The sequence below is a fragment of the Uliginosibacterium sangjuense genome (genome assembly GCF_059132465.1).
This window is the reverse complement of sequence record NZ_CP101132.1, coordinates 450,690-508,360: the sequence shown is the minus strand read 5'-3', so window position 1 is coordinate 508,360 and position 57,671 is coordinate 450,690. Positions and strand designations below refer to the sequence as shown.

Below are 57,671 nucleotides of genomic sequence, written 5' to 3'. Positions count from 1 at the left end.
TGCCCGTCGTGCTGCTGGGCACCTTCGGCGTGCTGGCCGCCTTCGGCTACTCGATCAACACCCTGACCATGTTCGGCGTGGTGCTGGCCATCGGCCTGCTGGTGGACGATGCCATCGTGGTCGTGGAGAACGTCGAGCGGGTGATGACCGAGGAAGGTCTGTCGCCCAAGGAAGCCACGCGCAAGTCGATGGGGCAGATCACCGGCGCGCTGATCGGCATCGCCCTGGTGCTGTCGGCCGTGTTCGTGCCGATGGCCTTCTTCGGTGGCTCCACCGGCGTGATCTACCGCCAGTTCTCGATCACCATCGTGTCCTCGATGATCCTGTCGGTGGTCGTCGCGCTGGTGCTCACGCCGGCCTTGTGCGCGACCATGCTCAAGCCGGTTGCCAAGGGCCATCACCACAATGAGTCGCGCTTCTTCAACTGGTTCAACCGCATGTTCGAGCGCAACACCCAGCGCTACGAATCGGCGGTGGGCAAGATGCTGGGCCGCACGACGCGCTTCCTGATCGTCTACGTGCTGATGGTGGTGGGCCTGGGCTATCTGTTCCACAGAATGCCCACGTCATTCCTGCCGGAAGAGGACCAGGGCATCATGTTCACCCAGATCATGCTGCCGGCCGGTGCCACGCAAGAGCGCACGCTCAAGGTGCTGGAGCAGGTCGAGGACCATTTCCTGAACAAGGAGAAGGAGTCCGTCAGCTCGCTGTTCACGATCGCTGGCTTCAGCTTCGGCGGTTCCGGCCAGAACATGGGCCTGGGCTTCGTGCAGATGCGCGACTGGTCTGAACGCCAGCGTCCCGACCTGACGGTCAAGGCCACTGCGGGCCGCGCCATGGGGGCCTTCCAGCGCATCCGCGATGCGATGGTGTTCGCCTTCGTGCCGCCGGCGGTGATCGAGCTGGGCACCTCCAACGGTTTCGAGCTGCAGATCCAGGACCGCGGCGGCCTCGGCCACGAAGCCCTGGTGGCCGCGCGCAACCAGTTCCTGGGCATGGCGGCACAGGACAAGCGCCTGGTCGCCGTACGCCCCAACGGCCAGGACGACCAGCCCGAGTACAAGCTGGACATCGACCACGCACGTGCGGGCGCACTGGGCGTGACGGTGGCTGACATCAACAACACCTTGTCGATCGCCTGGGGCAGCCAGTACGTCAACGACTTCATCGACCGTGGCCGTATCAAGAAGGTGTATGTGCAGGCCGACGCGCCGGCGCGCATGCTGCCGGAAGACCTGAACAAGTGGTACGTGCGCAACAGCAGCGGCCAGATGGTGCCCTTCTCGGCCTTCTCCAGCGCGCGCTGGAGCTACGGCGCGCCGCGTCTGGAGCGCTTCAACGGCATGCCCTCGATCCAGTTGCTGGGTCAGGCCGCACCCGGCCTGTCCTCGGGCGATGCGATGGCGGCGGTCGAGGAGATCATGGCCAAGATGCCCCCCGGCATCGGCTACGAGTGGAGCGGCACCTCCTTCGAGGAACGTCGTTCCGGTGCGCAAGCGCCTGCGCTGTACGCGATCTCGATCCTGGTCGTGTTCCTGTGCCTGGCCGCGCTGTATGAAAGCTGGTCGGTGCCCTTCTCGGTGATCATGGTGGTGCCGCTGGGTGTGCTCGGCGCGCTGCTCGCCGCCACCGGGCGTGGCCTGTCGAACGACGTGTACTTCCAGGTCGGCTTGCTGACCACGGTGGGTCTGGCGTCGAAGAACGCGATCCTGATCGTGGAATTCGCCAAGGCGCAGATGGAGGAGTACGGCAAGGGCCTGGTCGAGGCCACGCTGGAGGCGGTACGCCTGCGCTTGCGCCCGATCCTGATGACCTCGCTGGCCTTCGGCCTCGGCGTGGTGCCGCTGGCCATCGCCACCGGCGCCGGCTCCGGCAGCCAGAACGCCATCGGCACCGGCGTGCTGGGCGGCATGATCACCAGCACGGTGCTGGGCATCTTCTTCGTGCCGGTGTTCTACGTCGTGATCCGCCGCATCTTTACGCGCAACACGCACTCCAGCCACGCTGCACACCCCAACGATCTGGGGGGACTCTGACATGAACAAGACCCTGCTTTCCCTGAGCCTCTCGCTGGCCCTGCTGTCCGGCTGCTCCACCCTGGCCCCCGACTACAGCCGCCCCAAGGCGGTGACCCCCGAGGCCTGGCCGCAAGGCCCGGCCTACAAGGCGGGCGCTGCCAGCGCCAAGCCGGCGGTCGAGATCGGCTGGCGCGAGTTCTTCGTCGATGAGCGCCTGCAGAAACTCATCGAGATGGCGCTGGCCAACAACCGCGATCTGCGCGTCGCCGCGCTGAACATTGAAAAGGCGCGCGCGCAGTACCAGATCCAGCGCAGCGAGCTGTTCCCCACCGTCAACGCCGCAGCCGGCGAGACGGCGCAACGCAGCTCGGGCGACATCAATGGCACCGGCGAGCCGCGCATCACGCGCCAGTACAGCGTGGGCCTGGGCTTCTCCAGCTACGAGCTGGACTTCTTCGGCCGCGTACGCAGCCTGCGTGACGCCGCGCTGCAGAACTTCCTCGCTACTGAGCAAGCAGCGCGCAGCACCCAGATCTCGCTGGTGGCCGAGGTGGCCAACGCCTACCTCACCCTGGCCGCCGACCGCGAACGCCTGCAACTGTCGGCCGACACCCTGGCCACACGCGAAGAGACGCTCAAGCTGACACAACGCAGCTTCGAGCTGGGCGCGGCCTCGGCACTGGCCGTTGCCCAGGCGCGCACGGTGGTCGAAGGCGCCCGCGTCGAAGTGGCGACCTACACCGCTCGCGTGGCGCAGGATCAGAACGCGCTGGCCGTGCTGGTCGGCACAACGGTCCCGGCCGACCTGCAACCCAGCAGCCTGCGCGGCGCGCTGACCGCGACCAGCGAGCTGCCCGCCGGCCTGCCCTCCGAACTGCTGCAACAGCGCCCCGACATCCTCGCCGCCGAGCGCAGCCTGCAGGCTGCCTACGCCAACATCGGCGCGGCCCGCGCGGCCTTCTTCCCCAGCATCACGCTGACCGCCAGTGGCGGCACCGCCAGCAACACGCTGGACGGCTTGTTCGGCAGCGGCACGGGCACCTGGAGCTTCATCCCGCAGATCAACCTGCCGATCTTCGATGCCGGGCGCCGCCAGGCCAATCTCGAAGTGGCCGAGGCTGACCGTGCGATCGCTCTGGCGCAGTACGACAAGGCGATCCAGACGGCCTTCCGCGAGGTGGCCGATGCACTGGCCGTGCGCGGCACGGTGGAGGAACAGCTCACCGCCCAGGCCGCCCAGGTGGAGGCCTACGCCGACAGCCTGCGCCTGTCGGAAGCCCGCTTCCGCGGCGGCGTGGACAACTACCTCGCGGTGCTCGACGCGCAGCGCGCGCTGTTCGCCACCCAGCTCTCGCTGATCAGCGTTCAACTGTCGCGCCAGAGCAATCTGGTCACCCTGTACAAGGTACTGGGCGGCGGGCTGGTCGAGCGCGGCGGCACTTGAAGTAGTATCCGCCTCCCATGAGCACGCCTCGCAAACACCACGACCCCGAGCGCGCCGAAGCGCGCCGCAGCCAGGTGCTGGAAGCCGCCACCGCGTGTTTCGCGCGCAGCGGCTTCCACGGCGCCAGCATGGCCGAGATCGCGCGCGAGGCCGGCATGAGCGCCGGCCACATCTACAACTACTTCGCGAGCAAGGAAGAGATCATCTTCGGCATCGTGGACCGCAACGTCGCACACAAGCTGGCCCTGATGCAGAGCATGGTCGAGAACCCTGAACAGGATGTGCTGGACGCCATGCTGGGCCGCATCGCCACCGGCATCTGCGACAACTCGGATTCCGAATACGCCGCGCTGATGATGGAGGTGGCGGCGGAGTCCTCACGCAACCCGGCGGTCGCCGCCAAGGTGCACGAAGCCGACCGCATCCTGTCCACGCGTCTGCATGAGCTGCTGCTGACCAGCACGCAGCTCGCCGCCTACCGTGCCGACCCCGCGCAAGCCGGGCGACTCAACATGGTGATCGTGCTGTTCGAAGGACTGCGCCTGCGCGCACTGAGCAATCCGCAACTCGACCGCATGCAGTTGGTGGAACCGATGCGTCGCGCGATCCGCGCGATCCTGGCGGGCTGAGTCCGCCAGCACAGGGCCCGGGGCACAAGCCCGGGCCCTGCGGCATGTCACAGGCGGGTCATGCGCACAGGCAGCCACTCAACTGGGAACGCAACTGCTCCGGCTCGCTGCGCGTGTAGTCCTTGTCCAGGCGGTCGCTGACCAGGGAGGCGGTGGGACCGTCCAGCTCGTTGTTGAGCATGCCCATGAAGCCCGGTGGCGCCACGATGATGGCGCGCGCGTAGTCGCCACGACTTCGCCCGTTGTGCAGGTCGCGCGCCAAGCGGTGCGCGAAACTCCTCTCCACATGTTTGGGTGGTTCGCCACGAGGCGAGGCCCGCCCCGACACCGGCATCCGCGTCGCCTCGGCAGCCAGATCGGCCTCGGCCTCGTGCACCAGTTCCAGACCCTTGTTGGGGCCGTGGTTGGCGAACAGGCGGGCGTGACGGGCGTTGGCGACGAGAATCCAGGTCGTAGACATGGGTGAGTCCTCCAGAAAACAGTCAGGGACAGGTCTCCCCCGCGCGCCGGAAGCGGCCGCGTAGCACGCTGCGAGGGGAAGGCCCGGGCCACCCGGAGGGGCGGCCTCCTTCAGCATAGGCAGCGCGCACAGGGCCGCGAAAGGAGAACTTCAGCCGCCAGGCGACGGGCCGTAACTTGCGGGATCCTGGCGGTAAAACCGCGCAAAAAGCGCGTAAAGCTCCGGATATTCGTCGACCATGAGCTGTGGTTCGACGAAAAAGACCTCGCTCATCACAGCGAAGAACTCGCCCGGGTGTTCGGCCGCATAGGGGTCGATCGCGGTGTCCTCACCTTCGTCCACGCGGGCGCAGAAATCCTCCCACGCGGCGTCCAGGGTACCGACCCAGGTCTCCTCGTCCAGGTCGCCGTGCAGCAAGGGCACGCCATCGGCCTCGCCGGTCAGCATGTCCAGCTTGTGGGCGAACTCGTGGATCACCACGTTGGCGCCGGCGTAGTCGGCCGGATCGTCGTACCACGACAGCACCACCGGGCCGCCGTCCCAGGCCTCGCCCAGCGCCTCTTCGTCGTACTCGTGCAGCACCCCATCGTCGTCCACGACGCGGCGCGGGATCACGAACTCACCCGGATAGACGATGATGCCGCGCCACCCGGCGTAGGCCGACAGGCCCAGGTGCAGTACCGGCAGGCAGGCCTGCAGCGCGATGCTCAGGCGCGCCAGATCGTCCGGTTCGTAGCCCTGGGCGCCCGCGAAGACCTTGTCGTCGAGGAAGCGCCGCACCACTTCGCGCAGCCGCAGCAACTCATCTTCGGGCAAGCGCGCAATGAAGGGCAGGCGAGCCAGAGCAGCCTGCCACAGCGCCTCGGGCACGTCGGATGCTTGGGGTTTGAGGGACTGCAGCAATCGCCTGAACATGGTTCCCGAGTGGGTAGCGGGGCCGCCGAAGGCCTGTGGGATAATTCGCCAATGGTATCCGTACAACATTCCGTTGCCAGCGCCGACGCCGAGAAGCCCGTCGCCGAGCTGCTGGCCGAAGGCCTGCCTGCCGACGCGCTGGCCCCCCTGGCTGAAGCGGCGCAATGGGCGCAGGTGTGCTACGGCACCCGCACGCTGGGCAGTGGCGAGCCGATCTGGCAGCACGCGCTGGGCATGGCGCTGATGGGCGTGCTGCTGCGCCTCGACCTGGAGGCGCGCCTGGCCGCCCTGCTGTTCGCCGTGTGCGACCACGAACCGGACGGCGCCGACAAGATCGAGGCGCGCTTCGGCCCCAATGTGGCGCGCCTGGTCGACGGCCTGCGCCGACTGAACCGCCTGCACCTGTCGCCCAGTGGCAAGGGCGGCGCGGCCGACCTGCACGCGCAGACCGAAGTGCTGCGCAAGATGGTGCTGGCGATGGCCGACGACCTGCGCGTGATCCTGCTGCGCCTGGCCTCGCGCGTGCAGACCCTGCGCTTCTTCACCGAGAACCGGGAGCGCGTGCGCCTGGACGTGGCGCGCGAGAGCATCGACCTGTACGCCCCGCTGGCCAACCGCCTGGGCGTGTGGCAGCTCAAGTGGGAGCTGGAAGACCTGTCGTTCCGCTTCATCGAGCCCGAGACCTACAAGCGCATCGCCAAGATGCTGGACGAACGCCGCGTCGAGCGTGAGGCCTTCATCCACGACGCCACCGAGCGCCTGCTGCGCGAGGTGTCGGCCCTGGGCATCACCGCCGAGGTGTATGGCCGGCCCAAGCACATCTACAGCATCTACAACAAGATGCGCGCCAAGCACCTGGACTTCGAGCAGGTCTACGACGTGCGTGCGCTGCGTGTGCTGGTGCCCGAGGTCAAGGACTGCTACGCCGTGCTGAGCCTGGTGCACGAGCTGTGGACGCCGATTCCCAACGAGTACGACGACTACATCCTGAAGCCGAAGGGCAACAACTACCAGTCGCTGCACACCGCCGTGCGCGCCGCCGACGGCCGCGCGCTGGAGGTGCAGATCCGCACCCACGACATGCACAAGCACGCCGAATTGGGCGTGGCGGCGCACTGGCGCTACAAGGAAGGCAGCCAGAGCGGCGGCGAGTACGACGAGAAGATCGCCCTGCTGCGCCAACTGCTGTCGTGGCGCGAAGAAGTCGCCGATGCCTCGGCATGGGAGGAGCACACGCGGCGCGCCGCGCTGGACGACACCATCTACGTGGTGACGCCGCAGGGCCGCGTGCTGGACATGGCGGCCGGAGCCACCCCGATCGACTTCGCCTACCGCCTGCACACCGAGCTGGGCCACCGCTGCCGTGGCGCCAAGGTCAACGGCGCGATGGTGCCGCTGGACACCCCGCTCACCAACGGCCAGGTGGTCGAGATCATCTCCGCCAAACAGGGCGGCCCCTCGCGCGACTGGCTGAATCCGCAGCTCAACTACCTCAACACCTCCAACGCGCGCGCCAAGGTGCGGCGCTGGTTCGTGCAGCAGGAAGAGGAAGAGACGGCGGCCCAGGGCCGTGCCATCGTCACCAAGGAGCTGCAGCGCTCCGGCCAGACCCAGGCCAATCTGGAAGAGCTGGCGGCGCGCGCCGGCTTCAAGGACTCCGCCGCCATGTTCCTGGCCGTGGGCCGTGGCGACGTCAGCAGCCGGCAGATCCACAACGCGCTGCAGGCCCCGACCGCCAAGCCGGAAAAGGCCGACCGCCCGGATGACGTGGTCATCGGCGAGCGGCACGCGGCCGAATCGTCCTCGGGCATCCTGGTGGTGGGCGTGGGCAAGCTGCTGACCCAGCTCGCGCGCTGCTGCAAACCGGTGCCACCGGATGCAATCTCGGGCTTCGTCACGCGCGGGCGCGGCGTGTCGATCCACCGCTGCGACTGCCGCAGCTACCAGAACATCGCGCAGCGCCACCCGGAGCGCATCGTGCCGGCCGAGTGGGGCGGCGACGTGCCGCAGGTGGGCACGACCCCGCCCAAGTCCGAGGTCTACCCGGTAGACATCGCGATCGAGGCGAGCGACCGCCAGGGCCTGCTGCGCGACATCTCCGACGTGTTCTCGCGCGAGCGCCTCAACGTGATCGGGGTGAACACCGTGTCACGCGGGGGGCGTGCCTACATGCGCTTCACCGTCGAAGTAAGCAGCGTGGCCTGGGTGCAGCGCGTGCTGCAGCAGATCGGCGAGGTGAAGGACGTGCTGTCGGCACAGCGCGCTTGAGCGCTACCCCTCAGCGCCCCGCCGCCAGCTTCTCCAGCAGCATGCCGGCGACATCCTGCAGGTCGGCCACCGCTGCCGCGCCGCCGTTCTGCACCGCCTCGCGCGGCATGCCATACACCACGCAGGTACGCTCCGACTGCGCCACCGTGAACACCCCGGCCTGGCGCAGCGCCAGCAGGCCAGCCGCGCCGTCCTTGCCCATGCCGGTCAGCACGGCGGCTGCCGCGTTGCGCCCGACGCTGGGCACGGCAGAGTGGAACAGCACGTCCACCGCCGGCTTGTGCAGATTGACCGGCGCTTCGTCGCTGATCTCGACGAGGTAATAGGCGCCACTGCGGCGCAGCTTCATGTGAAGGCCCCCGGGCGCGATGTAGGCATGGCCCGGCAGCACGCGCTCGCCGTCCTGCCCTTCCTTCACCGCGATGCGGCACAGGCCGTCCAGTCGCCGCGCGAAGGAGGCGGTGAAGCCCGGTGGCATATGTTGCACGATCAGGATGGGCGGGCAATCGGGCGGCATCTGCAGCAACACCTCCTTGAGCGCCTCGGTACCCCCGGTGGAAGCGCCGATCAGCAGCAGCTTCTCGCTCGCCCCGGGGATGCTGGCGGGCACCACGGTGGCCCGAGCCGGTGTGCTCTCGCGCCGCTGGATGCGGCTGCGCGCGGCGTTTCGCACCTTGGCGACAATCTCCTCGGCATAGGCCTCCAGGCCCGCGCCGACGCCCAGCGAGGGTTTGGGGATGTAGTCGACAGCACCCAGCTCCAGCGCGCGCAAGGTGGCGTCGGCCCCCTTCTCGGTCAGCGTCGACACCATCACCACCGGCATCGGCCGCAGGCGCATCAGACGCTCCAGGAAGTCCAGCCCGTCCATGCGCGGCATCTCGATGTCGAGCGTCAGCACATCCGGGTTGAGATCCTTGATCATCTGCCGCGCCACCAAGGGGTCGGGCGCGGCGCCAAGCACCCGGATGTCCGGCGCCTGGCTCAGGATATGAGTCAGGAGCTGCCGCACCAGGGCGGAGTCATCGACGATGAGCACCTTGATCATGCGCGTCCCTCAGAACAGATCAACCGACCCCTCAACCTTGACCTTCTCCAGCATGGCCTCGTAACGCAGCTCGCGCTGAATGATCGTGTCATTGTGCAGGGTGCGGATGCGCTTGACCAGGACGCGCCCCTCGGCCGGAAAGAAGTACACCTTGCGCGGGTACACATCGAGCAGGTCCTGCGCCCGCAAGGGGATGCGCTCCGCCGCAAGGTAGCGCAGCACGAACTCGGCGTTGCGCGCCCCGACGTCGGTATGGTTCATGCCGGACAACACCCGCCCCGCACCGAACACCTTGGCTTGCAGCCGCGTACGCACCGCGCCGGCCTTGAGCAGGTTGTTGATCAGCATCTCCATCGCATAGCTGCCATAGCGCGCGGAAGCGCTGGCCACACAGCCCTCGTCATGATGGTCGGGCAGCATGAAATGGTTCATGCCGCCGACGCCGGCCACCTCATCGTAGAGACAGGCAGAGACACAGGAGCCCAGCACGGTGACGATCAGTACGTCGCGCCCGGTGACGAAGTATTCGCCCGGCAGGATCTTCACCGCCTCCTTCTGGAAGTGGCGGTCGTAGTAGCGGTTGGGCGCCGACTCCAGCTCACTCATCTTGCTGCCCCATCCACCCGCCGGTAGGCGGTGCGCCCGAGGGACTCGAACAGTTCGCGCTCGGCGCTGAGGCTCTCCGAATGACCGATGAACAGCAGGCCGCCAGGGCGGATGAAGTCGGCCATGCGACGCAGCAGGCTGCGCTGGGTCTCCTTGTCGAAGTAGATCAGCACGTTGCGACAGAACACCACATCGAAGCGCTGACGCATCGGCCACGCCGGGTCCAGCAGGTTGAGGCGACGGAAGTGCACCATCGCACGCAGAGCCGGGCTGACCCGCACCCGCCCCTCGTTCGCCCCGCCGCCACGCAGGAAGAAGCGCTGCTTGAGCTGCGGTGACAAGGCATCCACCCGCTCCAGCGGGTAGATGCCGCGCGCGCCGGTCTGCAGTACCTGGGTGTCGATGTCGGTCGCCAGGATGCGCACGTCGTCAGAGGCGCGACGCATGGCTTGTGCCACCGTCATGGCGATGGAATAGGGCTCCTCGCCGGTGGAGGACGCCGCGCTCCAGATGCGCAGCGGGCCGTCGATGGCGTGACGGTGCAGATACTCGGTGAGCATCTCGAAGTGATGCGGCTCGCGGAAGAAGGAGGTGAGGTTGGTGGTCAGCGCGTTGGTGAAATATTCCCACTCGGCATCGCTCTCGTCCTCCAGCCGGGCCAGGTAGTCAGCAAAGGAAGCCAGGCGCAGGCTGCGCAGGCGCCGGGCAAGACGGCCGTAGACGAGTTCGCGCTTGCTGTCGCCGAGGGCGATGCCGGCGCGCTGGTAGATCAGGGCGCAGACGCGGCGGAAGTCGCTGTCGCCGAAGGCGAACTCGCGCTCATGGAAGGGCTCCTCGCGGCTGCTCATGGCCTGTGATCGCGGGCCGTGTCAGGGGCAGGCACGCCCCCTTCCACGGCCGTCGTCTCGTTCAGAACTCGCTCCAGTCCTCGTCATCCGCCGCCGCCACCGCTTTCGGCAAGGAGGCCGGCTTGGGCCGCGCTGCCAGACGTTCCTGCTTGCGCGGCGGGGGCAGCGCACGGCCGGCCGCCGCCGCAGGTGCCGCGGCTTCGCCCGCTTCGATGTCGTCGAGCTTGAAGCGGCGCACGATCTCCAGCAGCGTCGTGGCCTGGCCCGACAGCGCCTCGGCCGAGGCCGCCGCCTGTTCGACCAGGGCCGCGTTCTGCTGGGTGGTCTCATCCATCTGGTTGACCGCCTTGCTGACCTGCTCGATGCCGTTGCTCTGCTCCATGGAGGCGGCCGAAATCTCGTTCATGATGTCGGTCACGCGCTTGATGGAGGTGACGACCTCCTCCATGGTCTTGCCGGCCGTCTCGACGAGGCGGTTGCCGTCCTCGACCTTCTCCACCGAATTGTTGATGAGGGCCTTGATCTCCTTGGCCGCCGCCGCCGAGCGCTGTGCCAGACTGCGCACCTCGCCCGCCACCACGGCGAAGCCACGCCCTTGCTCACCGGCCCGCGCAGCCTCCACCGCCGCATTCAGCGCGAGGATGTTGGTCTGGAAGGCGATGCCGTCGATCACGCCGATGATGTCCACGATCTTGCGTGCGCTGTCGTTGATCGCGCCCATGGTGGTGACGACCTGACCAACCACATCGCCACCCTTGCTCGCCACCTCGGAGGCCCCATCGGCCAGTTGGTTGGCCTGGCGGGCGTTCTGCGCGTTCTGCTTCACGGTGGAGGTGAACTCCTCCATGCTGGAGGCAGTCTCTTCCAGCGAGGCCGCCTGCTCCTCGGTGCGCGAGGAGAGGTCGGCGTTGCCGCTGGCGATCTCGCCGGCGGCGGTGTGGATGGTCTCGGAGGCTTCGCGGATGCTGCGCAGCATGCTCTCCAGGCTGCGCACGGTCTCGTTGGTGTAACGCTTGAGATCGGCGAAGGTCCCCTGGTAGTCGGCGGTGATGCGCTCGGTGAGGTCGCCCTTGGCCAAGGCGGCAAGCACGCGCGCGATGTCGCGCAGACCCGCATCCGAGGTCTCCACGACCTTGTTGATGCCTTCGGCCAGCACCTTGAAGAAGCCTTCCTTGTTGCGCTCCTCGATGCGGCGCGAGAAGTCGCCCGCGGCGGCGGCGGCCACGATCTCCGACACCTCTTTCTCGACCGCCACCTCGTTGGTGCGGTCCAGCCACTCGATCACGCTGCCCAGGCGCTCGCCGCGCTCGTTGATCACCGGGTTGGCGGTCAGCGAGAAGGTGCGCCCGCCGATCACGGCCGAAGCCCGGTAGGTGCTGGTGAACGTGGCCAGCAGGCGGGCCTGGTGCTCCGGGTTCTTGTGGAACACGTCGATCTTGGCGCCCTGCAGCTTGTCCACGTCGAAATGCGGCAGGTCGCGCCGGATGTCGGTCTGCGCGGCACGCAACATGGCGACCACCGCCGGGTTCAGGTAAATGATGTTGCGCTCGTTGTCGGCGATCATCACGTTGGTGCTCACGCTGTCCAGGCCGATCTTCAGGCGCAAGGCCTCCTCGGCGCGCTCGCGCGCGTCGTTGACGTCGAAGCCCAGCTTGGTCTGCATCGATTTGAGGCCATCCATGAGCTGGCCGATCTCGTCCTGGGTATCACTGCGGACTTCACCACGGAAGTTGCCCGAAGAAACCTCGCGGAAGCGGGCGACGGCAAGCTGCAGGGCAGTGACCGTCTGGCGCACGAACAGCGCCGCTACCCCCACACCGAACGCAAAGAAGAGCAAGGCGCCACCGATGAGCAGGTAGGCGCGCCGCTCGGTGCGCGCAATGCGCTGGGCGATCAGCGTGTCGAGTGCCTGGGTGGCCTTGTCATAGAACGCGTAGGCTGCATCCACCGCCAGGGAGCCGGCCGCGAAGTAATCCGGCCCGCTAACCTCCGGTTTGGCCGGCTGCAGCACCCGGCGTTCAGTCAGTTGGATGAAGTTCTGCACGCTGGCACCAAAATCCTCGCCCACCTTGCCCAGCAGAGATTGCAGCGACGGGACCGCTTCGACCGCGTGGCGAAGCGCAGTGACAATGTCCTCGCGTTGCCGCTCAGCCGCCACCATGTGCTTGAGCATGGTCGTCCGGGTGTCGCCATCGAGTTGGCCGCGTGCGATCGCTCCGGCCCCCAGGCCACGCGTATAGGCCATGTGCTCGGCCAGGTCGACCGCGTGCATGACCGATGCCTGCATGATATGGAAGCTGGCCGCCTCGGAATCGAGCACCAGCCCCGAGTCGTTGGCAACACTGCCCATCAAGTTGGACAACGCGGCAATGACGGCTGAGTGGCGCGCAAAGGACTGCTCCGGCGACAGCCGTGAGGCTTCCGCCAGCACGGTGTCGATGTCGCGCCGCACGCGCTGCCATTCCTCGGACACCGGGAGCCCACTGACGCGGGCGCCTGCCTCATCGAGGCTGCGCAGACGGCTGGCCACCTCCTTGTCAATGTTGCTCAGTTGCCGCTGGGCGTCGGCATTGCCGGCCAGCGCCAGGCCATTGAGCCCGCGGTGCTTCTGTAGCTCGGGCACCAAGCCGCGCAGTTGCTGGTGATAGGCCAGGCCTTCGCGCTCCAGCTCCGCCACCCGGACCGCCTCCATCATGGTGGAGACCAACAAACCGAGGGCCAGCAGAAGAGGCAGCAACAGCATCAGCCCGATCAGCATGAACTTGCCGGACATGCCCATGCGTTCATGAACCGTCTTGATCACGTTCAAGCGCTGCAACCAGCCGGTCTTGACGACCCGCCCCGCACGCAAGGCAAGCCCCTTGGCACGCCCTTCGCGCATCTGGCGGTACAGCTCGGTGGCGGCCTCCACCTTGACCCGCGTGGGCTTCACCCGCACCGACAGGAACCCCACCATCTGCCCGCTCTCGTACTCCGGGGTGGCATTCGCCTCAACCCAGTAGTAGTCGCCATTCTTGCAGCGGTTCTTGACCATGCCGACCCAGGGCTTGCCGCTCTTGAGCGTACGGTACAGGTCCTCGAACGCGGCCGGCGGCATGTCGGGGTGGCGCACGATGTTGTGCGGCTTGCCGATCAGCTCGTCCTCGGTGAAGCCGGAGATGCGGATGAAGTCGCGGTTGACGAAGGTGATGTACCCCTTCAGGTCGGTGCGCGAGACGATCAGCGCGTCTTCCTCGAAATGCACTTCATGATCGGTTACCGGCAGATTCACTCTCATGGTCTTACCCCTGTCGTCTGGACGCGCGCGCCGCGCGGATTGAGTGATGTGTGGCGGCTGGCCCGCCGGCCTGGGTCAGGCGGCGACCGCCTCGACGAGTCCCATTTCTTCGCTGTTCATCAGGCGCTGGATATCGAGCAGGATGATCATGCGATCGTCCAGCGAGGCCAGGCCGGTCAGGTAGTCGGTGGAGACGGCGGCGCCCAGCTCGGGCACCGCGCGGATCTGTTCCGGTGCCAGCGACAGCACCTCGGACACGCCGTCGACGACGATGCCCACGATGCGCCCGGCCAGGCTCAGCACGATGACCACGGTGAACTGGTCGTAGGTGGGCTCGCCCAGGGCGAACTTGATGCGCATGTCGATGATCGGCACGATCACGCCGCGCAGGTTGATGACACCCTTGATGAAGGGCGGCGCATTGACGATGGTGGTCACGGCGTCGTAGCCGCGGATCTCCTGCACCTTGAGGATGTCGACCGCGTACTCCTCCGCCCCCAGCGAGAAGGTGAGGTACTCCGCTGCGGCATCAGTCGTCGGTCCGTCCGTCTCCAGTGTCATACCCCGTTCCCCCGTTTCAGGCCGCGCTGGCCATGGCGTGCTGACGCACGAGTTCCGTCACGTCGAGAATCAGCGCGACGCGCCCATCACCCATCACGGTCGCGCCAGACACACCGGCCACGCGGCGATAGTTCGCCTCCAGGCTCTTGATCACCACCTGGTGCTGGCCCAGCAGTTCGTCGACCTGCAGCGCAGCGCGGTCGTTGCCGGACTGCACCAGCAGCAGGATGCCCTCGGCCGCCGTACGCGTACTCGCCAGCCCCAGCAGTGATGACAGATGGATCAGTGGCAGGTAGTCGCCACGCACCTGGATCACTTCGCCCTTGCCGGTCACGCGCTTGAGATCCTCGGCGCGCGGCTGCAGCGACTCCAGGATGAAGGTGATGGGCACGATGAACACCTCGCGCCCCACCGCCACCGACATGCCGTCGAGGATCGCCAGCGTGAGCGGCAGGCGGATCGTGAAGGTCGCGCCGCGACCGGCCACCGAGCTGACCTCGACACGCCCACCCAGGTCGCTGATATTGCGCTTGACCACGTCCATGCCGACGCCGCGGCCGGACACGTCGGTCACTTCGGCCGCGGTGGAAAAACCTGGTGCGAAGACGAGCTGCCACACCTCCGCATCGCTCATCGCGTCACTGACCGGGAGGCCATTCTCACGAGCCTTGGCGAGGATGCGCTCGCGATTGAGGCCGGCGCCATCGTCCTGCACCTCGACCACGATGCTGCCCCCGGCCTGGTAGGCGCGCAGGGTGACCGTGCCCTTCTCCGGCTTGCCGGCCGCCACGCGCTGCTCGGGCGACTCGATGCCATGGTCGATGCTGTTGCGCACGAGGTGGGTGAGCGGGTCGACCAGTTTCTCGATCAGGCCCCGGTCCAGCTCGGTCCCCTCGCCCTCCAGCACCAGCTCCACCTGCTTGCCCAGCTTGTGCGACAGGTCGCGCACCACGCGCGGAAAACGGTTGAAGACGAAACTGATCTGCAGCATGCGGATCGACATGACGGCTTCCTGCAGATCGCGCGTATTGCGCTCCAGCAGGGCCATGGAGCGCTGCAGGCGCTCGAACTGCGCGCCCTCCAGTCCGCTGCCGGCCTCGGTCATCATCGCCTGGGTGATGACCAGCTCGCCCACCAGGTTGATCAACTGATCCACGCGCTCCACGCTGACGCGGATGGAGGCAGCATCGTTGGTCGATGGTGCGGCGCTCTTACGGCTGGAGGCACGTTCCGCCGTGGGCAGCGGCGTCACGCTGGCGCTGCGGGGCGTGGGCAGGGTCGTCACCTCGGCGGCCAGCGGCTCGGCCACCGCGCCAGACGCCACCACGTGCTCCAGGGGCTCAAAGAAGCCGAAGCCCTCGTCCTCCTCCACCGCGCCACGGTCTTCACTCACCGGCAGCGGCGCGAACAGGCCGAAGCCCTCATCCTCCTCCGCCACCAGCGGGGCAAGCTGCAACGCCACCCCCACACTCTCGCCGAGGCTGGCGAAGCGACCACAGGTGTCGCGAAAGACCGGCTCATCGACCGCCTCACCCTGGCGCTGGCAACGCAGCAGCTCGCGCAGGTAATCGGTGGCCTCCAGTAACTCGTCGGCGATGCTCTCGCTCATGCTGGCCTTGCCGGAGCGAAGCTTGTCGAGCAGCGATTCGAGGATGTGGGTCAGCTCGGCCAGGTGGGCGAAACCGAAGATGCCGGCACCGCCCTTGATGGAATGTGCCGCGCGGAAGATGCCATCCAGATCGTCCTTGGCCGGCGCGGCCAGGTCCAGCGCGAGCAGCAGCCGCTCCATGTCGGCCAGGTGGTCGGCCGCCTCATCGAAGAAGGTCTGGTGGAACTGTGTCAGGTCGATCGACATCGCCCGCTCCCTGTATCCCCTGCCTGTTCAGGGCAGGACCTTGGCCACGACCTGCAGCAGCTTCTGGGGGTCGAAGGGCTTGACCAGCCAGCCGGTGGCACCCGCCTCGCGCCCCTTGGCCTTCATCTCGTCGCTCGACTCGGTGGTCAGCATCAGGATCGGCGTCGCCTTGTAGCTGGGCAGGCCACGCAACGAGCGGATCATCGACAGGCCGTCCATCTGCGGCATGTTCTGGTCGGTGAAGATCAGGCTGTAGCTGCCGGTCTTGGCCTTGTCGAGTCCGGCCTTGCCGTCTACGGCCTCGTCGATCTCGTAGCCGGCGGTCTTGAGGGTGAAGGCGACCATCTGGCGGATGGAGGCCGAGTCATCGACGATCAGGATTCGCTTGCTCATCTGGGCACTCCCGCTAAGCTTTGAAAAACGCCTTCGTTGCAATGCAATATAGTCTGATTTACGGGCAGCGCCGTCCGGACTTTATGGCATGGGCATGACTCTCCGCCGGCGCGCTCAGAGCAGGTACTCCGCGCGCGCGCACCGCCCACCCTCCGCATAGTCGAGGCGTCGGCACAGGCCACGCACCACCAGGATGCCGCGGCCGCAGGGCTGGCACGCAGGCGGCACATCCGCCTGCGTGATACACGCGACACACACCTCGAAGCCGGGACCGGAATTCTCGACCTCCACGCCCAGCACGCCTCGCCCTTCCTCGCCCTCGCGATAGTCCAGGCGCAGACTCACGAAACCTTCGTGCAAGGCGGCCAGGCGTTGCTCGCGCATCACGTAATAGTCGGCAAAGCCGTCAGGCGAACGCTTGAGCATGGAGTCGAGACCCAGCACGCCATGTTCCAGGGCATTGCTGAACAGTTCGCTCAGCACGATGAAGAGCTGCTGGCGATGCCATAGCGGCACCCCCATCGACGCCAACTGGGTGATCGCCAGCGGCACCGGGTCGAGCTGGGCCAGGCGCTCGCCCTCCAGCCGCATCGACCACTGCCAGCGCCCCAGCGTAAGCGCCGCTGCCGCCTCGCCGGGGCAGCAGCGCTCGAACAGGGCCGATACGCAGGGCACCACCACCAGGCTGATGTCATCGTCCTGCGAGGCTGCGCCGATGTGCCTGCCCAGGCTGGCCGCCACCGACTCGAACACCTGCCCCGGCGGTGCACTCAGCACGGCCTGTTCCAGGCGCGCTTCGCCAAACTGCTCACCCTGCTCGTCGCGCGCCTCAGTGACGCCATCGCTGCACAGAACGATCTCGTCACCTTCAGCAATCGCGATCTGCTGCGGCGCGCAGCCCGGCAGGAAGACATCCAGTACGGCCAGCGGCGGATGCGCTGAGGGGATGCGATGGCGCAAGGCCCCGCTGCGCCCGTCACGCACCAGCAAGTCGGGCATGCCGCTGTTCCAGACGGTGGCGTGCGCGAGATCGGGCTCAAGGCGGATCGCCGCGCAGGCGACAAACATGCCGGTGGGCAGCAGGCTGCGCAGCTTGCGATTGATCTCAACGAGCATCTCGGGCATGCCGAAGCCTTTGCTGCACATGGCATGAAAGGTTTGCGACAGCGGCAGCGCGCCGATGGCGGCGGCCAGGCCGTGGCCGGTGAAGTCACCCAGCAACACGCACAGGCCACCGTCCGGCGCATGGGCACTGAGCATGATGTCGCCATTGAAGACGGTGGTGGACTTGATCAAGGTGCGCAGCACGCCACCGGCCACGTTGTCCGAGATCACCGCAGTGGCGAAGACCTGCTCGGCGATCTGCTGCTCGCGGTGCACCTGCTCGTGCAGTTGCATCAGCTCCTCGTGCTGGCGCGCGATGCGCTCGTAGAGGCCACGGGTTCGCTCGATGACCGCCAGCTTGGCGCACAACACGTCGCGCCGGCATGGTTTGGAGAGAAAGTCGTCACCCCCTGCCTCCACGTAGCGCAGGAGGGCTTCGCGTTCGTCGACGGAGCTGAGGAACACCAGGGGCACGTAGCGATCCCCCCCCAGCGCGCGGATCCGCCGCGACACCTCGTAGCCGTCGATGTCGGGCAGCAGCACGTCGAGGAAGACGAGCGCGGGTCGATGCTCGGCGAACAGCGCGACGCCAGTGAGGCCATCCTCGGCCGCGATCACCTCGTAACCCTCGTCGTGCAGCAGGCGGCACAAGATCGCGCGGCTGGTCGGTTCGTCCTCCACCACCAGGACGAGGCCCTTCGACTGCGGCGCGCGTGCGGCCATGCTCATGCCGTGATCTCGAACAATTTGTCGAAGCGCGCCACCTCGAGAATGCGGCGGATGGTCGGCGGCGCATGCTCGATCACCACCCGGCCATTGAGCGATTGTGCGTGTTCCCGCAACAACAGCAGCATGCCAAGCGCCGAACTGTCCATGTACGACGCCTGACCCAGGTCGACGCGGAACAGGTGGCCGGCCCCGGCCTGGTAGCGGTAGGTATCGCGGAACTCGCGATGGAGCGCGAAATCGAATTTCCCGCTCACCACCACATGGCTACACCCTTCGCCCACGGCCCGGCATTCGATCGGCATCTCGCGCTCCTCAGAACAATTCGACTTCACCCGCCCCCATGGAGGTCTGACGCACCGCGCTGTGATCGACCGCGGCGCCATGCTCGGCGCGGAAGGCGGCAATCGCCTGGCGCAGCGCGTCCACGCGCTGCGCTGGCGGCCCGTCGGCGGCGGATAGCTGGTGCAACTGCCCGCCCACGGCTTGCAACAGGGTGATGTGCTTGCGCGCCTGATCCAGCGCCTGGCGCACGATGTCCTCGAACTGCAGTGAGCGCACGGTATCGGCAATGACGCCACTCAGTTCGTCCGCAATGCCCGAGACCTCGGCGGCACGCGCGGCGAAGCTGCGGTTCACCTCCTCCGCATCCTCCAGCACCGTGGTCACGCGCAGCTTGGTGCTGAGGCAGTCGTTCATGTCGCGCGAGGCCATCTGCGACACCATGTCGCGCACCCGCTCGATGGCCTGCTGGGCGCCCTCCATGCGTTGGCGGATGCGTTCGTTGACCTGCTCCGAGGCCTGCGCCAGCTTGCGCACCTCGTCGGCCACCACGCCGAAGCCCTTGCCGGCTTCGCCCGCGCGCGCCGCCTCGATGCTTGCGTTGAGCGCCAGCAGGTTGGTCTTCTTGGTCAGGCCCTTGACCTCGTCGATGACGGCGAAGATTCCGCCGATCTGGTCCACCATGTCGTCGATGTAATGCACGGTGGACACGCTCTGCTGGCTACCACTGACCAGCAGCGAGATGAAGCTGTCGAGCAGCACGGTCACCTCCTCGGCGAAACCGCGCACGCTGGCATCCCCGCCAGCAGAGGCCTCCTCACTGCGCTGCAGGACTTCGTGGACAATCTCGTGCTGTCGCCCCGACAAGGCCGCCATGGCGTCCAGGCTGCGCATCAGCACCGCCACCGCCTCATGGATCAGGTCTTGCGCCCGCCGCACCTCGCCCTCGATGCTGCGCACCCCGCGCGCCACCGTGTCGTCCAACTCCTGCAGCAGCGCTGGCAACCCCTCCTCCGCGCTTGCGCCGGCCTCGCCCGGCTGGAGCTCCGCCTCGGCCACCGCGGGCTTGCCACCCGCGCCGCGCCACAACTGCCAGCCAAAACCCACCGCCAACAGACCGCAGGACAGCCACGCCCAGGCTGGCGCGCCCAGGAGCCCACCCGCCAGCAAGCCGCCCAGCGCGCCGCCAGCAAGCCCCGCATACATCGTTTCGCGCTGCAATCCGATGCTCATCCCGCGCCCTGTGTGTGGTTCGCCGCGTAAAGGCGCACAGGCGCCCCGGCAAAGGCGGATATCGGGCGCCGCCGAAGGGAACTTGATGGCCGCGTCAGCCACCTGCCCATATGGGCAAGGTCGTGCGTAGCAGGCAAACGGGAAACGAAGGGAGAGAACTGGAGGCGGGGCTGGTGCCGGCAGTCTGAATCGAACAGACGACCTACCGCTTACAAGGCGGTTGCTCTACCAACTGAGCTATGCCGGCACGCGAGGCGCGGATTATAGCCTTGGTTCGCGCGATTGCCGAGGCGAGGCCACGGACGGCATGGTATCGTCCGCGCCGGGAGGAGTGGATGAACGGCAATCACGAGCCAAAACCCTTGCGGGTCCTGCTGATCCAGGATGACTCGGATGACGCGGTAGCGGTCGAGGGCTACCTGCGGGTGGAAGGCTATGCGCCCTCCTGTCTGCGGGTGATGGACCCGGACGGGCTGCGTGCCGCGCTCGACGAGAGCTGGGACGTGGTGATCTCCGACTACCTCCTGCCCAGCTTCACCGCGCTGGGGGCGCTGGAAATCCTGCGCGAGAAGGGCAGCGACCTGCCCTTCATCGTGGTCACCGGGCTGGAGAACGAAGAGCTGGCGTGTCAGGTCATGCAGGCCGGCGCCCAGGACTACCTACCCAAGGATCGTCTGCCGCGCCTGACTGCGGTGATCGAACGCGAACGCGCCGAGGCGCGCCTGCGCCGCGAGCACCGCGCGGCCGTCCACGCCGTGACCGCCAGCGACGAACGCTTCCAGGCGCTCGCCGCCAACGTGCCCGGGGTGCTGTTCCAGATCCACGACTCGCCCGACGGCTACCTGCGCTTCACCTATGTCAGCGAAGCCAGCCAGATGTTGCTGGGGATGCCGGCCGAGGCGCTGTGCAACAAGCCCGACGCCCTGCTCGCGCTGATTGTCGAAGAAGACCGCCAGGACTTCCTCGCCGCCCTGTCGAATGCCGCCGAGCGCAGCATCACGCTGAACTGGGAAGGCCGCGTGCAACCCGCCGGCGCCGACATCAAGTGGATCAACCTGCGCGGTTCGCCGCGCCCCGACAGCCCGGACGGCCGCACCTGGGAAGGGGTGATGTGGAACATCACCCAGAGCAAGCTGGCCGAGGCCGAGCTGCGCGCTTCACGGGCCCAGTTGGCCGCCCTGTCCGACCACCTACAGCGGGCCAAGGAGGAGGAGCGGGAGCGCATCGCGCGCGACATCCACGACGTGCTGGGCGGCACCCTGGTCGGCATCAAGATCTCGGCCTCCCTGCTGGGCGCCAAGCTGGAGCACGACGCCCCCCTGCGCGAGCGGCTGCGCGGCATCGAAGCCATGCTGGACGACGCGATTGCCACCGCCGGGCGGGTAGCGCGCGAATTGCGCCCCGGCATCCTCAAGGAATTCGGCCTCGCTGCCGCTGTTGAGAGTTGTGCCGAGGATTTCCAGCACCGGACCGGCATTCCCTGCGAAGTGCTGTGTGCCGACCACGACATCGACGCCGAGGACAACACGGCCCTGGCCCTGTTCCGCACCTTCCAGGAGGCGCTGACCAACGTGACCAAGCACGCCCAGGCCGGAAAGGTGGAGGTGCGCTTGATGCAGGAAGGGGACGAGATCGTGCTGGAAGTCAGCGACGACGGGCGCGGCGTGGGCAGTGCGGATCTGGGCAAGCCCAAGTCCTTCGGCCTGCGCAGCATCCGCGAGCGCCTGCACGCACTGGGCGGCAGCATGCGCATCCAGCCACGCGTGCCGCGCGGCACCACGGTCGTCCTGCGCGCCCCCGTGGTATCGCCGCCACGTCGCGAGCCTGGGCAATGACAATGGCCCGTTCCCGGCTGGACAAGGCCCATGCCGATCGTTAGGTTTGATTCATGAGCGACAAGATTCGCGTACTCATCGCCGACGACCACGCCATCATCCGGCACGGTCTCAAGCAGATCCTCTCGGACACCGAGGACCTCGAAGTGGTCGCGGAAGCCGATGGCGGCGTGCGTGCACTGCAGATGCTGCGTGCCGGCCAGTACGACGTGGTGCTGATGGATGTGTCGATGCCCGACCGCAACGGCATCGACACGCTCAAGCTGGTCAAGAAGGAATTCCCCAAGCTGCCGGTGCTGATCCTCAGCATGCACCCGGAGGAGCAGTACGCCGTACGTGCATTGCGCGCCGGCGCGGCAGGCTACCTGTCCAAGCAGGGCGCGCCGGAACAACTGGTCACCGCGATCCGCCAGGTCGCCGCCGGCAAGAAATACGTCAGCGCGGCAGTGGCCGAGGAACTGGCCAATGCCATCGGCGAGGACTCCGAGCGCCCACCGCACGAGAAGCTGTCGGACCGCGAGTACCAGACCCTGTGCATGATCGCCTCCGGCAAGACCCTCACCCAGATCGCCGAGCAACTGAACCTGAGCGTCAAGACGGTCAGCGTCTATCGCGCCCGCCTGCTGGAGAAGATGAAGCTGCGCAACAACGCCGAGCTGACCCACTACGGGCTCAAGCACGGCCTGGTCGAATAGGCTTCCCCCCATGGCAGAACACGCCTCGCCTTCAGAAATCGCCCGCGAAGTGCTGCGCCGCCTGGTCGTTGCGCGCAAGCCGCCAACCCCGGAGAACTTCCGCGAGCTGTACAACCAGATCGCCGGCACGCCCGGTGAGGAATCTTTCCCCGAGCGCAGCTTCAAGATGATCGCAGCCGCGCTGCCGCGCGCGACCCCGGAACAGCTCAAGGCTGCGCGGCGCTTCGAGGCGGCCATCGCGGACCGCAACTGGCAGACCTTCAAGCAACACTTCACCGCCATTCTCAGCGAAGACGAAGGGGATACCGCGGCCTGGGGGCCGCTGCTGCGCGAGCTACTGAACCAGTGGACACGCCGTCAGGCCGGTCTGTCGGAAGGCGCCAAACAGGATGGTCTGAACCATGTACTGGAAGCCAACCAGAGCGACGCCGAACTCCTCCACACTCGCCTGCAGGCGCTGGTGCGCGGCTGGGCACAACTGCCGACCGCCCGCAGTCTGCCGATCGAAGCCGCAGAACCGCCCGCGGCCAGTGCCCCTGCAGCAGAAATCGCAACGACGGCCAGCACCACATCTGCCCCTAACAGCCAGATTCCCGACGCCTGGCGCGAACTGCTCGCCCAGGTGCTGGAGAACACCCTCGGTCTGCTACTGATCGACACGCCCGAGCTGGCCAAACAGGCCACCGACCTGGGGCGCATGCTGCGCGCAGGAGACCTCGGCGAGGCCAGCCAGTTCGAGCGCCAGCTCAAGGACTTCACCTACAAGCTGCAATGGGTGGCGCAGGACCAGAGCTACATCCGCCAGGCCCTGCTGAATCTGCTGCAACTGATCATCGAGAACATCTCGGAACTGGTCGTCGACGACAAATGGCTGGCCGGGCAGATGGCCCTGGTCATGGACCTGTTCGCGCGCCCGCTCGACAAGAGCACGCTGGAAGAGCTGTCGGAGCGCCTGCGCGACGTGATCTACAAGCAGGGCACGCTCAAGCGCAGCCTGACCGACGCGCAGGACCGCCTGCGCGACATGCTGGCGCACTTCGTCGAACGCCTCAGCGAATTCGCCGAATCGACCGGCAGCTACCACAGCCGCATGTCCGACTTCGCCACTCAGGTGTCGCAGGCCAACAGCCTGGACGAACTGACCGGCCTGATCGAAGAGGTCGTGAAGGAGTCGCGCGAGGTCGAGAACCGCGCGCGCCGTTCGCAGCAAGAGCTACTGAGCCTGCGGACCACGGTGGACCAGGCTTATCGCGAGATCGCCCGCCTCGAAGGCGAACTGGAGCAGGCCAGCACCATGGTGCGCCACGACCCGCTGACCGGCGCGCTCAACCGCAAGGGCCTGGACGAGATTCTGGAACGCGAGATCGCCCGCATGCAGCGGCGTCAATCGCGCCTGTGCCTGGCCTTGCTGGACGTGGACGACTTCAAGAAGCTCAACGACACCTACGGCCATGCCACCGGCGACGACGCACTGCGCCACATGGCCCAGGTCATCCGCGAGAACCTGCGCCCACAGGACTCTTGCGCCCGCTACGGCGGCGAAGAATTCCTGATCCTGCTGCCTGACACCGCGCAGGACGAGGCGATGGTCGCGCTGACCCGCTTGCAGCGCGAGCTGACCAAGCGTTTCTTCCTGCACGAAAACCAGAAGCTGCTGATCACCTTCAGCGCTGGCGTCACCGAACTGTCCATGGGCGAAGACCCCCAGTTCGCCATCGACCGCGCTGACAAAGCCATGTACAAGGCCAAGCGCGCCGGCAAGAACCGCGTCTTCGGCGAATAGCGATCCATTCGCCGTGAGTAGGGCGGAACTCCACAGGAGGTTCCGCCACACCGTCCTCACATGGCCTGATGCAGATTGCTGCCCTCAGGGCGGCCGGCGGAACCTCCTGCGGAGTTCCGCCCTACGATTCCCCGGATTGATGACAAAAAAAAGGGCAGGCTCGAAGGCCTGCCCTTTTTGCATGCTGCGATGCGGCTTACTTCAGCTTGCCCGCCCCCGCATTGGCCTTGACCGAGGCTTCGACGGCGGAAGCTGCCTGCAGCGTGTAGCTGTAGGGCGGCGTCCACACATTGCTGCCGGTCGGGGCCGTCATGCTGCACTGGCCGTCCCAGCTCGCCACCGTGCCGGCGGGGATGCCCAGCGTGGTATCGGCCTTGTCATAGCTGACGAACTGGTGGCCCGAGGAACGGAAGCCCAGGTAGTCCTTGCCCTTGATGACCTTGCCACAGGCCTCCGACAACTTCATGCCGGTGAAACCGTAGAAGTTGTTCTGGATGAGCTGGTTGGACTGGTAGCGCGCATCCGAACCGGCCTCGAACTTGAGGTCTTTGTTCGAGGTATTGGTGCTGCCGGTCACCAGATTATTGAAGATATGCACCTGGCCGAAGCGGTTCAGCGGCAGGCGGGTGCCGGCGTGATCCCACCAGTTGCCATGCAGGGTCACGTGCAGGCGGCCCGCATCGCTCCAAGCGCGACCGGAATCACCATTGCCGATCAGCGTGGTCTTGTGGTGCTTGGTGAAGTAGCTGTTGCTGATGGTCACGTAGTCGGAACCGCGCACCACGTCCAGCGCACCGTCATGGCGCGTGTCGGAGGCCAGCGAGTCCGGCGTGTCGCCATCCGAGATCGACACATGGTCGATCCAGACGTTCTGCGCGCGCGAGATGGTCACACCGTCTGCGTAAGCATTGGCCGAGTCTTCCGGATTCACGTCCCAGGGCGTGTCGATCTGCAGGTTGCGGATGATCACGTTCTTGGTCCAGGTCGGGTACTCGTCGCCATCCTTGCCGGCCGCTTCCCAGGCCTTGAAGTCGGCCTGCGAATCACCGCCTGCGGCCAGCGCCAGCTCGCCACCGATCAGCAGGGTGGTGCCGGTAATGCGCGCCGGGCGGCCTTGCGCATCGTTGATACCGACCAGCGTGGTGTTGGACGGAATCATGATGGAGCCGCCGTACTTCTGGTCGGAGTAGCTGGTGTATTCCTTGAACACCGTGTTGTTGCTGCTCCAGCGCAGGTCGATGTGGCCGACGACGCGAATGATCTTGGGATCGTTGCCCGCTTCGTTGATGGCCGCCACCAGTTGCTGGCCGTTGAACACGGTGTAGACGCGGTTGGCCGTGGCGGAGGAGCCGCCGGTGACGACCACCTTGCCCTTGCGCGAGTAGCTGTGCCAGCCGTTGGCCGGCGCCACTTCACGCTCAAAGCTCAGCTTGCCACCCGTGGGATCCACCGTCGCGAACTGCCAGGTCGGCAGGGCCGGCGCCGCCTTGTAGTTGCTCGGGCTGTGCAGGCCATCGACGGCCACCGGCGCGGAATAGTTGCGCACGCCGTACTGCGCGGTTTGCAGCGGCGTGCTGGCGCCGGTCAGGGTCTTGGCGTCGATGCCACCGCCACTGGAGCTGCTCGACGAGGAGCTGGACGAGGACGAGCTGCTGCTGGAGCTCGACGAGGACGAGCTGCTGGAACTGGACGAAGAGCTCGACGAAGACGAGCTCGATGAGGAGCTGCTGGAGCTGGAAGAACTGCTCGACGAGGAACTGGACGAGCTGCTGGAACTCGACGAGGAACTGCTGCTGGACGAGCTGGAAGAGCTGGACGAGGAGCTCTGCTGTGCGCCATAAGAGCACCAGGCCGAGCTGGTGTAGCTGTTGGCCGGGAAGGCCGAGCCGATGCACGCGAAGCTGCCGGTCTTGGTGGCGTACACAAAGGAGCCGGACTTGCCCAGGGCCACCGAACGCGTACCAGTCATGGCGCAGGTTGCGCCGGTGTTCTGCACGCACTTCGTGTAGCCCGACGGATAGTCGGCTGCGGCCTGCGCGCCCAGCGCCGCGAACGCCAGCAAGCCGCCGGCGATCAGTTTCAGCTTCATGGTGTCTCCTCGAACCCTGGTCGGGTTGCTTTGATTTTGAGTGGTCCGCGCGGTCCGCACCGTAGTCCGGACGTCGAACGAACGCTCGCATACTACCCGAGCAGAAAACGATAGAAGTGCGAAATTGTTGGCGAGAACACGCTGTAAACAAAACCCGGCCCATGCTTGCAAAGCCTTGCGCAGTGCAGCATTCCATCGCGTGAAAGGATGTCTGGCTCTATGCCCTTGGTGATAGTCCTGGCCCACAATGAAAAACCCCTTGTCGGCGGCGCCAGGCACCACCGACAAGGGGAAGCTTCACCCCCGCCCGCCGGGAGACGGAACAGGCGGGGTCAATCCCTTACATCAGGCCGCTCAGTTGCCCAGGTTCACCAGGCTCGGGCCCAGCAGGATCACATCGGACAGCTTCACCTTACAGTTCGCGGTATCCCACTCCACGCCCAGTGCCGAGGTGCTGCCCTGACCCTTCACCACGCCCTGGTAGACCTGGCAGACCTTGACCTTGGAGGTCGAGGTGTTGTCGATCACCAGATTGGTGATGGTCGCGGTATCGCCGAAGTTCTTGTTGATGCCGGCGATGGTGGGCACCGCGCGGGTGATCACGTTGTTGACCTTGAGCGTGCGCGGACCACCGTTGCCCGTGCAGTCGCCGCAGGAGCGGTAGAGCTTGCCGGCATCGGAGGCGTAGAAGTTGCTGATGCGCACTTCACCACGGCCATTGTGCTGGAAGGTCTTGTCCGAGCCCTTGTAGGCGCCGCCACAGTTCACCTCCATCACCGAACCCGCCGGGCCGAGGCCGGTGGCGGCGTCTTCACCGATGTCTTCCCACCACACGTTCTCCAGCTTGCAATTGCCCAGGCAATGGATGCCATCGGCAGCCAGCGTACCGATCACGACGTTGCGCACGATGCCACCGTCCTGCACGTCGATGACTGCCGGCTGACCTTCCGACTGGCTGCCACCCGACAGGTTGTAGCGCTTGTTGCCGCCGTCGAACACCGTGCCGGCCGGCACCACCAGGGTGGCGGAGAGCTGCACCGTTTCAGTCGGTGTGGGCATCTTGCAACCCGGGAAGTAGCCCTGGCCGCTGGTGTAGTTGCCCCAGGTCGTGCCGCCCGACGAGCTCGACGAAGAGCTGGACGAACTGCTGCTCGAGGAGGAACTGGAAGACGAGCTGCTCGAAGAAGAGCTCGACGATGAGCTGCTGGACGACGAGCTCGACGAGGACGAACTGCTGGACGAGGAGCTACCCGTGCCCGAGATCGGGATCGAACATTCGTTCACCCCACCCGCCACCTTGCTGCCGGCGCCGAAGGTCGCTTCGCTGCAGACGAAGCTGCCGCTCAGGGTCTTGTAGGTGAACTTGTCGGCGCGGCCGAAAGCCACGCTGGTGGCCGTACTGACCGAGCAGGTCTTGCCCTCGGAACAGATGGTCTTGTAGCCGGCGGGCCGGTTGGCCGCCTGGGCGCTGCCGACGAAGGCGGTTGCCAACGCCAGCGCCATGAGGTGCTTCAGTTTCATCGCTGTATCTCCAAAGTAAGTTCAAGACACCGCCTGCGTTTGTGCGGAGGGCGGCTCCCCGATGAAGGCGGCCGCCACACCTGGCAGCCGCCTGCATTCATGTCACTTCGCCGCCCCCGGACCGGTGTTGTGGTACTCGGCCAGATAGGGTTTGTCGGCCGTACCGTACTGCGCCGGGTTGCTGCTGCTCCAGTCGGCCCACGGCGGGTTCTTGATCTCGGCCGCGACGTAGGACTCGCGCACGATCACCTTGCCCAGCGAGGCACCGTTGCTGGACGACTCCGGCCACTGGCGCGCGAAGGACACGGTCGCCGCGCCCGGATCGACACCGAAGCTGCAGTTGGTGAACAGGAAGCCGTAGGGGTGCAGCGCATTGGTGCTGGGCGCCGCGATCGTGCTGCTGTTCTTGCGCACGCGGGTGAAGTAGATCGTGCTGTTGTCGAACACCGCAGTGCCACGCCCGAAGATGAAGTCGGTGTCACCTTCGATGTAGCTCTGCGCGAAGTAGCTGCGCGCCACCACATCGACTGCGGTCGTCTTCACGTACAGCGTGTCCTGGTTGCCCAGCATGCGCGTCTTGTAGAACAGCGCGCGATCGCCCACCACCATCAAGGCCACCGCCTGGCTCTCGCCATTGGCCTCGCTGTAGGTATTGTGGAAGGTCAGGTTGCTCGCCTCAAAGTTGTCGCCATTGACCACGAACAACGAGGAGCAAGTCGTGCCGATGCTGCCGCTCTTGCTGGCACATGCGTCATAGGTCGCCTTGATCGAGCTGGGTGTGCTGCTGTTGAACACCGCGCCGCCCGGATTGCCCAGTGCCGCGTACTGCGCGCCGGTCAGCTTGGCGGCCGTGGGCAGGGCAATCACCGTCTGTGCCGGGTCCGTGCCGCCGCCGTAGATCGTCAGCGTCGGGCCCTTGGGCACGATGACCAGTTCGTTGTATGTCCCCGGCATGACCTTGATGTACTGGCGGGTGGTCTTGCCATTGACGGTCGCGGCCGTCACCGCGGCCTGCACGGTGGTATGCGTGCCGCCGCTGGCGGCCACCACGAAGTCGGGGTTGGCCGGGTTCTGCACCACCGTCGCGCGCGGGTTCCAGTTGTCCGTGACCAGCGCGCCGATCGTGCCAGCGGCGGCCAGGAACTGGGGGACGTCATACTTTGCCGCTACCGTGTCCGAGAGCTGCGGGCGGGTCGCCGTGCTGGGCGGCCAGCCGCCACTGGAAGACGAGGAGCTGCTCGACGACGAGCTGGAGCTGCTGCTCGACGAGGAACTGCTCGACGAGCTGGAAGACGAACTGGAAGACGAGCTTGAAGAGGAAGAGCTCGATGAGGACGAAGAACTGCTCGAACTGGAAGAGGACGAGGACGAGCTGCTGGACGAGGAACTCGAACTGGATGAACTCGATCCACTGCCCGAAGGCACCGAGCACTCATTGACCCCGCCCGAAACCTTGCTGCCGGCCCCGAAGGTCGCCTCGCTGCAGACGAAGCTGCCGCTGAGGAGTTTGTAGGTGAACTTGTCTGCGCGGCCGAAGGCCACGTTGGTGGATACCGCCACCGAACAGGTCTTGTTCTCGCTGCAGATTGTTACGTATCCCGCCGGACGATTGGCCGCCTGGGCCCCTCCTGCAAGCGCCAGCATGGCCAGCGCCCCCATGGTGAAACGACGCATCTCAGTCTCCTGGTTATCGGTGGGCACAGCCCCGCAAGGGGTGCATACCCACTCTTTGGCACAACATGACCCGGGCACCGCGACCTGAGCGCGGTCACTCGGGGAGAGAAGAGATGATGCGTGTGGGCAGGTGACCGCCGACCGGGGCATCGGGCATATCCCGACGGGCGGCAACACCCATCAAGGCAGGCCAGGGCCAGACACGAGTAATCGCGACCGGGAACGACAGAACCGCCGCCCCTGCCCCGCCATGACGCGCGGGCACAGCCGGACGAACGGACGGCGCGAGCCTTCACCGTGCGCCACCGCAGCACTCTCTTGTTTTGTCGTTTTCGGCAAATTTATATTTTTAATCACTGACTTGCGATTTTGCCGCCTGTTCAGGCTAGCAGCGACGCGGCCACAGTCAACGATCATCCATTGCGCTGCGCAGCAGGCGCGCGCTGTCAGATAGGCGCCCCTCGGCGCTGGGCTTCGCCCTGGCGCAGATATGCTGGCGCAGCAATCGGGCTACCATGCCGCACCTCCCTTTCACGCGAGAGCCCACATGCGCACCGCCTTGCGACTGCTTGCCACCCCGCTGAGCGTCTTGCCCTGCCTATGGGCCGCCGCCGCCTTGTGGATAGATGGCCCGGCCTCGCGTCCGTTCGCGGCCAGCCTCGCGTTGGGCCTGCTGGTGCTGGTCGGTCTGCTGCTGTGGCGGGTACGCCCCTATCGGCGGGCCTGCCTGGCCTGCCTGGGTGTCTTCGTCATAGTGCTGGCGTGGTGGCTGAGCCTGGCGCCCAGCAACGCACGCGACTGGCTGCCCGACGTCGCCAGATTGCCGCGCGCCCATGTCGAAGGGGCACAGGTGACGCTGGATAACGTGCGCAACTTCCACTACCAGGGCAGCGACAGCCGTTTCGAGGAGCGTTGGGAGACGCGCCGCTACAACCTGGACCAACTCGTGGGTCTGGATATCTATCTGTCGGAATGGGGCGCGCCCGGTATCGCCCACACGATCATGGCCTGGCGCTTTGCCGATTCGCCGCCACTGGCGATCTCCATCGAGACGCGCAAGGAACGGGGCGAGGAGTACTCCGCGCTGAAAGGGTTCTTCCGCCAGTACGAGTTGTACTACGTGGTAGCCGACGAGCGCGACGTGATCGGAGTGCGCGCCCGTTACCGCGGCGAACGGACACGCCTGTTCACCCTGCGCGCCGATGCACGCAGCGCACGTCGCCTGCTCGAAGGCTATCTGGAAGACATCAATGCGCTGGCCGCGCAGCCGCGCTGGTACAACGCCTTCACCACCAACTGCACCACGGTGATCTTCGACAACGTGCGCCATGTGTTCGGCCTGCACAGCCTCTTCGACTGGCGGGTCTACGCCAACGCCCACCTGCCAGCGATGCTGCAGGACCAGGGCAGCATCAATACCCAATTGTCCTACGATGAGTTGATGCGGGTGAGCGATGTCACCGAGCGCGTGCAGCTGGCCGGGGACGGCGCGGACTTCTCGACGCGCATCCGCCTCGGTCTGCCGCAGCCCCCACGATCACGCTGATTTCGGCGGCTCGGCGGGTGCTGGATACCAGTGCGCCGGCGGCACGATCTTGGGTGCCTCGGGGTCGGCCTCATAGTTGGGCGACATGATCTGCACACCGTACTCGTTGAACACGTCCTGGATGTTGGCGTGCAGGCGGGTGAGCACCTCGGCGCGCGAAGCGGCGCCTTCCGGTACCGCCTGGCAGGCCAGGCAGTACTCCGGGTAGAAATCCGACAAAGCGGTCTGGAACACGCGCGGCGCGGGGTCGCTGAGGATGCCCGGAGTGCGGCGTGCCGCTTCCTGAAGCATGGCCTCCACCTGCCGCCAGGGCGTGTCATAGCCAATGGTCAGCTTGGTGTCGATGACGTAACCCTTGCCCTTCACGGCGCGCGAGTAGTTCTGCGTGGCGCTGCCCACGATCATCGAGTTCGGCAGCGTGATCTCGGCGCCGCGACCGGTGCGCAGCCGCGTGGCGAACATGCCGATGTCGACGATGGTGCCCTCGTACTCCCCGATGCGCACATACTCGCCCCGCCGCAGGGTGCGCGTGTACATCAGGATCAGCCCGCTGGCTGCCTGCCCCACCATGCTGGACGCGCCCAGCGACACCATCAGGCCGATCAGCACCGACACGCCTTTGAAAGCCTCGGTCTGCGCCCCCGGCAGATAGGGGTAGGCCATCACCAGCGCGAACACCCAGATCAGGATGGTGGTGATCTTGCGCGTCGGTCGCACCGTCTCCGGGTCGAGCCAGGCGACTTCGGCCTCGCCCTTTTCGACGCGGTCGAACAGGGGGCTCAGCAGACCGATCACGCCGCGCGCGATGAAGAAGGTCAGCACGGCAATGAGCAGGTTGGGAATCGCCGACAGGATGCCGCCACCCAGTTGCAGCAGCACGCCCAGCAGGAAGCCGTTGAGCTGCTCGCCCCACACGCGGGTGTAGGGAAACTGGGCAAAGACCTGGCTCAGCCAGCTATAGGTGAGCATGCTTGCGAGCAGCCAGAAGAGCAGGTTGATGCCCCAGCGTACCGCGGCCAGCACGCGGTCGCGGCGGATCAGCTCGCCGCCGGCCAGTTGCAGCTTGCCGGCACCCGCCAGCGCCAATGCGCTCAAGCGCTCGACCAGCCAGCGCCGCAGGCGCGCCAGCCCCCACAGCAGGCAGAACCACACGGCGGTCACGGCGGCCGCAATCAGCAGACTGTGCAGGATGGCCTGGGTATCGCGCAGTTCGCGCGCTTCGGCGGCCACCTGGCGCAGTGCAGTGACTGCGCGCTGGGTCAGTTGCTCCAGCGTCTCGCCCGACAGCGCGTCGGCGTCGGCCGGGCTCAGCAAAAAGACCATCTGCCCGTCGAGCAGAACCAGATTGCCCAAGGGATTGGCCTGCACGCTGACCTCGCCAGGCCCGCCGCGCCGCAGGATTTCGTTGATGTTGCGGCTATTGCGCTCGGCACGCTGCTGCGGCGTGGCACCCAGCACGTTGGCGCGGAACTCGACCACCGGGCGGTTCATGATGCGCAGCTCGGCGCTGTCGGCGGCCGGCTGCGCCGCGACCGGCGCGGAGTCCGCCCGCACGCTGCCCACTCCCAACGCCAGGGCCAGGCTCAACAAGACCCGCCCGAGGCGCGTCGTGGCACGCCTCACCCCACATGCTTCCGGCTTCGCTCCCCCCACAACCGCCCCCTTCCATCAGCAAGCAGTACGCCTCGCGGGCAAGGCTCACAGGGTAACCCGACCATCGGCCGGGCGGCGCACTCAGACGCGATAGGCCGAAATGGCCTGAGCGATCTCGTGACCGACGCGTGAGAGGCGATCCGCCGATTCTGCCGAGGTGGTCGCGGCGGCCGTGTTGCGCTCGGTCATCTGGGCGATCTGCTCGATCTGCGAGGCAATGGTTGTGCTGGCGATGGTCTGTTCGCGCATCGCCACCGTCATCTCGTCCACCACGCCCACGACCGCGGCGGAGCCGCTCTGGATTTCACCGATCGCCTCGCCGGCGCGCTGCGCGTTCTGTACCCCGCGATCGACCTCGACCACCGAGGAAGCCATGCGCTCCACCGCATCTCGCGCCCCGTCCTGCATCTTCTGGATCAGGGTGGAGATTTCCACCGTCGCATGGGTAGTGCGTTCGGCCAGCTTGCGCACCTCGTCGGCCACCACCGCGAAGCCACGTCCCTGCTCGCCGGCGCGCGCCGCCTCGATGGCGGCATTCAATGCCAGCAGATTGGTCTGGTCAGCGATCTCCTTGATCATGTTGGCGACCGAAGAGATGCTCTCGCTGTCGTCGCGCAGGGCAGCGATGCGCTCGGAGGCGCTGCGCACCGAGTCGGAGATGCCCTGGATGCCGGCCACCGTCTCCATGATCACACTGGTGCCGCGGTCGGCATTGCTCTGCGACTCTTGCGTGTGCTGGCTGGCGTCACGCGCACGCTCGGCGATCACCGAGATGCTCACGGTCAGTTCCTCGATCGCCGCGGCGATACCCGCCGTGGCGTCGCTCTGCTGGCGCGAGTTGTCGGCGATCTGGCGCGAACTGGCATCCGCCTCGTCGACGGCCGCCGTCATTTTGGCCGCCGCGCCCTGAATCTCGCGGAAACTGGCCCGCAGGCGCCCCAGCAAGTCGTTGTAGGCCTTGAGGGTCTGCCCGATCTCGTCGCGCGAGCTGACCGGCACGCTACGCGTGAAGTCCAGGCTGCTGGCGGTGGCCGTGATGGCCTGCTGCATGCTGATCAGCGGGCCGGTGATGGAGCGGGCAAGCAGGAAGCCGATCACCGCCAACCCCACCAAACCCACCAGGGCCGCGGTGATGGACACCCCCAGGGTGGTCTTGTAGGCACTGCTGCTGGCGGCGGACACGCGTTCGGTTTCGGCCTGGCGGAGCTTGCTGATCTGGTCGAACGCCCCGCTCAGCTTGACGTGCAGGGCACCGACCCCGGTCTGCATGATGTCGATGGCCATCTTGTTCTCGCCCATGTTGGCGAGTCCCTTGACCCGGTTCATCTGCGAGATGAAGGTCAGCAGGCCCTGCTTGACCTCGTCGATGAGCTTGGTTTCCGCCTCATCGGTGACCATGGCCTGGTATTCATTGATGCGCTTGATCAGGGCGTCATAAGTGTCCTTGACGCGCTTGTCGATGTCCGCGTTCTTCGCCGCGTCGGCATTGGTGGCCTGGTCATAGGCTGCGCCGTACATGCTCAGGTACAACACCCGCACGTCGGCCGCCGCCTGCATGCCAGGCACCACCTCCCCGGTCACGCGCGCCACGCTGGCGTCAAGCCGCTTGAGTCCGAACAGCCCCACCCCCACCAGAACGGCACAGATGGCCAGTGCAACGCCCACCAGGGCCCAGATTTTCTGCTTGATCGACATGTCATCCCCACTACAACTCCCCGGGCCAGCACGCTTCCGACCCACCGCCCGGCAGGTGATCGTCCCTCCGCTTACGGCCATCGGCGCTGTTTCTTGAGCCCCAAGGCCTTGTCTTAACGCAAAGCGCTGGCGTGGGCGGCATAATCGCCGCCATGCGCCGCGCTTCCTCCCTGCCCCTGCCCGCCCCCGGCGGCGAACTGCACGCCTGGGCCACGATCAAGTCCCTGCTGCCCTACGTCTGGCCATGGAAGTACCGTATCGCCCTGGCCATGGCCTGCCTGGTCGCGGCCAAGGTCGCCAACGTGGGCGTGCCACTGCTGTTCAAGCAACTCGTCGACGGCCTCGCCCCCACCAGCAAGGAGGCCCTGGTGGTGGTGCCGGCAGCCCTGGTGTTGGCCTACGGGGCGCTGCGCTTTGCCACCTCGGCCTTCACCGAGCTGCGCGAACTGCTGTTTGCGCGCGTCACCCAGCAGGCCGTGCGGCGCATCGCGCTGCAGGTCTTCGAACACCTGCATGCGCTATCGCTACGCTTCCACCTGGAACGCCAGACCGGCGGACTGACCCGCGACATCGAGCGTGGCACGCGCTCGATCGGCTCGTTGATCAGCTACGCGATCTACAGCATCCTGCCCATCCTGGTCGAGATCGCCCTCGTGCTGGGCGTGCTGCTCAAGCACTACAGCCCCGTGTTCGCGCTGATCACGGTCGTCACACTGGGGGCATACATCGGCTTCACGGTACTCGTGACGAACTGGCGTACCACGCTGCGGCGCGAGGCCAACGAACTGGATTCGGCCGCCAACGCACGCGCCATCGACAGCCTGCTCAACTACGAGACGGTCAAGTACTTCAACAACGAGGGCTACGAAGCGCGGCGCTACGACGAGCAAATGGGAGCGTGGATGCATGCGCAGATCCGCAACCAGTACTCGCTGTCCGCGCTCAACGCGGGCCAGGCGCTGATCATCGCGCTGGGCGTCACGGCCATGATGTGGCGCGCCACCGCTGGCGTGGTCAGCGGCGAGATGACGGTGGGCGACATCGTGCTGGTCAATGCCTTCCTGATCCAGCTCTACATCCCGCTGAACTTCCTGGGCGTGCTGTACCGCGAAATCCGCCAGGCACTGACCGACATCGAGCGCATGTTCGGCCTGCTGCACACCGAGCGCGAGGTGGAGGACGCGCGCGACGCGGTTGATCTGCCCAGCGGTCCGCTGCACCTGCGCTTCGAGGCGGTGGGTTTCGCCTACGACCCGCGCCGTCCGGTACTCGACGGCGTGAGTCTGGACATTCCGCCCGGCCACACCCTGGCCGTGGTGGGGCACTCCGGCGCAGGCAAGTCCACGCTATCGCGCCTGTTGTTCCGCTTCTACGACGTGAGCAGCGGCCGCATCACGCTCAACGGACTGGACCTGCGCCAGTTGAAGCAGGCCAGCCTGCGTCGCGCGGTCGGCATCGTGCCGCAGGACACCGTGCTGTTCAACGACAGCATCTGGCACAACATTCAGTACGGCCGCCCCAACGCCAGCAAGGAAGAAGTCATCGAGGCGGCGCGCGCCGCCCAATTGCACGACTTCATCAGCAAGCTACCCGACGGCTATGACACGCGGGTCGGCGAGCGTGGGCTGAAGCTGTCCGGCGGCGAGAAGCAACGCGTGGCGATCGCGCGTGCGCTGCTCAAGAATCCGCCGGTGCTGATCTTCGACGAGGCCACCTCGGCCCTGGACTCGCGCACCGAGCAGGCGATCCAGGCCCAACTCGATGCGGCCGCGCGCGGCCGCACCGCGCTGATCATCGCGCACCGCCTGTCCACGGTGATGAACGCGGACGAGATCGTGGTGCTGGACGGCGGCCGCGTGGTCGAACGCGGCACCCACGCCAGCCTCCTCGCACAGGAGGGCCATTACGCCCGCATGTGGGCGCTGCAGCAGCAGGAGCGCGTGGCGGAGGCCTGACGCGCCCGCCCGGCACGAAGGGCCCGCCATTGTGCGCCCGCCCTTGCGCAAAAGTAGGAATCTGTCCTACAAATACCCTGCTCGCACCAGGGCGCAGCATGTGGCCGTCGTGCGACATCGCAGCATAACAACGACATACACTCTGGAGACAAATCATGCGTATGACCCGCTTCGCGCTGGCCATGGCCACCTTGGCCATGGCCGGTAGCGCTACGGCCGCCAACCGGCCGGCCGGCTATGTGACCATCTGTACCGAGGGCAAGACCTGCTCGGTCAGCAGCAGCACCAACGTGGCCTTCGGCCGCGCGGACAAATTCACGTTCAAGCAGCTCTCCGGCAGCTTCCTCTGCTCCGAGGCCACCTTCGGTGCCGGCAGCAAGGTCGCTGGCGGCGTCAACGAGTGCTCGGTACCGAGTGGCAGTTCGTCGAGCAGCAGCTCATCCAGCTCCTCGTCCAGTTCCTCGTCCAGCAGCAGCTCGTCCTCCTCAAGCTCGTCCTCCAGTTCCTCCTCTTCGAGTTCGTCCTCTTCGAGCTCCTCTTCGTCGAGTTCCAGCTCTTCGTCATCGAGCAGTTCTTCGAGCAGCTCGTCCTCTAGCTCCTCGTCTTCCAGCTCCTCGGGTGGCCTGGTCGACGGCCAGATGGGCTGGGCCACGCGCGCCAGCGGTGGCTTCCCCACGGGCGGTGCCGGCGGCCAGTCCTGCACGGCCACCACGCTGGCCACGCTGCAGTCCTGCATCGCCACGGCCAGCAGCGGTGCCAACAAGAGCATCCCGTGGACCATCTACGTCAAGGGCGTGATCAATGGCGCCACCAATGCCGACGGCACCGGCTACACCCAGCAGCGCATCTCGCGCCCCAACACCTCGCTGATCGGCGTGGTTGAGAACGGCGTGATGCCAACCCTGAAAGCGGTGTGGATCAACATCAGCAGCCAGGACAACATCATCGTGCGCAACGTGCGCTTCGTGGCCGGCACCGATCCGTCCTGGGCGTATGAGAATTTCTCGAAGTGCACCTACGTCGACAAGGACTACTGCCCCTCCAACGCCGAGCCGGACTCGCTGACCCTGCAAGGCGTGACGCGCGCCTGGATCGACCACAACGAGTTCACCGACGGCGCGGACTTCAACGGCGTGAACACCAACAAGGCCTGGTACAAGATGTATGACGGTCTGCTGGACATCAAGAAGGGCTCGGACTACATCACCCTGTCGTACAACAAGTTCAGCAACCACGACAAGACGATGCTGATCGGCGCCAACGACTCGGCCGATGGCGACTACCGCCTGACCTTCTACCGCAACTGGTTCCAATACACCGGTCAGCGTACGCCGCGCGTGCGCAACGCCCACGCCCACATCCTCAACAACCTGTACGAGGGCGTGAGGCGCACCACCGAAGACCGGCCTTATCACATGACCTATGCCATCGGCCTGGGTTTCAATGGCAAGGCCTATTCGGAGCGCAACGTGTTCGACATCCAGGGCGCGGCGGCCACCAACCTGCTGTCGGCCAACTTCGACGCCTGGAGCCAGTACTTCACCGACGTCGGCTCCTGGCTCAACGGCAGCCCGGTTGACCTCAACGCGGCGGCGGCCGAAGTGGTGAATGCCAAGAACGCACTGGAAGGCGACACCAAGCCCTTCCTCGGCCCGGTGAGCTGGAACCCCGCCGCCAACTACGGCTACACCCCGCTGCTGACGCCGGAAGCCGTCCGTGCCGCGGTCAAGGCCAGCGCGGGCGTAGGCAAGATCACACCCTGAGTCAGGACAACCCCACGCGTCGATGCGCATCGCCCGCCCGGGAGACCGGGCGGGCTTTTTTCCGCCTGGCGCACGGCTGGCGGCCCGCTGTCGTAGCGCTGGCGGGGTGAGGCGTACGGCGACGGGACACCATGAGGCCTCGCACCGAACCCAAGAGGCCACCATAATGGACGTCATGCTCAACGCACCCCTGATCCGCAAGCTGCGCGAGGAACGCGCCTGGTCCCAGGAACACCTGGCCGAGGCGGCTGGCCTCAGCCTGCGGACGGTGCAGCGTGTGGAAGCCGAAGGCAAAGCCTCGGCGGAAACCCGCCTATCCCTGGCCGCAGCACTGGGCGTGCCCGTCTCGCAACTGAACGCCAGCGAAGCGGCGCCCGGCACCGCGGCCGGCACCCTCAGCCCCCCGGCACCGGCGAGCGGCCCGCGCCTGAGCTGGGCCCACTACCGCCTGCTGCGTCTCGCGCTGGTCCTGTGCATCCCGCTGGGCATCGACCTCACCCACAACGGCGGCATCACCTGGTCGCGCTGGCTGCTGCTGGCCCTCGCCCTTGTCTTCGTGCTGCGCTACCTGCGCAGGCATTTCGTCGAAGCCAAGCCCAAGCGCGCATAAATACCCTCCGCCAAAAACAAAACCCCGCCGAAGCGGGGTTTTGTCTTGAAGCATTGAGTGCCTAGCACTCCAGTCGCGGAGCAAGCGTCGCGAGCAGTCCGAGGTCGCAAGGAGGAGCGGAAGCGTACAGAAGTACGCTGAGCACCGGAGTTGCGAGATCGGGCTGCGCAGTAGCTTGATCCGCTGGCTGGATTACATGCCCATGCCACCCATGCCACCCATGCCGCCCATGTCAGGCATGCCACCAGCCGGCTTGTCTTCGGCCAGTTCACCCACCATGCAGTCGGTGGTCAGCATCAGGGAAGCCACGGAGGCAGCGTTCTGCAGCGCGGTGCGGGTCACCTTGGTCGGGTCCAGCACGCCCATTTCCACCATGTCGCCATACACGCCGTTGGCCGCGTTGAAGCCGAAGTTGCCCTGGCCTTCCAACACCTTGGAGACGACCACGGAGGGCTCGTCACCAGCGTTGGCAACGATCTGGCGCAGCGGCTCTTCGATCGCGCGCAGCACGATCTTGATGCCGGCTTCCTGATCGGGGTTGTCACCCTTCACGGTGCCGATGTTGGCACGGGCGCGCAGCAGGGCCACGCCACCGCCGGCCACGATGCCTTCTTCCACGGCAGCGCGGGTGGCGTGCAGCGCGTCTTCGACGCGAGCCTTCTTTTCCTTCATTTCGACTTCGGTGGCAGCGCCAACCTTGATCACGGCCACGCCGCCGGCCAGCTTGGCCTTGCGCTCTTGCAGCTTCTCGCGGTCGTAGTCGGAGTTGGAGCCTTCGATCAGGGCTTCGATCTGGGCGACGCGTGCCTGGATGGCTTCCGCCTTGCCGATACCGTCGATGATCGTGGTGTTTTCCTTCTCGACCTCGATGCGCTTGGCTTGGCCCAGGTCGGCCAGGGTGGCCTTCTCGAGCGACAGACCGACTTCTTCGCTGATCACCTGACCGCCGGTCAGGATGGCGATGTCTTCCAGCATGGCCTTGCGGCGGTCACCGAAGCCCGGGGCCTTGACGGCGACGGTCTTCAGGATGCCACGGATGTTGTTCACCACCAGGGTGGCCAGGGCTTCGCCATCGACATCTTCGGCCACGATCAGCAGCGGGCGGCCAGACTTGGCGACTTGTTCCAGCACCGGCAGCAGGTCACGGATGTTGGACACCTTCTTGTCGTACAGCAGCACGAAGGGGTTATCCAGGGTGGCGATCTGCTTGTCCTGGTTGTTGATGAAGTAGGGCGACAGGTAGCCGCGGTCGAACTGCATGCCTTCGACGACATCCAGTTCGTTGTCCAGGGACTTGCCGTCCTCGACGGTGATCACGCCGGCCTTGCCGACCTTGTCCATGGCGGTGGCGATGATGTCACCCACGGAAGAGTCGCTATTGGCGGAGATCGAGCCGACCTGGGCGATTTCCTTGCTGGTCGAGCAGGGCTTGGAAGTCTTCTTCAGCTCTTCGATCAGGGCGGCGACCGCCTTGTCGATGCCGCGCTTCAGGTCCATCGGGTTCATCCCGGCAGCCACGTACTTCATGCCTTCGCGCACGATGGCCTGGGCCAGCACGGTAGCGGTGGTGGTGCCGTCACCGGCCACGTCGGAGGTCTTGGAAGCGACTTCCTTGACCATCTGGGCGCCCATGTTTTCGAACTTGTCCTTCAGTTCGATTTCCTTGGCGACCGACACACCGTCCTTGGTCACGGTGGGGGCGCCAAAGGAGCGCTCCAGCACCACGTTACGGCCCTTGGGGCCCAGGGTCACCTTGACCGCGTTGGCCAGGATGTTGACGCCAGCAACCATGCGCTCGCGAGCGGAATCGCCGAACTTGACTTCTTTAGCAGCCATTTCTTACTCCAGAAATTGATTGAAATTCGTATGGGGATCGAAGTGCGATCACTCGATCACGCCGAAGATGTCTTCTTCGCGCATCACGAGGAGTTCGACGCCATCGACCTTCACGGTCTGGCCGCTGTACTTGCCGAAGATGACCTTGTCACCAACCTTCAGTTGCAGGGCGCGCACGGAACCATCTTCCAGGATCTTGCCGGTGCCCACGGACACCACTTCACCCATATCGGGCTTTTCGACGGCAGAGCTGGCCAGAACGATGCCGGAAGCGGTCTTCTCTTCGGCTTCAACGCGCTTGACGACAACACGGTCGTGCAGGGGACGAATCTTCATATTCACTCCTGAATCAGAGGAAGGGTCAAAAAATCGGGGATGCCAAGCATCCATCAATGTAGGGTTCGAGGCCGGCTGAACGCCTTTTGTTAGCACTCACCCATGGCGAGTGCTAATAATAGGGGCAGCCCCTCCCGATTTCAAGCCGCCCGGGGCGCAGGAAGCTCCGGCCCGGATCATTTCCCAAGCCCAGAGCGGCTGACTGCAGTCAGAGTGGAAGCTTCCGGCAGACACCGGAAGTGCAGACCAAGAAAGGGAATGCGCGCATCTGCGCGCCAAGGAAACAGCGCTTCTCACCCCACGACGAGGCGGAAGGCGCAGCGCTCTCGTGGCCGCGCCTCACCGACGCCATGACCACGGCCCGGCTGCCTGAGAAGGCTCTCAGGCAGCAGGAGCCGGCATTCAGTATGCCGTGGCGTCGTTCGCCATCACCCCTACCGTGCGCAGGATGATCTTGAGGTCGAGCGAGAGGGACCAGTTGCGCAGGTACTCGAGGTCGAACTCGATGCGCTTCTTCATATGCTCAAGGTCGTCTCCGCCACGGTAGCCGTTGACCTGGGCCCAGCCCGTGATGCCCGGCTTGACCTTGTGGCGGATCATGTAACCCGAGATCAGGCGACGATACTGCTCGTTGACGGCCACGGCATGGGGGCGCGGACCGACGATGCTCATTCGCCCCTGCAGCACGTTGATGAACTGCGGCAGCTCATCGAGCGAGGTCTTGCGGATGAAGGCCCCGAAGCGCGTCACCCGGGCATCGCCGCGCGTGACCTGCTTGTAGGTTTTGTCGCCATCTTCCGTCACGGTCATGGAGCGGAACTTGTATACGACGATCTCCCGTCCATCCAGCCCGTAACGGCGCTGGGCGAAGATCACCGGCCCCGGCGAACTGAGGCGCACGCCGGCCGCCACAAACAGCAGTACCGGCGCGATCAGCGTCAGGATCAGCGACGACAGCAGGATGTCGGAGGCACGTTTGACCACGCCGTTGAGCCCCGTGAAAGGGGTCTCGCACACCGACACGACGGGGATGCCGTTGATCGTATCCATGCGCCCCTGGATGATGTCGGTCACGAAAATGTCCGGCACGAAATAGATCGACACCGTGGTGTCCTTCAAGGTGTCCAGCAGTTTCAGAATGCGCGGCTGGCTCGCCATCGGCAGAGCCAGGTAGATGTGGTCGATCTGGTAGCGCTTGACGTAGTCCACCAGTTCATCAAGCCGGCCCAGCAGCTTGTGGTCACCAATTCCCTCCAGGCGTTCGCGCGAACGATCATCGAAGAAGCCATGGAAGCGGATGCCCAGCAAGGGATCGTGGTCGAAGTTTGCCGCCAGATTCACCCCGATGTCGTTGCAGCCGGCGACCACCGCCTTGCTCTGGTAGGCCTCGGACGCCAGCACCTTGGGCATGAAATGGCGCACCAGCGCATGGGTGCCGACTGTCGTGAAGGGCAGCACGGCCAGCCATTGCCACACGAACCCATCCGGAAACACCGCGAGGTAGCCGCTGGCGTAGCCAAACACCAGCAGCAGGCCGGCCAGCATCGACAGGTTCCACGCCGTGCCACCGAGCATGCGCCCCCATGACTCGTGCAGCCTCGCCTCGCCCGGAAAACTCAGCGCAAAGGCCAGCACCCCCAGGAGGATGTGCTGCGCCCCCAGCTCGTCGGCGCGGACCAGGGCAACGAGAAACAGGCTCGCCACGATGATCAGGGGATCGAGATAGGCGTTGACCAGGCGCCGCGGCTTGAAGGATCGACGCGAGATACGCCGTGCGGCCAGACTGAGAGTTCCTGTTTGCGTGTTCATATGCGAGCCAGATTACTATACGGATTAACCCCAGCATTTCTTCCCGGGCCGAACGGGCACCCAGCGGGGGCGAACGCAGCGCTTAAGCCGTCGTCATCACGACCGGACACTTCACCCAAGCGAGACATTCCAATGCAAGACACATGCCGGAAGAAGAACAGGGCGCACGCCGAACGGGCGCACCAGAGCCGCCCCCGCTGTCACGCCCATCGCCTCGCCCCTGCACTGCTGTTGCTTGCAACGAGCGGCAGCGCCCTGGCCGAGACGCAACGCGAGGAGGGGTTCTTCTGGGATGTGTCGCAGAGCTTCACCCACGACGACAACCTCTATCGCCTGCCCGAAGGGCAATCCCCCTCCGTGCCGGGCTTTCCGGCGGAACGTGCCGACACCCTCTCGGTCACGCGCGCACTGGCCGGCTTCGAGCATCGCTACAGCCTGCAGAAGATCCACCTCGACGTCGAACTGCGCCGCAATGCCTTCGAGACATTCGACTACCTGGACCACACCACCACCAACCTGCATGGCCACTGGGACTGGGCCGTGGGCAAGCTCTTCAGCGGACGCCTGCAGGCCTCGCAGGACGAGAGCCTGCGCGGCTTCGCCGACTTCGCCTACACCACCAAGAGCATCAACACCTTCCGCCGCGTCGGCGCAGATGGACACTACTGGTTCCACCCCGAATGGGCTGCCGGCATCGGCCTGGCGCGGGTCTCCAGCCAGTACAGCGACGCCCAGTCGGCCAGCTCCGAATATGATGAGAACGCCTACGAGGCCATCGTCAGCTACCGCCCGAAGGGCAACAATCTCCTTTCCGGCGTGTTGCGACAGGCTGATGGCGACTACCCCGGGCGCGCCACCGGCGGCCCCTACCCCGCCGAGTACCGCCAGCGGGACGCGCGCCTGCGCGGCGAATGGGCCGTCACCGGCCTGAGCCGCCTGCACGGCTACCTGGGCTACACGCAGCGCAAGTACCCCGATTTCGCCAGCCGCAACTTCGACGGCCTGACCGGGCGCCTGAACTACGACTGGCAGACCACGCCCAAGCTCTTGCTGGGCGCAGGCTTGCGGCGCGAACTGGGTGCCCAGGAAGACCTGACCGACAACTACGTCGTCACTTCCGCCCTCAACCTTTCGGCCCGCTGGGATCTCGCCGCCCAGTTCGCCCTGGGCGGGCGCTACGAACTCCGCTATCGCGACTATGGCGGAGACCCGGGGCTAGGTGTCGTCCCGCTCGTGGGCCGCAACGACCGCACCGACTTCTTCGACCTCTATATGGATTACCTGCCGCTGACCTGGCTGAGCATCCGCCTGTCCGCGTCACGCGAGAGCCGCAGCGCCGACAACGCCGCCGCCGACTACAACGACACCCTCACCACGCTCAGCGCCACCGCTCGCTTCTGAGCCCCCCGCCGCGCCCTACAAGGCGCGGACGGCAGGCTTGCGCCCCCTCCTTGCGCACCACCGCCCCTGTTCCGAAGCCACAATTTTGCGTTGCATCATCGCCAAAACCGACATCCTACTTTGTCAGACCGTGCCCCATGTCGGGTCAGTCAATGCACCACAAAACGGCATCAAATATAGCAATTACCGCTTATTTGACATGTCGGACAACTTTACACGGATGCATTTGGCATTGACATCCGACCGTCCATCCAGAAATTTTGTGCGGCACTGCAATAGTTCTGAATTTACGGTCTATTCTGCGTAGAAGCCCTTAGGGATTTACCCCGATGGCCTGCTACTTGCTAGCTCTGTGTCACCGGTCTGGAGTCCTGCCTTCCCTGCAGCTCCTCTCCTCCCCCAATCCGAACAGGAGATTCAAATGAACAAGCTCAAGAATGCACTCGCGGGCCTGGCGCTTGGCGCCAGCGTCCTAGCCGCCGCACCGGCGACTGCGGCAACGTCCTGGGGCACGCATGACGCGGTGGAGTTTGGCGTGACCAACTCCTTCATCAGCTCCTTCGACTTCACCCTCAGCAGCCTGTCGTCGCTCGTCACCACCGTCAGCACCAGCACGGGCGGTGGCGCACTGGGCCTGTTCCAGGGTGGCACCCTGCTGGGTGGCCTGATCTACACCAGTGCGGTCAGCAGCGTGACCGGGGTGTTCTCCAACCTGGCGCCCGGCGCCTATTCGTACAAGATGCTCAACCTCGGCGGCCCGACCACCATCGTCTCCGCCGTCAGCGCGGTGCCGGAAATGGAAACCTACGCCATGCTCCTGGCCGGCCTGGGCATGATCGGCCTCGTCGCCCGTCGTCGCCTCGACAACTGATCGGTGCGGGCGGGCAGGCGCACAGCCTTTACCGCCCAACCCACGGGTTGGCCCTTGATGGCCACCGACTCTCCTTTGCGCACCGCCCCGCGAGTGCGTTAGTGCCGTGCCGCGGGCATTGCCGGCGGCACGGTATGTATTTGCCAGCGAGAAGCGTTCCTTTTCCAGACAGGCTTTGTCTGACGCTCTCATAGAACCGCCCGACAGGCGCTGCCATACGTTTCTTGCTGAGCATCCTCATCCTCGGACCGCCGGAGCTTCAGCACGATGATCGACCGTATTGCCCCCCCCTCCCTGCACCTGGCTTCGCGCCTGGTCCTCCCTGTCCTGCTCGTCGCAACCCTGGCTGCATGCAATGCCGGGGGCAAGGCCAGTTCCAGCGGCCAGGTGGTGGCGCGGGTGAATGGCGACGAGATCTCGGTCCATCAGCTCAACGTGCAACTGAGTCAGTTGCCGATCGCGGGCGCCGACCCCAAGGCGGTCGGGGCGGAAGTGCTGGAACGCCTGGTGGACCAGCAACTGCTGGTCAAGCAGGCCGTCGAGCGGCAGCTCGATCGCAACCCGGATGTCATCCAGAAGCTCGAAGCCGCACGTCGCGAAGTGCTCGCCCGGGCCTACAGCGAATCGCTGGGAGGCACCCAGGCGCCGGCCGACCCGGTGGTGGTGCGTGATTTCTATCGCGAGCACCCCGATCTCTTCGAGCGCCGGCGCATCTACACCCTGGCCGAGATCGTGATCCGGCCGCGTCCCGAGCAACGTGAGGCGGTCATGGCGCAGGTCAAGGCCGCCGCCCGCGTCGATGATCTGTCGGCATGGCTCAAGACACACGAGGTGCCCTTCATGGCCTCCGGTGGCCGCAAGCCTGCCGAGCAGTTGCCGCTGGAATTGCTGCCACGCTTCGCGGCGCTCAAGGATGGCGAGATCGCCTACTTCGGCAGCGGCGCCAGCATCAGCGTGATCCAGTTGCAATCCTCCGAAGAGGCCCCGATCAACGAAGCCGATGCCGCCGCCGCGATCCAGCAGTACATCGTCGCGCGCAAGCGGGCCGAACTGGTGCGCGAGGAACTGCAACGCCTGCGCGCGGGTGCCCAGGTCGAGTACCTGGGCGATTTCGCCAAACCCACCGCCGCCGCCGACAAGTCCTGATCCCGCTGGCTGGCGCGAGACTTGCAACACACTGGTGAGCACCCTGCCCCTTATCTGCCGAGACCGTCGATGCCCGTCATCCCGCACGCATATCCCGCCCGTGCCATCCTTCTTCTGTGCCGCCTGCTGGCCTGCCTGCTGCTGGCTGCCCCCTGCGTGGCGCGCGCTGCCGTCGCCAGCGAGTATGTGCTGGGGGCGGGCGACACCATCCGCATCAGCGTGTACCAGAACCCCGACCTCACCCTGGAGGCGCGCATTGCGGAGGGAGGCAACATCAGCTTTCCGCTGATCGGCGCGGTCAAGCTGGGCGGCCTGTCGGTACCGGCGGCGGAACAACGCATCGCCGGCCTGCTGAAGGACGGACGCTTCGTGCTGCAGCCACAGGTCACCGTGCTGCCGCTGCAGATGCGCAGCAATCTGGTCACCGTGCTGGGCTATGTGAACAGGCCCGGTCGCTACCCGCTGGAGACGCCGGGCATCCGTCTCTCCGACATGCTGGCCACGGCAGGCGGCGTGGCGGCTTCCGGCGCCGATCTCGTCACCCTGCAGACCAGTCGCGATGGTCAGGCCCAGCGCCGCAGCATCGACATCCCGCACATGTTCGAGAGTGGCAGCGGCGCAGATGAGCTGCTCGCTCCGGGCGACATCATCTTCGTCGGCCGCGCACCGCAGTTCTTCATCTATGGCGAAGTGCAGCGCCCCGGCGCCTTCCGCCTGGAGCGCGACATGAGTGTGATGCAGGGTCTCGCCACCGGCGGCGGCCTCAGCGCGCGCGGCACTGCGCGCGGACTGGTGGTGCACCGACGGAGTGCGGACGGCAAGCTGCTGGTGCTGACCCCGGGCATGGACGACCGCCTGCAGGCGGACGATGTCATCTACGTCAAGGAAAGCCTCTTCTAGGAGCGCATGCCATGAGCCTGCAACAGTTGTTCCTGATCCTGTTCGCCCGCAAGTGGCTGGTGCTGCTGGTGGCCGCCTGCGTCGTCACCTTCGCGGTCGGCCTGAGCCTGCTGCTGCCCAAGAAGTACACCGCGATGACCTCAGTGGTGGTGGACGTGAAGTCGGTCGACCCCATTCTCGGCGCCTTCATGCCCGGCCAACTGGCCCCCGGCTACATGGCCACGCAGATCGACATCATCACCAGCGAGCGGGTGGCGCGCCGCGTGATCAAGCTGCTCAAGCTGGATCAGTCCGCGGGCCTGCGCGAACACTGGCGGATGACCACCGAAGGCCGGATCGACTTCGAGAGCTGGCTGGTGGAACAACTCGCCAAACGCCTTGACGTGCGCCCCTCGCGCGAGAGCAGCGTGATCAACATCGGCTACGTCGACCTCGATCCGATCCAGGCGGCGACTTTTGCCAACGCCTTCGCCCAGGCCTACATCGACGTGAACCTGGAACTCAAGGTCGACCCCGCGCGCCAGTATGCCAACTGGTTCGACGAACGCACCAAGCAACTGCGGGCCGAGCTGGAGAGCGCGCAGAAGCGCCTGTCGGCCTTCCAGCAGGCGCAAGGCATCGTGGCGACGGACGAGCGGCTGGACCTGGAGAACGCCCGCCTGGCCGAGCTGTCTTCGCAACTGAGCATGGTGCAGTCCCAGCGCAGCGACACCGCCTCGCGCCAGCGCCAGGCCGGCCAGGCCGAGACGCTGCCCGAGGTGGTGCAGAACAGCCTGATCCAGAGCCTGCGCGCAGAGCTGTCGCGCCTGGAGGCCGAGCGTGACCAGCTCGCCTCGCGCTTCGGCAGCAACCACCCCGAACTCAAGCGCATCACGGCCGAGATATCCGCAGTGCGCGAGCGCCTGCAGCTCGAAACACAGCGTGTGGCCAGCTCGCTGGGCACCGCCAACCAGGTCAACGTGTCGCGCGAGGCGGACATCCGCGCTTCGCTCGAAGCGCAGAAGAAACGCGTGCTGGAACTGCGGGCCCAGCGCGACCAGATCGCCGTGCTGCAGCGTGACGTGGAGAGCGCCCAGCGTGCCTACGAGCAGGTCAACCTGCGCCTGACCCAGACCAGCCTGGAGAGCCAGAGCCGGCAGACCAACATCACGGTGCTGACCTACGCGGCGCCCCCCATCCGCCACAGCAGCCCACGCCTGCTCATCAATGCCGTGCTGTCGTGCTTCCTGGGCGGGTTCCTGGGTATTGCGACGGCACTTCTCGCCGAGCTGCTGCAACGTCGCGTGCGCTCCGAGCAGGACCTCACCGAGGCACTCGGCATTCCCTTGCTGGCGCGCCTCCCCTCCGGACGGCCGCGGCGCTGGCCGGGGCCATTCGCACGTCATGCGGGCTAAGGAGTTGACCATGCAGATGCAACATCCCGCCGGACCTGCCGCCCCCAGTCCCGCACGCCCCGCACGCTCGATCGGCAGCCTCCTCGTCGACAGTGGTCGCCTCCGCCCGGAGGAGGCCGAGCAGATCATGCGCCTGCAGCGCGACAACAAAATGCGCTTCGGCGAGGCCGGCATCTCCCTGGGCCTGCTCACCCAGGCCGACATCGACCAAGCCATCTCGCGCCAGTTCGAGTACGCCTACCTGCCGCCCGGTGACACCCGGCTCGACCCCGGCGTGGTGGCAGCCTTCCGCCCCTTCAGCCCGGTCGTCGAGCAACTGCGCGCGCTGCGCAGCCAGATCATGCTGCGCTGGATCTCCGCCGCGCCCGGCAACAAGACCGTCGCCGTGTGCGGTACGCAGCGGAGGGATGGGCGCAGCTTCACCGCCGCCAACCTGGCCGTGGTGTTCTCACAACTGGGCGAACGCACGCTGCTGATCGACGCCGACCTGCGCCAGCCCTCGCAGCACACCTACTTCCGCCTGGACAACCGCAGCGGCCTGGCCAATGTGCTGGCCGGGCGCGCCGGCGCCGAGGTGGTGCAGAAGATCGATGGGCTGGACAACCTGTCCGTCATGCCTGCCGGCACCGTTCCGCCCAACCCGCAGGAGCTGCTGGCGCGCGAGCACTTCCCCGAACTGCTCAAGCGCGTGGCCCAGGCCTTCGACGTGGTGATCCTCGACACCAGTGCCGCTGGCACCGCGGCGGATGCACAAATGGTTGCGGTGCGCGCGCAGGCAGCGGTGCTCGTCGCCCGCCAGGGGGAAACCCCGGTACTGGCCGCGCAGACCCTGACCCAGTCGCTGCTGGGCGCGGGTGTGCAAGTGCTCGGCGCCGTCCTCAACGAGCACTGAGCCCATGCCACCATCACGCCTGGACCTGGACAGCACGACGCTCCCGCCTGGCCTGGTGACGACCCCGGCCAGCCCGGCGGCGCGCCGCCCCTACCTGGCGCTGGCCCTCGTCCTGGGGGGCCTGGTCGCACTCTACCTGCCCAGTTTTACCAGCCTCGCACGCGGGCTGTGGGCGACCGACCAGAACGCGCATGGCCCCATCGTGCTGGCCGTGGCGATGTGGTTCATGCTGCGCCGGCTCAGCCAGCTCGACGGCATGGCGGAACTCACGCTGCGCCCGGCCCCCATCGCAGGCAGCCTCACCCTGCTGGGCGGGCTCGGCCTGTACGTCGTCGGTCGCTCGCAGGGCTTCCACGTGCTCGACGTGGGCTCGCTGATCCCGGTGCTCGCCGGCCTGGTGCTGCTGCTGTGGGGGCCGCAGGTACTGCGCCGCCTGTGGTTCGGCTTCTTCTTCCTGCTGTTCGTGATCCCCCTGCCCGGCTCGCTGATCGACCTGCTCACCCAGCCCATGAAGCTGGCCGTCTCCTGGGGGGCGGAGCACCTGCTGTACCTGGTCGGCTACCCGGTGGCGCGAAGCGGCGTCGTCCTCACCATCGGCCCTTACCAACTGCTGGTGGCCGACGCCTGTGCCGGGCTCAACTCGCTATTCACGCTGGAAGCCCTGGGCCTGCTGTACCTCAACATCACGCGGCACGAATCGGTACTGCGCAACGTGCTGCTGGCCATCCTGATCGTGCCGATCTCCTATGCCGCCAACCTGATCCGGGTCTGTGTGCTGGCGCTGATCACCTATCACTTCGGCGACGCCGCCGGCCAGGGTTTCCTGCATGGCTTCTCCGGCCTCGTGCTGTTCCTGTCGGCGCTGCTGCTGATCATTGCGCTCGACGGCCTGCTGCGCCACCTGGCGGCGCGCCTGCCGCAGTACCGCGGGAGCCGGGCATGAGCAGGCTGCTGACGCGCGACAGCCTGAGCCTGCGCCGGGGTGCCTGCGTGCTGCTGCTGTGTCTGCTCGCCAGCGGCCTCGCCGTGGCCCTCACCCCGCCACGCAACCAGGCCGCCGCGGTGGTCGAGCTGGAGCGTGCCATCCCGCACCGGCTCGGCGACTGGCGCGAGGTGCGCAGCCCGGTCGTACAGATGGCGCTGACCCCGCAGCAACAGCGTGCCGAGGACGGCGCCCAGCAGACCTACGATCAAGTCCTCATGCGCAGCTACTCCGACGGCCAGTCCACCCTGATGCTGGCGCTGGCCTACGGTGCCAACCTGAGCCAGGAGGACAAGATCCATCGCCCCGAGCTGTGCTACGCCGCCCAGGGCTTCCGCCTGAGCCACGAGAGCGCGGTGCGCTTCCCCTTGCAGGCACCCGCGACGCGCCAGCCCATCCCCGGCAAGCGCCTCATCGCGCACGGCGACGGCCGCCGCGAACTGGTCAGCTACTGGATCCGCGTCGGCGACATCTACAGCACCAGCGCGCTGGAATCCCGTCTGCACATCCTCGGCCAGGGCCTGCAGGGGCGCGTGGCCGACGGCATCCTGGTGCGCGTGTCGCAGGTCGTCAGCCCCTTCGAGACGGACGAACGCATCGAGCAAGCCTTCGCCCGGCAGGAACGTTTCGTCGCCGAGCTGGCGACCAGCGTGCCCGATTCACGCACCCAACAACTCCTGGTGCGCTGAGCATGCGATTGGTCTACGCCAGCCTCCTCGCCCTTTTCATGCTCTTGCCCGCTGCGGGCCGCGCGGCCGGCAACGACATGATTCTGGGGGTGTGCGAGCACCTGTGGGGCGCGAACAAGGAGACCATCGATAAGGTACTTCAGGCTGCCGCCCGGGCAAAACTCAGTGTCATTCGGTGGGATGTCCCCTGGAAAGCAGTCGAGGAGGACAAGGGCACACTCAGAATTCCTGAACGCTGGGACTACATCGTCAACACGGGACGCAAGCTTGGCATCGACTCAATGATGATCCTGGACTACGGAAACCCGCACTACGACGGCTTCGAAAAGCCTCGTAGCCCAGAAGCCGTGCAAGCTTTCGCTCGCTACTCCGCCTTCGTGGCTCGCCATTTCCAGGGGAGGGTGAAGTACTACCAAATCTGGAATGAATGGAGCGGTGGCGCGGGCAAGACGCGACCAGGTAACGCGGCAGACTACACACGGCTCGTGAAGGCAGTCTATCCAGTTGTAAAGTCTGCCGACCCCGAAGCAACCGTAATCTCGGGCAGTTTTTCTACGAGCGCTTATGACAGCCTGATCGGCTACGCAAAAAAGAATTCAGTCCTGGAAGACTACTTATCGGAACCAGGAATCGCGCAGTTTGGGGATGCACTCGCCATCCACCCCTATGTCGTTTATCGCGACGGACAGGCCGGGACATACACAGGCTTTGAGACCCTGCTGAAAACAGTCCTCAAAAAGATCAGGAGCACGAAAGGCTTTGAGAGTAAGCCCGTGTTCATCACGGAGCTCGGATGGAGCACCGTGCCCGATCACGAACGCGGCGTAACCGAAATCACTCAGCGTGACTACCTGGCCCGCTCAATCGCGCTCGCACGGAGTTCCGGGATCGCCATGTACTTGATCTACGAGATGCGGGACGACAATCCGAGCACGACTGACCCCGAGGCTGGCTTCGGTTTGCTCCGTCACGATTGGAGCCCCAAACCGTCGTACGACTACTTAGCTAACTGATTCACAGAAGAATCCATACACGATGGGTGTCGCGCTCGTTCTCTCTGTGCTGTTCTTGTCCATGCTGATGGCCGCACGCCCGGCCTATATCGGCTGGCAAGCCAGCAGGGGCATCGCCAGCGTGTTGTTTCCCGTCGCAGGACTAGCTGTGCTCCAGTGCTTCACGGTGCCTCTCGGTGGAGTCTATCCCTCACTTGGCCTCTTGCTGTCCCTAGTGCTCTTGCTCTCGCTCACGCGAACTGATCGACTATTCCGGGAAGCTTGGTTCCTCAGCGCGGCCCTTCTCGTCGTAGCGCATGGCATCAGCATTATGTGGTCGCCCTCGCCTGTACTCGGCTTCAGATACATCATTTATCTGCTGCCATTCTTCAGTATTGCGATTACCACGGCTCGACTGGTTTCGGAAAGCGATACTGCCCGGGATGCACTCTTGCGTACGCTCTTTTTCGCAGGTCTCTTCCAGCCAGTCCTCGTCATCGCTTTTCGTCTGTTTCCGCAGTACGAGCTCGACTTCCTGAGTTCCTCACTGGCCAAGGTTTTCATCTCCCCCAACTCTTTGAGCATGCTTTTCTTCGAGGGACGCAACAATGTGCTCGATCCCTCCAAGTCAGGCGGCGTGCTTGTCAACGCGAACATTGCATCCTGCCTAATGGGCATCATGGCGCTCTCTGCCTGGCAGGTCGGGCAAGCCTTGCAAGATCGCAAGCTTCTCGCTGTGGCGAGCCTTTACTGGCTTGCTGTCTTCTTCACAGGGTCCAAGGCAGGCGCCATCGCCGGCTTGAGTATCCCGCTGCTGGCGCTCGCCATCACCACCTGCAAGACAGGCAAGATCGCCCCACAGCAACTAGTCTTCTCGCTGCTGGTTGCCGCGGCTTTGACGCCTCTTGTGCCCTATGCGATGGATGCCCTGTCCGATAGTGGCTTTGGTGAGGCCTCGTCCAGCACGTTTGCAGTAAGACAGGTCATCTGGGGGTTCGCTGAGAGAGAGTTTCTCGCTACGCCATTGCTTGGACACGGCTTCGGTGGCTGGGAACAGCGCTTCATCGTCTATGCCCTGAGCCACGGTTTGAGCCCCGGCTTTCCTCCACACAACGCGCTGATCATGCTGTGGTCACAAAGCGGCTTGTTCGGCGCACTCGCCGGCGTGATCTTCGCTGCAAGCCTACTCATATGGTCCTTCAAGCATGCTCTCGCCAACGCCCCGCTGGTGCGGCGTTTTGGGCTAGCCGTGTTCTGTGGATTCGTGTGGAACCTGTTTCAAGCACAAGGCGAAAACTTCGGACTGATCGGTGAGGTGCATATCACTGCGGTGCTGGCCGTGTTGGTGGGCGTACTCGCTGGCGTATCTGCCAAGGGTGCCCCGCCGTTCAGTCCGAGCCAATCGCAATCGAAAGCGACCACGACATGAATCCCGGCATCTTCCGGCTTCAACTGTTCAAGCCCTCGGAAACTTTCATCGCCGCGCAGGCGCGTGCCCTGCCGGCACACTGCAAGCCCCTGCTGATCGGACGCAAGCTGTTCGGGCCCGCCGATGCGGCGCTCGAAAGCTGGGTGCCCCCGGCGCTGGGCGGCGGCGCCCTGCTGCGCTACCTGCTGACCGCCACGCCGGCACCTTTCCTGGCCGGTCTGAAGACGCGCGCGCTGGGCCTGCTGCATGCGCACTTCTCGGTCGACGGCCTGTACGCGCTGCCCCTGGCACGCCAGCTCGACATCCCGCTGCTGACCACCCTGCATGGCTTCGACGTGACCACCACGCGCGGCCACTTCCTGCGCAGCGGACGCCCCGCGCTGGTGCGCTACGCCCTGCTGCAGGCCGCGTTGAAGCAGGGCGGGGCGGGCTTCATCTGCGTCTCGCGCTTCATCCGCGATGCGGCGCTGCGCGCCGGCTTCCCGGAAAACAAGCTGCATATCCATTACATCGGCATCGACACTGAGCAGTTCTCGCCGGTGGCGGCCGAGGCCATGCCCCGCTTCGTGCACGTGGCCCGCCTGGTGGAGAAGAAGGGTACGCGCTACCTGCTGGAGGCCTTCGCCCAGGTGCAGCGGCGACACTCCGAGATCAGCCTCGATCTGATCGGCGACGGGCCGCTGCGTGCGGAGCTGGAGGCCCAGGCGACGCAGCTCGGCATTGCGCGCGCGGTGCGTTTCCATGGCGTGAAGGGGCATGACTTCGTGCGGCACACCCTGCGCGGCGCGACCGCCCTGGTGCTGCCCAGTGTGACCGCCGGCTCGGGCGATGCGGAAGGGCTGGGCATCGTCTTGCTGGAGGCCTCGGCCAGCGGCGTGCCGGTGATCGGCACCCGCCATGGCGGCATTCCGGAAGCCATCGTGGAGAACGAGACCGGCCTGTTGGTCGCCGAGCGCAATGTCAGCGAACTGGCGCTGGCGCTCGACTGCCTGGTGACGGAGCGGACCCGGCAGCAGGCCATGGGCGAAGCGGCACGACGCTTCGTCTGCGAACGCTTCGACATTCGACGTCAGTCCGCCGCGCTGTGCGATCTCTACCGGACAGCACAGGCCTGAGCAACTCATGAGCTACGCAAACCCACACGCCACCCTGGCCAAGATCGCGGTCTCCGCGCGCGATGTGATCGGCACCGGTGGCGGCACGGTATCCATCGAAACCAGCCGGCATTTCGCCGAGCGCGGGCACGAGGTGCATTTCGTGGTCGATACCGATGTGCCACGCGGCCTGGAGGGTGTCCGCCTGCACGTCACCGCCTTCGGCAACGCACTCAAGCGCTGGCAGCCCAGGGGACGGATCAGCTTCCGCATCCGCCATTGCCTGCAAGTGTTCCTCTTCTCCCTGCTCGGCGGCCTGCAGGTGCGTCGTCTGGAACGCCAGGGCTTCGTTTCGCTGGACCACAACATCGAGTCCTTCGGCGCCCATGTGCTGGTGCTGCATAACGTGTTCATCGCGCAGTACCGCGCAGATCGCCGGCACTGGATCAAGAAGATCCCGCAGTTCTTCAATCCGGTTTTCGGCTTCCGTCTGCTGCGCGAGCAATGGGCCTTCCGCTCGCCGCGCACCCAGGCAGTGATCGCCGTGTCGGAGCAGACACTGGAGGAAGCGCGCCCCTACCTGCGCGCCGGCCTGCGGCACGAGGTGATCCACAACGGCATCAATCTGGTGCGTTACTGCCCTTGCCCAGAGAGCGAACGGCGCGCCTTGAAGGCAGAGCTGGGCGCACCCGGACGCTTCGTCCTGCTGTTCGTGGGCCACGAGTTCGAGCGCAAACGCCTGGACCTGGTGATCGCCGCCCTCGCCTTGATGCCCGAGGATGTCTGCCTGTGGGTGATCGGCGGGCGCGGCAGCTCGCATGACGCCTACAAGCGCATCAGCGCCGACCACGGCGTGGCCGACCGCGTACGCTTTCTGGGCACCGTGGCAGACACCGAGCGCTACTTCCGCGCGGCAGATGCCTTCGTCCTGCCCAGCGATTACGAGACCTGGGGCCTGGTGGTGCTGGAAGCCATGGCCTGCGGCACGCCGGCCGTGATGACGCCGGTCGGTTGCGCCCCCCATGTGATCCGCGATGGTGAAACGGGTTTCGTCGTGGACTACACCGCCCGCGCGATTGCCGACCGCCTGTTGCAACTGCATGCCGATCCGGCCCTGCATGCGCGCATGCGTGCAGCCGCGCGTGCGATGGCCGAGGCCTATGCCTGGGAGAAGGTGGCGGCGCGCTATCTCGATGTAGTGCAGTCGCTGCATGCACGGAGCCCCCATGGCGCGTAGCGTGTTTGCCATCGTCATCGGCAACCTCGCCTCCAAGGGTCTGGGCCTGGTGCGCGAAGTCCTGTTCGCGGCCTGGTTCGGCACCGGCGAGATCGCCGCCGCGTTCCGTGTCGCGCAGACAGGCTACCTGCTGCCCACCCAGGCCTTGGTCGGCGATGCGCTGAGTGCCGGCCTGCTACCGCTGTACCGGCGATTCAGCAGCACGGACCGCGACCAGGGGCGACTGCTGCTGCTGATCGCCTGCGTCTACGGCCTGCTGTTCTCGGCCACCGTCAGCGGTCTGCTGTTCCTGTATGCCGGCGCAGTCGCCGCCTTCATCGCGCCCGGCGCCTCCGGCGCCACGCTGGCGCTGGCCGCCAAGCTGCTGCAGGTGATGGGGCTGGCCACACCCTTCTTCGTCCTGGGGGGCACGATCTCCTTCATCGAGGCGAGTTTCGGCAGCTACGGCGGCATCGCGTGGCGGCCGGTGTTGCTGAACGTGGGCGCGATCCTCGGTGCTGCGCTGGCAGTGTGGACCAAGCACACGCACTGGCTGGCCAGCGCCATCGTGGCGAGCCACATCGTCTTCTTCCTGTGGACGGTGATGGAACTGCGCAAGCTGGATCGACTGCTGCCCGAGTTGCGCCCCACGCTGGGGGTGATCGCCGAGGTGTCGCGCAGCTTCCTGCGCAACATGCTGCCGCTGCTGGGTCTGCCGCTGATCGCCCAGGTCAACGTGCTGGTGGAGCGCATCGTGTCTTCGTGGATCGGTACCGAAGTGATCCCGGCCGTCGACTACGCCCGTTTTGTGGCAGACACGACGGTGCAACTGATCGCCGTTCCCCTGGGCATTCTCACCATGTCGAAGCATGGCGGCGAGGACGCGCAGGCCATGCAGGCGCATGTGCGGCAGACCACGACGACGATCCTGCTGGTGGCCTTCCCCTTGTCGGCGTTCATCGCCCTGCATGCGGAGAGCGTGGTGCGCCTGCTGTTCGCGCGCGGCGCTTTCGATGCGCACTCGGTGCAACTCACCACCGAGGTGCTGCGCTGGATGGGCGGCGCACTGGGCGCGACCATCACCGCCTACTACCTGGTCAAGGTGCTGAACTCGCAGTTGCGCAACCGCGAGGCCTTGTTCGTCACCGTGCTGGCCGCCGCTGGCAACATGCTGGTCAACCTGCTGCTGTGGCGCAGCCTGGGGGCGCTGACCATCGGTGCGGCGGTAGCCAGCTTCAACCTGATCCTGTTCTTTGCCTGCTTCACCCTGCTGGGCCTGTGGCGCGCGCTGGCCGCGCCGCTCGCCTGGATCGCCCTGGGCTGCGCCGTGCAGCTCGCCTTCTGCGCGTGGCTGGCAAGCGAATTGCTCTATCCCTTTGGAATGCTGGCGAGTGCAACGGCCTGTCTCGTCTGGTGGGGCCTGCTGATCGGCCTGGTGCCACCGCTGCGTGGCGCCGCCCAGCCCCTGCTCCAGCGCGTCCCCGGACTGCGCCGGCGGGCCTCCGACCGAACCCCAAGCTGAGTGAGCGACATGGACACGCCCCTGCAAGAAGGAAGCACGATTCCCCCCGGCGACGTGGTGCTGCTGTCCACGGCCGACTGGGACAACCCGTTCTGGACCAACAAGCAGCATGTGGCGGTGGAGCTCGCGCGGCGCGGCTTCCGCGTGCTCTACATCGACTCGCTGGGCCTGCGCCGGCCCTCCGCCAGTGCGCAGGATCTCAAGCGCATCCTGCGTCGCCTGCGCAAGGCGCTGCGCCGGCCACAAGAAGTACGCCCGAACCTGTGGGTGTGGTCGCCGCTGGTGGTGCCCCTGCAACGCTATGGATTCGTGCGCGCCCTCAATCGCAAGCTGCTCGACTGGGGCCTGCGCTTCTGGATGTGGTACCTGCGACTCAAGCCCGAGCTGTTCTGGACCTACAACCCAATGACCACGCGCCTGTTCCGCTACGACGACTTTCGCTCCAGCGTGTACCACTGCGTGGATGAGATCAAGGCGCAGCCGGGCATGCCGGCCGAGGAGATCGCCGCCGCCGAGAGCGAGCTGACCCGCGACGTCGACATCTGCTTCGTCACCGCCGAGCATCTGCTGGAGACGCGCCGCGAGCTGAATCCCAACACCCACTACTTCTCCAACGTGGCCGACTTCGCGCACTTCGCCCGTGCCCGCGACGCCGCCACCGAGATACCCGCCGAGCTGG

45 protein-coding genes and 1 tRNA gene (2 of these 46 cut by a window edge) are annotated in these 57,671 nt (G+C 66.0%); 25 read left to right on the top strand and 21 right to left on the bottom strand.

Annotated features, from left to right (window positions below; translation table 11 throughout):
• The 3 genes in view from NMB43_RS02300 to NMB43_RS02290 are tightly spaced (at most 17 nt apart) and all read left to right on the top strand, a layout consistent with a single transcriptional unit that may run on beyond the window.
• Positions 1 to 2,036: the 3' portion of an efflux RND transporter permease subunit gene (locus NMB43_RS02300; protein ID WP_494350544.1), read on the top strand. It extends 1,114 nt beyond the left edge of the window; only the last 2,036 of its 3,150 coding nucleotides appear in the window; the start codon falls outside the window, past its left edge; the stop codon is at positions 2,034 to 2,036.
• Between the two features lies 1 nt (position 2,037).
• Positions 2,038 to 3,462 carry an AdeC/AdeK/OprM family multidrug efflux complex outer membrane factor gene (gene adeC, locus NMB43_RS02295; RefSeq protein WP_494350543.1) on the top strand — a complete coding sequence of 475 codons (1,425 nt, stop codon included), beginning with the start codon at positions 2,038 to 2,040 and terminating at the stop codon, positions 3,460 to 3,462.
• A 17-nt stretch (positions 3,463 to 3,479) separates the two neighbouring features.
• Entirely contained in the window at positions 3,480 to 4,091 is a 612-nt protein-coding gene (locus NMB43_RS02290) for a TetR/AcrR family transcriptional regulator (protein ID WP_494350542.1), read from the top strand.
• Between the two features lie 58 nt (positions 4,092 to 4,149).
• Here the strand turns inward: NMB43_RS02290 and NMB43_RS02285 are convergent, their stop codons facing one another.
• Positions 4,150 to 4,551, bottom strand: coding sequence for a host attachment protein (locus NMB43_RS02285; protein ID WP_494350541.1), 402 nt, complete (start codon positions 4,549 to 4,551; stop codon positions 4,150 to 4,152).
• 150 nt (positions 4,552 to 4,701) lie between these two features.
• The gene (locus NMB43_RS02280) at positions 4,702 to 5,466 is read right to left on the bottom strand and encodes a M90 family metallopeptidase (RefSeq protein ID WP_494350540.1); all 765 of its coding nucleotides are present in this window, start codon (positions 5,464 to 5,466) and stop codon (positions 4,702 to 4,704) included.
• 51 nt (positions 5,467 to 5,517) lie between these two features.
• On the opposite strand from NMB43_RS02280, the gene NMB43_RS02275 reads away from it, so the two are divergent.
• The gene (locus tag NMB43_RS02275) at positions 5,518 to 7,734 is read left to right on the top strand and encodes a RelA/SpoT family protein (protein ID WP_494350539.1); all 2,217 of its coding nucleotides are present in this window, start codon (positions 5,518 to 5,520) and stop codon (positions 7,732 to 7,734) included.
• Between the two features lie 10 nt (positions 7,735 to 7,744).
• On the opposite strand, the gene NMB43_RS02270 is transcribed toward NMB43_RS02275, so the two are convergent.
• The 11 genes from NMB43_RS02270 to NMB43_RS02220 all read right to left on the bottom strand — a co-directional run bounded on the left by NMB43_RS02270 (position 7,745) and on the right by NMB43_RS02220 (position 19,911).
• Entirely contained in the window at positions 7,745 to 8,779 is a 1,035-nt protein-coding gene (locus NMB43_RS02270; protein ID WP_494350538.1) for a protein-glutamate methylesterase/protein-glutamine glutaminase, read from the bottom strand.
• Positions 8,780 to 8,788: 9 nt separating this feature from the next.
• Positions 8,789 to 9,385: a chemoreceptor glutamine deamidase CheD gene (cheD, locus tag NMB43_RS02265; RefSeq protein WP_494350537.1), complete on the bottom strand. Its 597-nt coding sequence runs from the start codon at positions 9,383 to 9,385 to the stop codon at positions 8,789 to 8,791.
• Positions 9,382 to 10,233 (bottom strand): CheR family methyltransferase, encoded by an 852-nt coding sequence (locus NMB43_RS02260; RefSeq protein WP_494350536.1) that lies wholly within the window; start codon positions 10,231 to 10,233, stop codon positions 9,382 to 9,384. The genes cheD and NMB43_RS02260 overlap by 4 nt, the downstream gene beginning before the upstream one ends.
• A gap of 61 nt (positions 10,234 to 10,294) precedes the next feature.
• Complete coding sequence (locus NMB43_RS02255) at positions 10,295 to 13,510, bottom strand: methyl-accepting chemotaxis protein (protein ID WP_494350535.1); 3,216 nt, start codon at positions 13,508 to 13,510, stop codon at positions 10,295 to 10,297.
• Positions 13,511 to 13,585: 75 nt separating this feature from the next.
• Positions 13,586 to 14,071, bottom strand: coding sequence for a chemotaxis protein CheW (locus NMB43_RS02250; protein WP_494350534.1), 486 nt, complete (start codon positions 14,069 to 14,071; stop codon positions 13,586 to 13,588).
• A 16-nt stretch (positions 14,072 to 14,087) separates the two neighbouring features.
• Positions 14,088 to 15,926, bottom strand: coding sequence for a chemotaxis protein CheA (locus tag NMB43_RS02245; protein WP_494350533.1), 1,839 nt, complete (start codon positions 15,924 to 15,926; stop codon positions 14,088 to 14,090).
• 27 nt (positions 15,927 to 15,953) lie between these two features.
• Positions 15,954 to 16,319 (bottom strand): response regulator, encoded by a 366-nt coding sequence (locus tag NMB43_RS02240; protein WP_494350532.1) that lies wholly within the window; start codon positions 16,317 to 16,319, stop codon positions 15,954 to 15,956.
• A 114-nt stretch (positions 16,320 to 16,433) separates the two neighbouring features.
• Positions 16,434 to 18,152, bottom strand: coding sequence for a SpoIIE family protein phosphatase (locus tag NMB43_RS02235; RefSeq protein ID WP_494350531.1), 1,719 nt, complete (start codon positions 18,150 to 18,152; stop codon positions 16,434 to 16,436).
• Complete coding sequence (locus NMB43_RS02230; protein ID WP_494350530.1) at positions 18,149 to 18,454, bottom strand: STAS domain-containing protein; 306 nt, start codon at positions 18,452 to 18,454, stop codon at positions 18,149 to 18,151. Before NMB43_RS02230 ends, NMB43_RS02235 begins: the two co-directional genes overlap by 4 nt.
• A gap of 10 nt (positions 18,455 to 18,464) precedes the next feature.
• A complete protein-coding gene (locus NMB43_RS02225) occupies positions 18,465 to 19,664 on the bottom strand; it encodes a methyl-accepting chemotaxis protein (protein WP_494350529.1) in 1,200 nt (399 codons plus the stop codon).
• A gap of 171 nt (positions 19,665 to 19,835) precedes the next feature.
• Positions 19,836 to 19,911: transfer RNA gene (locus NMB43_RS02220), tRNA-Thr, on the bottom strand.
• Between the two features lie 88 nt (positions 19,912 to 19,999).
• On the opposite strand from NMB43_RS02220, the gene NMB43_RS02215 reads away from it, so the two are divergent.
• The 3 genes from NMB43_RS02215 to NMB43_RS02205 are packed head-to-tail and all read left to right on the top strand — an operon-like array spanning position 20,000 to position 23,977.
• Complete coding sequence (locus NMB43_RS02215) at positions 20,000 to 21,499, top strand: histidine kinase (protein ID WP_494350528.1); 1,500 nt, start codon at positions 20,000 to 20,002, stop codon at positions 21,497 to 21,499.
• A 53-nt stretch (positions 21,500 to 21,552) separates the two neighbouring features.
• A complete protein-coding gene (locus tag NMB43_RS02210; RefSeq protein WP_494350527.1) occupies positions 21,553 to 22,194 on the top strand; it encodes a response regulator in 642 nt (213 codons plus the stop codon).
• A gap of 10 nt (positions 22,195 to 22,204) precedes the next feature.
• On the top strand, positions 22,205 to 23,977 hold the full coding sequence (locus tag NMB43_RS02205) for a GGDEF domain-containing protein (RefSeq protein ID WP_494350526.1): 1,773 nt from the start codon (positions 22,205 to 22,207) through the stop codon (positions 23,975 to 23,977).
• Positions 23,978 to 24,173: 196 nt separating this feature from the next.
• On the opposite strand, the gene NMB43_RS02200 is transcribed toward NMB43_RS02205, so the two are convergent.
• From NMB43_RS02200 to NMB43_RS02190, 3 genes are all read right to left on the bottom strand, one after another.
• The gene (locus NMB43_RS02200) at positions 24,174 to 26,066 is read right to left on the bottom strand and encodes a pectate lyase family protein (RefSeq protein WP_494350525.1); all 1,893 of its coding nucleotides are present in this window, start codon (positions 26,064 to 26,066) and stop codon (positions 24,174 to 24,176) included.
• Positions 26,067 to 26,420: 354 nt separating this feature from the next.
• The gene (locus tag NMB43_RS02195; protein WP_494350524.1) at positions 26,421 to 27,587 is read right to left on the bottom strand and encodes a pectate lyase; all 1,167 of its coding nucleotides are present in this window, start codon (positions 27,585 to 27,587) and stop codon (positions 26,421 to 26,423) included.
• 102 nt (positions 27,588 to 27,689) lie between these two features.
• The gene (locus tag NMB43_RS02190; RefSeq protein ID WP_494350523.1) at positions 27,690 to 29,261 is read right to left on the bottom strand and encodes a pectinesterase family protein; all 1,572 of its coding nucleotides are present in this window, start codon (positions 29,259 to 29,261) and stop codon (positions 27,690 to 27,692) included.
• A 547-nt stretch (positions 29,262 to 29,808) separates the two neighbouring features.
• Between NMB43_RS02190 and NMB43_RS02185 the strand changes: the two genes are divergently transcribed.
• Positions 29,809 to 30,807: an Lnb N-terminal periplasmic domain-containing protein gene (locus NMB43_RS02185; protein WP_494350522.1), complete on the top strand. Its 999-nt coding sequence runs from the start codon at positions 29,809 to 29,811 to the stop codon at positions 30,805 to 30,807.
• Here the strand turns inward: NMB43_RS02185 and NMB43_RS02180 are convergent.
• Positions 30,799 to 32,430: a mechanosensitive ion channel family protein gene (locus tag NMB43_RS02180; RefSeq protein WP_494350521.1), complete on the bottom strand. Its 1,632-nt coding sequence runs from the start codon at positions 32,428 to 32,430 to the stop codon at positions 30,799 to 30,801. The genes NMB43_RS02185 and NMB43_RS02180 overlap by 9 nt on opposite strands.
• A 111-nt stretch (positions 32,431 to 32,541) precedes the next feature.
• A complete protein-coding gene (locus NMB43_RS02175) occupies positions 32,542 to 34,155 on the bottom strand; it encodes a methyl-accepting chemotaxis protein (RefSeq protein WP_494350520.1) in 1,614 nt (537 codons plus the stop codon).
• A gap of 152 nt (positions 34,156 to 34,307) precedes the next feature.
• Here NMB43_RS02175 and NMB43_RS02170 point away from each other — a divergent pair, with 152 nt between their 5' ends.
• The 3 genes from NMB43_RS02170 to NMB43_RS02160 all read left to right on the top strand — a co-directional run bounded on the left by NMB43_RS02170 (position 34,308) and on the right by NMB43_RS02160 (position 38,483).
• Positions 34,308 to 36,110: an ABCB family ABC transporter ATP-binding protein/permease gene (locus NMB43_RS02170; protein WP_494350519.1), complete on the top strand. Its 1,803-nt coding sequence runs from the start codon at positions 34,308 to 34,310 to the stop codon at positions 36,108 to 36,110.
• A 155-nt stretch (positions 36,111 to 36,265) separates the two neighbouring features.
• The gene (locus NMB43_RS02165; RefSeq protein WP_494350518.1) at positions 36,266 to 37,873 is read left to right on the top strand and encodes a pectate lyase family protein; all 1,608 of its coding nucleotides are present in this window, start codon (positions 36,266 to 36,268) and stop codon (positions 37,871 to 37,873) included.
• Positions 37,874 to 38,039: 166 nt separating this feature from the next.
• Complete coding sequence (locus NMB43_RS02160; RefSeq protein WP_494350517.1) at positions 38,040 to 38,483, top strand: helix-turn-helix transcriptional regulator; 444 nt, start codon at positions 38,040 to 38,042, stop codon at positions 38,481 to 38,483.
• Between the two features lie 192 nt (positions 38,484 to 38,675).
• Here the strand turns inward: NMB43_RS02160 and groL are convergent, their stop codons facing one another.
• From groL to NMB43_RS02145, 3 genes are all read right to left on the bottom strand, one after another.
• Positions 38,676 to 40,319 (bottom strand): chaperonin GroEL, encoded by a 1,644-nt coding sequence (gene groL / locus NMB43_RS02155; protein WP_494350516.1) that lies wholly within the window; start codon positions 40,317 to 40,319, stop codon positions 38,676 to 38,678.
• Positions 40,320 to 40,367: 48 nt separating this feature from the next.
• Positions 40,368 to 40,655 carry a co-chaperone GroES gene (locus NMB43_RS02150; RefSeq protein ID WP_494350515.1) on the bottom strand — a complete coding sequence of 96 codons (288 nt, stop codon included), beginning with the start codon at positions 40,653 to 40,655 and terminating at the stop codon, positions 40,368 to 40,370.
• A gap of 402 nt (positions 40,656 to 41,057) precedes the next feature.
• Positions 41,058 to 42,464: an undecaprenyl-phosphate glucose phosphotransferase gene (locus NMB43_RS02145; protein ID WP_494350514.1), complete on the bottom strand. Its 1,407-nt coding sequence runs from the start codon at positions 42,462 to 42,464 to the stop codon at positions 41,058 to 41,060.
• Positions 42,465 to 42,695: 231 nt separating this feature from the next.
• On the opposite strand from NMB43_RS02145, the gene epsL reads away from it, so the two are divergent.
• The 14 genes from epsL to NMB43_RS02075 all read left to right on the top strand — a co-directional run.
• The gene (gene epsL / locus NMB43_RS02140) at positions 42,696 to 43,865 is read left to right on the top strand and encodes an XrtB/PEP-CTERM-associated polysaccharide biosynthesis outer membrane protein EpsL (RefSeq protein WP_494350513.1); all 1,170 of its coding nucleotides are present in this window, start codon (positions 42,696 to 42,698) and stop codon (positions 43,863 to 43,865) included.
• Positions 43,866 to 44,286: 421 nt separating this feature from the next.
• On the top strand, positions 44,287 to 44,736 hold the full coding sequence (locus NMB43_RS02135; protein ID WP_494350512.1) for a hypothetical protein: 450 nt from the start codon (positions 44,287 to 44,289) through the stop codon (positions 44,734 to 44,736).
• Positions 44,737 to 45,003: 267 nt separating this feature from the next.
• On the top strand, positions 45,004 to 45,882 hold the full coding sequence (locus NMB43_RS02130) for an EpsD family peptidyl-prolyl cis-trans isomerase (protein ID WP_494350511.1): 879 nt from the start codon (positions 45,004 to 45,006) through the stop codon (positions 45,880 to 45,882).
• 69 nt (positions 45,883 to 45,951) lie between these two features.
• Entirely contained in the window at positions 45,952 to 46,782 is an 831-nt protein-coding gene (epsE, locus tag NMB43_RS02125; protein WP_494350510.1) for a polysaccharide export protein EpsE, read from the top strand.
• Between the two features lie 11 nt (positions 46,783 to 46,793).
• Entirely contained in the window at positions 46,794 to 48,176 is a 1,383-nt protein-coding gene (gene epsF / locus NMB43_RS02120; protein WP_494350509.1) for a chain length determinant protein EpsF, read from the top strand.
• A 10-nt stretch (positions 48,177 to 48,186) separates the two neighbouring features.
• Positions 48,187 to 49,068 carry a chain length determinant protein tyrosine kinase EpsG gene (gene epsG, locus NMB43_RS02115; RefSeq protein WP_494350508.1) on the top strand — a complete coding sequence of 294 codons (882 nt, stop codon included), beginning with the start codon at positions 48,187 to 48,189 and terminating at the stop codon, positions 49,066 to 49,068.
• 4 nt (positions 49,069 to 49,072) lie between these two features.
• The gene (gene xrtB, locus NMB43_RS02110; RefSeq protein WP_494350507.1) at positions 49,073 to 50,011 is read left to right on the top strand and encodes an exosortase B; all 939 of its coding nucleotides are present in this window, start codon (positions 49,073 to 49,075) and stop codon (positions 50,009 to 50,011) included.
• On the top strand, positions 50,008 to 50,739 hold the full coding sequence (locus NMB43_RS02105; RefSeq protein ID WP_494350506.1) for an exosortase C-terminal domain/associated protein EpsI: 732 nt from the start codon (positions 50,008 to 50,010) through the stop codon (positions 50,737 to 50,739). Before xrtB ends, NMB43_RS02105 begins: the two co-directional genes overlap by 4 nt.
• A gap of 2 nt (positions 50,740 to 50,741) precedes the next feature.
• Positions 50,742 to 51,752, top strand: a complete 1,011-nt coding sequence (locus NMB43_RS02100; RefSeq protein WP_494350505.1) for a cellulase family glycosylhydrolase — start codon at positions 50,742 to 50,744, stop codon at positions 51,750 to 51,752.
• Positions 51,753 to 51,774: 22 nt separating this feature from the next.
• Positions 51,775 to 53,160, top strand: a complete 1,386-nt coding sequence (locus NMB43_RS02095; RefSeq protein WP_494350504.1) for an O-antigen ligase family protein — start codon at positions 51,775 to 51,777, stop codon at positions 53,158 to 53,160.
• Positions 53,157 to 54,275: a glycosyltransferase gene (locus tag NMB43_RS02090; protein ID WP_494350503.1), complete on the top strand. Its 1,119-nt coding sequence runs from the start codon at positions 53,157 to 53,159 to the stop codon at positions 54,273 to 54,275. The genes NMB43_RS02095 and NMB43_RS02090 overlap by 4 nt, the downstream gene beginning before the upstream one ends.
• 7 nt (positions 54,276 to 54,282) lie before the next feature.
• A complete protein-coding gene (locus tag NMB43_RS02085; RefSeq protein ID WP_494350502.1) occupies positions 54,283 to 55,491 on the top strand; it encodes a glycosyltransferase family 4 protein in 1,209 nt (402 codons plus the stop codon).
• Positions 55,466 to 56,992 (top strand): murein biosynthesis integral membrane protein MurJ, encoded by a 1,527-nt coding sequence (gene murJ, locus NMB43_RS02080; protein ID WP_494350501.1) that lies wholly within the window; start codon positions 55,466 to 55,468, stop codon positions 56,990 to 56,992. Before NMB43_RS02085 ends, murJ begins: the two co-directional genes overlap by 26 nt.
• Before the next feature lie 9 nt (positions 56,993 to 57,001).
• Positions 57,002 to 57,671, top strand: the 5' portion of a protein-coding gene (locus NMB43_RS02075; protein ID WP_494350500.1) for a glycosyltransferase. Its footprint extends 551 nt past the window's final position; the window shows 670 of its 1,221 coding nt (coding positions 1-670); it begins with the start codon at positions 57,002 to 57,004; its stop codon lies off the right edge, out of view.

What these genes read in the sequence shown, in the direction of transcription:
- NMB43_RS02230 (WP_494350530.1), bottom strand. Translation starts at nt 18,454, where the DNA reads ATGCCGATCGAATGCCGGGCCGTGGGCGAAGGGTGTAGCCATGTGGTG.
- NMB43_RS02260 (WP_494350536.1), bottom strand. Translation starts at nt 10,233, where the DNA reads ATGAGCAGCCGCGAGGAGCCCTTCCATGAGCGCGAGTTCGCCTTCGGC.
- NMB43_RS02200 (WP_494350525.1), bottom strand. Translation starts at nt 26,066, where the DNA reads ATGAAGCTGAAACTGATCGCCGGCGGCTTGCTGGCGTTCGCGGCGCTG.
- cheD (WP_494350537.1), bottom strand. Translation starts at nt 9,385, where the DNA reads ATGAGTGAGCTGGAGTCGGCGCCCAACCGCTACTACGACCGCCACTTC.
- NMB43_RS02150 (WP_494350515.1), bottom strand. Translation starts at nt 40,655, where the DNA reads ATGAAGATTCGTCCCCTGCACGACCGTGTTGTCGTCAAGCGCGTTGAA.
- epsF (WP_494350509.1), top strand. Translation starts at nt 46,794, where the DNA reads ATGAGCCTGCAACAGTTGTTCCTGATCCTGTTCGCCCGCAAGTGGCTG.
- NMB43_RS02255 (WP_494350535.1), bottom strand. Translation starts at nt 13,510, where the DNA reads ATGAGAGTGAATCTGCCGGTAACCGATCATGAAGTGCATTTCGAGGAA.
- NMB43_RS02145 (WP_494350514.1), bottom strand. Translation starts at nt 42,464, where the DNA reads ATGAACACGCAAACAGGAACTCTCAGTCTGGCCGCACGGCGTATCTCG.
- NMB43_RS02195 (WP_494350524.1), bottom strand. Translation starts at nt 27,587, where the DNA reads ATGAAACTGAAGCACCTCATGGCGCTGGCGTTGGCAACCGCCTTCGTC.
- NMB43_RS02170 (WP_494350519.1), top strand. Translation starts at nt 34,308, where the DNA reads ATGCGCCGCGCTTCCTCCCTGCCCCTGCCCGCCCCCGGCGGCGAACTG.
- NMB43_RS02245 (WP_494350533.1), bottom strand. Translation starts at nt 15,926, where the DNA reads ATGTCGATCGACCTGACACAGTTCCACCAGACCTTCTTCGATGAGGCG.
- NMB43_RS02240 (WP_494350532.1), bottom strand. Translation starts at nt 16,319, where the DNA reads ATGAGCAAGCGAATCCTGATCGTCGATGACTCGGCCTCCATCCGCCAG.
- NMB43_RS02270 (WP_494350538.1), bottom strand. Translation starts at nt 8,779, where the DNA reads ATGATCAAGGTGCTCATCGTCGATGACTCCGCCCTGGTGCGGCAGCTC.
- NMB43_RS02190 (WP_494350523.1), bottom strand. Translation starts at nt 29,261, where the DNA reads ATGCGTCGTTTCACCATGGGGGCGCTGGCCATGCTGGCGCTTGCAGGA.
- epsG (WP_494350508.1), top strand. Translation starts at nt 48,187, where the DNA reads ATGCAGATGCAACATCCCGCCGGACCTGCCGCCCCCAGTCCCGCACGC.
- NMB43_RS02165 (WP_494350518.1), top strand. Translation starts at nt 36,266, where the DNA reads ATGCGTATGACCCGCTTCGCGCTGGCCATGGCCACCTTGGCCATGGCC.
- NMB43_RS02130 (WP_494350511.1), top strand. Translation starts at nt 45,004, where the DNA reads ATGATCGACCGTATTGCCCCCCCCTCCCTGCACCTGGCTTCGCGCCTG.
- NMB43_RS02160 (WP_494350517.1), top strand. Translation starts at nt 38,040, where the DNA reads ATGGACGTCATGCTCAACGCACCCCTGATCCGCAAGCTGCGCGAGGAA.
- NMB43_RS02175 (WP_494350520.1), bottom strand. Translation starts at nt 34,155, where the DNA reads ATGTCGATCAAGCAGAAAATCTGGGCCCTGGTGGGCGTTGCACTGGCC.
- adeC (WP_494350543.1), top strand. Translation starts at nt 2,038, where the DNA reads ATGAACAAGACCCTGCTTTCCCTGAGCCTCTCGCTGGCCCTGCTGTCC.
- epsE (WP_494350510.1), top strand. Translation starts at nt 45,952, where the DNA reads ATGCCCGTCATCCCGCACGCATATCCCGCCCGTGCCATCCTTCTTCTG.
- NMB43_RS02215 (WP_494350528.1), top strand. Translation starts at nt 20,000, where the DNA reads ATGAACGGCAATCACGAGCCAAAACCCTTGCGGGTCCTGCTGATCCAG.
- NMB43_RS02290 (WP_494350542.1), top strand. Translation starts at nt 3,480, where the DNA reads ATGAGCACGCCTCGCAAACACCACGACCCCGAGCGCGCCGAAGCGCGC.
- NMB43_RS02085 (WP_494350502.1), top strand. Translation starts at nt 54,283, where the DNA reads ATGAGCTACGCAAACCCACACGCCACCCTGGCCAAGATCGCGGTCTCC.
- NMB43_RS02250 (WP_494350534.1), bottom strand. Translation starts at nt 14,071, where the DNA reads ATGACACTGGAGACGGACGGACCGACGACTGATGCCGCAGCGGAGTAC.
- NMB43_RS02210 (WP_494350527.1), top strand. Translation starts at nt 21,553, where the DNA reads ATGAGCGACAAGATTCGCGTACTCATCGCCGACGACCACGCCATCATC.
- groL (WP_494350516.1), bottom strand. Translation starts at nt 40,319, where the DNA reads ATGGCTGCTAAAGAAGTCAAGTTCGGCGATTCCGCTCGCGAGCGCATG.
- NMB43_RS02105 (WP_494350506.1), top strand. Translation starts at nt 50,008, where the DNA reads ATGAGCAGGCTGCTGACGCGCGACAGCCTGAGCCTGCGCCGGGGTGCC.
- NMB43_RS02100 (WP_494350505.1), top strand. Translation starts at nt 50,742, where the DNA reads ATGCGATTGGTCTACGCCAGCCTCCTCGCCCTTTTCATGCTCTTGCCC.
- NMB43_RS02275 (WP_494350539.1), top strand. Translation starts at nt 5,518, where the DNA reads ATGGTATCCGTACAACATTCCGTTGCCAGCGCCGACGCCGAGAAGCCC.
- NMB43_RS02205 (WP_494350526.1), top strand. Translation starts at nt 22,205, where the DNA reads ATGGCAGAACACGCCTCGCCTTCAGAAATCGCCCGCGAAGTGCTGCGC.
- NMB43_RS02235 (WP_494350531.1), bottom strand. Translation starts at nt 18,152, where the DNA reads ATGAGCATGGCCGCACGCGCGCCGCAGTCGAAGGGCCTCGTCCTGGTG.
- NMB43_RS02090 (WP_494350503.1), top strand. Translation starts at nt 53,157, where the DNA reads ATGAATCCCGGCATCTTCCGGCTTCAACTGTTCAAGCCCTCGGAAACT.
- murJ (WP_494350501.1), top strand. Translation starts at nt 55,466, where the DNA reads ATGCACGGAGCCCCCATGGCGCGTAGCGTGTTTGCCATCGTCATCGGC.
- NMB43_RS02225 (WP_494350529.1), bottom strand. Translation starts at nt 19,664, where the DNA reads ATGAGCATCGGATTGCAGCGCGAAACGATGTATGCGGGGCTTGCTGGC.
- NMB43_RS02185 (WP_494350522.1), top strand. Translation starts at nt 29,809, where the DNA reads ATGCGCACCGCCTTGCGACTGCTTGCCACCCCGCTGAGCGTCTTGCCC.
- NMB43_RS02135 (WP_494350512.1), top strand. Translation starts at nt 44,287, where the DNA reads ATGAACAAGCTCAAGAATGCACTCGCGGGCCTGGCGCTTGGCGCCAGC.
- NMB43_RS02280 (WP_494350540.1), bottom strand. Translation starts at nt 5,466, where the DNA reads ATGTTCAGGCGATTGCTGCAGTCCCTCAAACCCCAAGCATCCGACGTG.
- NMB43_RS02285 (WP_494350541.1), bottom strand. Translation starts at nt 4,551, where the DNA reads ATGTCTACGACCTGGATTCTCGTCGCCAACGCCCGTCACGCCCGCCTG.
- xrtB (WP_494350507.1), top strand. Translation starts at nt 49,073, where the DNA reads ATGCCACCATCACGCCTGGACCTGGACAGCACGACGCTCCCGCCTGGC.
- NMB43_RS02095 (WP_494350504.1), top strand. Translation starts at nt 51,775, where the DNA reads ATGGGTGTCGCGCTCGTTCTCTCTGTGCTGTTCTTGTCCATGCTGATG.